Annotated in this window: 53 protein-coding genes (1 of these 53 cut by a window edge); 40 read left to right on the forward strand and 13 right to left on the reverse strand. The window is 64.8% G+C overall.

Annotated elements, in window-relative coordinates; translation table 11 throughout:
- The 3 genes from porU to HNP98_RS16890 all read left to right on the forward strand — a co-directional run.
- On the forward strand, positions 1 to 3,603 hold the 3' portion of the coding sequence (gene porU, locus HNP98_RS16880) for a type IX secretion system sortase PorU (RefSeq protein WP_173811343.1). The gene continues 384 nt to the left of window position 1, outside the view; only the last 3,603 of its 3,987 coding nucleotides appear in the window; the start codon falls outside the window, past its left edge; its stop codon occupies positions 3,601 to 3,603.
- Between the two features lie 46 nt (positions 3,604 to 3,649).
- Positions 3,650 to 4,882, forward strand: a complete 1,233-nt coding sequence (gene porV / locus HNP98_RS16885) for a type IX secretion system outer membrane channel protein PorV (protein ID WP_217425810.1) — start codon at positions 3,650 to 3,652, stop codon at positions 4,880 to 4,882.
- A gap of 312 nt (positions 4,883 to 5,194) precedes the next feature.
- Positions 5,195 to 6,466 carry a M16 family metallopeptidase gene (locus tag HNP98_RS16890; protein ID WP_173811344.1) on the forward strand — a complete coding sequence of 424 codons (1,272 nt, stop codon included), beginning with the start codon at positions 5,195 to 5,197 and terminating at the stop codon, positions 6,464 to 6,466.
- A 214-nt stretch (positions 6,467 to 6,680) separates the two neighbouring features.
- Here the strand turns inward: HNP98_RS16890 and HNP98_RS16895 are convergent, their stop codons facing one another.
- On the reverse strand, positions 6,681 to 8,057 hold the full coding sequence (locus tag HNP98_RS16895; RefSeq protein ID WP_173811345.1) for an NAD(P)/FAD-dependent oxidoreductase: 1,377 nt from the start codon (positions 8,055 to 8,057) through the stop codon (positions 6,681 to 6,683).
- Between the two features lie 212 nt (positions 8,058 to 8,269).
- A complete protein-coding gene (locus tag HNP98_RS16900; protein ID WP_173811346.1) occupies positions 8,270 to 8,962 on the reverse strand; it encodes a carboxypeptidase-like regulatory domain-containing protein in 693 nt (230 codons plus the stop codon).
- A gap of 101 nt (positions 8,963 to 9,063) precedes the next feature.
- Here HNP98_RS16900 and HNP98_RS16905 point away from each other — a divergent pair, with 101 nt between their 5' ends.
- From HNP98_RS16905 to HNP98_RS16980, 16 genes are all read left to right on the forward strand, one after another.
- Positions 9,064 to 9,465 carry an ArsR/SmtB family transcription factor gene (locus HNP98_RS16905; protein ID WP_173811347.1) on the forward strand — a complete coding sequence of 134 codons (402 nt, stop codon included), beginning with the start codon at positions 9,064 to 9,066 and terminating at the stop codon, positions 9,463 to 9,465.
- A gap of 62 nt (positions 9,466 to 9,527) precedes the next feature.
- Positions 9,528 to 9,851, forward strand: coding sequence for a (2Fe-2S) ferredoxin domain-containing protein (locus HNP98_RS16910; RefSeq protein WP_173811348.1), 324 nt, complete (start codon positions 9,528 to 9,530; stop codon positions 9,849 to 9,851).
- Positions 9,852 to 9,862: 11 nt separating this feature from the next.
- Positions 9,863 to 10,552 (forward strand): YjjG family noncanonical pyrimidine nucleotidase, encoded by a 690-nt coding sequence (locus HNP98_RS16915; RefSeq protein ID WP_173811349.1) that lies wholly within the window; start codon positions 9,863 to 9,865, stop codon positions 10,550 to 10,552.
- A 69-nt stretch (positions 10,553 to 10,621) separates the two neighbouring features.
- Entirely contained in the window at positions 10,622 to 12,286 is a 1,665-nt protein-coding gene (gene pruA / locus HNP98_RS16920) for an L-glutamate gamma-semialdehyde dehydrogenase (RefSeq protein WP_173811397.1), read from the forward strand.
- 146 nt (positions 12,287 to 12,432) lie between these two features.
- Positions 12,433 to 12,864, forward strand: a complete 432-nt coding sequence (locus HNP98_RS16925; RefSeq protein ID WP_173811350.1) for a hypothetical protein — start codon at positions 12,433 to 12,435, stop codon at positions 12,862 to 12,864.
- A gap of 138 nt (positions 12,865 to 13,002) precedes the next feature.
- Positions 13,003 to 13,395 carry an NADH-quinone oxidoreductase subunit A gene (locus HNP98_RS16930; protein WP_173811351.1) on the forward strand — a complete coding sequence of 131 codons (393 nt, stop codon included), beginning with the start codon at positions 13,003 to 13,005 and terminating at the stop codon, positions 13,393 to 13,395.
- 80 nt (positions 13,396 to 13,475) lie between these two features.
- Positions 13,476 to 14,030 (forward strand): NADH-quinone oxidoreductase subunit B, encoded by a 555-nt coding sequence (locus tag HNP98_RS16935; protein WP_068228506.1) that lies wholly within the window; start codon positions 13,476 to 13,478, stop codon positions 14,028 to 14,030.
- 106 nt (positions 14,031 to 14,136) lie between these two features.
- Entirely contained in the window at positions 14,137 to 14,697 is a 561-nt protein-coding gene (locus HNP98_RS16940; protein WP_246275184.1) for an NADH-quinone oxidoreductase subunit C, read from the forward strand.
- A gap of 102 nt (positions 14,698 to 14,799) precedes the next feature.
- A complete protein-coding gene (locus HNP98_RS16945) occupies positions 14,800 to 15,981 on the forward strand; it encodes an NADH-quinone oxidoreductase subunit D (protein ID WP_246275191.1) in 1,182 nt (393 codons plus the stop codon).
- Between the two features lie 22 nt (positions 15,982 to 16,003).
- A complete protein-coding gene (locus HNP98_RS16950) occupies positions 16,004 to 16,576 on the forward strand; it encodes an NADH-quinone oxidoreductase subunit NuoE family protein (protein WP_173811353.1) in 573 nt (190 codons plus the stop codon).
- Positions 16,577 to 16,580: 4 nt separating this feature from the next.
- Positions 16,581 to 16,913: a hypothetical protein gene (locus HNP98_RS16955; protein ID WP_173811354.1), complete on the forward strand. Its 333-nt coding sequence runs from the start codon at positions 16,581 to 16,583 to the stop codon at positions 16,911 to 16,913.
- Positions 16,914 to 16,926: 13 nt separating this feature from the next.
- Positions 16,927 to 18,267 carry an NADH-quinone oxidoreductase subunit NuoF gene (gene nuoF / locus HNP98_RS16960; protein WP_173811355.1) on the forward strand — a complete coding sequence of 447 codons (1,341 nt, stop codon included), beginning with the start codon at positions 16,927 to 16,929 and terminating at the stop codon, positions 18,265 to 18,267.
- A 129-nt stretch (positions 18,268 to 18,396) separates the two neighbouring features.
- On the forward strand, positions 18,397 to 19,413 hold the full coding sequence (locus tag HNP98_RS16965; RefSeq protein WP_173811356.1) for a 2Fe-2S iron-sulfur cluster-binding protein: 1,017 nt from the start codon (positions 18,397 to 18,399) through the stop codon (positions 19,411 to 19,413).
- A 75-nt stretch (positions 19,414 to 19,488) separates the two neighbouring features.
- Positions 19,489 to 20,583: an NADH-quinone oxidoreductase subunit NuoH gene (gene nuoH, locus HNP98_RS16970; RefSeq protein WP_173811357.1), complete on the forward strand. Its 1,095-nt coding sequence runs from the start codon at positions 19,489 to 19,491 to the stop codon at positions 20,581 to 20,583.
- Between the two features lie 31 nt (positions 20,584 to 20,614).
- Positions 20,615 to 21,187, forward strand: a complete 573-nt coding sequence (locus HNP98_RS16975) for a NuoI/complex I 23 kDa subunit family protein (protein ID WP_173811358.1) — start codon at positions 20,615 to 20,617, stop codon at positions 21,185 to 21,187.
- A 57-nt stretch (positions 21,188 to 21,244) separates the two neighbouring features.
- Complete coding sequence (locus tag HNP98_RS16980) at positions 21,245 to 21,751, forward strand: NADH-quinone oxidoreductase subunit J family protein (protein WP_173811359.1); 507 nt, start codon at positions 21,245 to 21,247, stop codon at positions 21,749 to 21,751.
- Positions 21,752 to 22,251: 500 nt separating this feature from the next.
- Here the strand turns inward: HNP98_RS16980 and HNP98_RS16985 are convergent, their stop codons facing one another.
- From HNP98_RS16985 to aspS, 3 genes are all read right to left on the reverse strand, one after another.
- Positions 22,252 to 22,464: a hypothetical protein gene (locus tag HNP98_RS16985; RefSeq protein ID WP_173811360.1), complete on the reverse strand. Its 213-nt coding sequence runs from the start codon at positions 22,462 to 22,464 to the stop codon at positions 22,252 to 22,254.
- 97 nt (positions 22,465 to 22,561) lie between these two features.
- Positions 22,562 to 22,954 (reverse strand): hypothetical protein, encoded by a 393-nt coding sequence (locus tag HNP98_RS16990; RefSeq protein WP_173811361.1) that lies wholly within the window; start codon positions 22,952 to 22,954, stop codon positions 22,562 to 22,564.
- Between the two features lie 26 nt (positions 22,955 to 22,980).
- Positions 22,981 to 24,744: an aspartate--tRNA ligase gene (gene aspS, locus HNP98_RS16995; protein WP_173811362.1), complete on the reverse strand. Its 1,764-nt coding sequence runs from the start codon at positions 24,742 to 24,744 to the stop codon at positions 22,981 to 22,983.
- A 204-nt stretch (positions 24,745 to 24,948) separates the two neighbouring features.
- Between aspS and HNP98_RS17000 the strand changes: the two genes are divergently transcribed.
- The 4 genes from HNP98_RS17000 to HNP98_RS17015 all read left to right on the forward strand — a co-directional run bounded on the left by HNP98_RS17000 (position 24,949) and on the right by HNP98_RS17015 (position 27,138).
- The gene (locus HNP98_RS17000) at positions 24,949 to 25,383 is read left to right on the forward strand and encodes a hypothetical protein (RefSeq protein ID WP_173811363.1); all 435 of its coding nucleotides are present in this window, start codon (positions 24,949 to 24,951) and stop codon (positions 25,381 to 25,383) included.
- Positions 25,384 to 25,407: 24 nt separating this feature from the next.
- Positions 25,408 to 25,950, forward strand: coding sequence for a hypothetical protein (locus HNP98_RS17005; protein WP_173811364.1), 543 nt, complete (start codon positions 25,408 to 25,410; stop codon positions 25,948 to 25,950).
- Positions 25,951 to 26,007: 57 nt separating this feature from the next.
- Positions 26,008 to 26,442 (forward strand): nucleoside deaminase, encoded by a 435-nt coding sequence (locus HNP98_RS17010; RefSeq protein WP_173811365.1) that lies wholly within the window; start codon positions 26,008 to 26,010, stop codon positions 26,440 to 26,442.
- Between the two features lie 87 nt (positions 26,443 to 26,529).
- The gene (locus tag HNP98_RS17015) at positions 26,530 to 27,138 is read left to right on the forward strand and encodes a superoxide dismutase (protein ID WP_173811366.1); all 609 of its coding nucleotides are present in this window, start codon (positions 26,530 to 26,532) and stop codon (positions 27,136 to 27,138) included.
- Positions 27,139 to 27,260: 122 nt separating this feature from the next.
- Here the strand turns inward: HNP98_RS17015 and HNP98_RS17020 are convergent, their stop codons facing one another.
- Positions 27,261 to 28,067, reverse strand: a complete 807-nt coding sequence (locus HNP98_RS17020; protein ID WP_173811367.1) for a zinc metalloprotease — start codon at positions 28,065 to 28,067, stop codon at positions 27,261 to 27,263.
- Positions 28,068 to 28,205: 138 nt separating this feature from the next.
- Between HNP98_RS17020 and HNP98_RS17025 the strand changes: the two genes are divergently transcribed.
- Positions 28,206 to 29,492, forward strand: coding sequence for a nucleoside permease (locus tag HNP98_RS17025; protein WP_173811368.1), 1,287 nt, complete (start codon positions 28,206 to 28,208; stop codon positions 29,490 to 29,492).
- 280 nt (positions 29,493 to 29,772) lie between these two features.
- Here the strand turns inward: HNP98_RS17025 and HNP98_RS17030 are convergent, their stop codons facing one another.
- On the reverse strand, positions 29,773 to 30,180 hold the full coding sequence (locus HNP98_RS17030) for a nucleoside-diphosphate kinase (protein ID WP_173811400.1): 408 nt from the start codon (positions 30,178 to 30,180) through the stop codon (positions 29,773 to 29,775).
- 548 nt (positions 30,181 to 30,728) lie between these two features.
- On the opposite strand from HNP98_RS17030, the gene HNP98_RS17035 reads away from it, so the two are divergent.
- The 4 genes from HNP98_RS17035 (at position 30,729) to HNP98_RS17050 (ending at position 34,492) form a co-directional block, all read left to right on the forward strand.
- Entirely contained in the window at positions 30,729 to 31,775 is a 1,047-nt protein-coding gene (locus HNP98_RS17035; RefSeq protein ID WP_173811369.1) for a DHH family phosphoesterase, read from the forward strand.
- A 54-nt stretch (positions 31,776 to 31,829) separates the two neighbouring features.
- Entirely contained in the window at positions 31,830 to 32,819 is a 990-nt protein-coding gene (locus tag HNP98_RS17040; RefSeq protein WP_173811370.1) for an FKBP-type peptidyl-prolyl cis-trans isomerase, read from the forward strand.
- A gap of 29 nt (positions 32,820 to 32,848) precedes the next feature.
- Positions 32,849 to 33,421, forward strand: coding sequence for an FKBP-type peptidyl-prolyl cis-trans isomerase (locus tag HNP98_RS17045; protein WP_173811371.1), 573 nt, complete (start codon positions 32,849 to 32,851; stop codon positions 33,419 to 33,421).
- 105 nt (positions 33,422 to 33,526) lie between these two features.
- A complete protein-coding gene (locus HNP98_RS17050; RefSeq protein WP_173811372.1) occupies positions 33,527 to 34,492 on the forward strand; it encodes an FKBP-type peptidyl-prolyl cis-trans isomerase in 966 nt (321 codons plus the stop codon).
- 190 nt (positions 34,493 to 34,682) lie between these two features.
- Here HNP98_RS17050 and recO read toward each other — a convergent pair whose 3' ends face one another.
- From recO to HNP98_RS17070, 4 genes are all read right to left on the reverse strand, one after another.
- Positions 34,683 to 35,405, reverse strand: coding sequence for a DNA repair protein RecO (gene recO, locus HNP98_RS17055; RefSeq protein ID WP_173811373.1), 723 nt, complete (start codon positions 35,403 to 35,405; stop codon positions 34,683 to 34,685).
- A 125-nt stretch (positions 35,406 to 35,530) separates the two neighbouring features.
- The gene (gene porZ / locus HNP98_RS17060) at positions 35,531 to 37,909 is read right to left on the reverse strand and encodes a type IX secretion system anionic LPS delivery protein PorZ (protein ID WP_173811374.1); all 2,379 of its coding nucleotides are present in this window, start codon (positions 37,907 to 37,909) and stop codon (positions 35,531 to 35,533) included.
- Positions 37,910 to 37,981: 72 nt separating this feature from the next.
- Entirely contained in the window at positions 37,982 to 38,605 is a 624-nt protein-coding gene (locus HNP98_RS17065) for a thymidine kinase (RefSeq protein WP_173811375.1), read from the reverse strand.
- A gap of 156 nt (positions 38,606 to 38,761) precedes the next feature.
- Positions 38,762 to 39,085, reverse strand: a complete 324-nt coding sequence (locus HNP98_RS17070) for a 2Fe-2S iron-sulfur cluster-binding protein (RefSeq protein ID WP_173811376.1) — start codon at positions 39,083 to 39,085, stop codon at positions 38,762 to 38,764.
- A 36-nt stretch (positions 39,086 to 39,121) separates the two neighbouring features.
- On the opposite strand from HNP98_RS17070, the gene HNP98_RS17075 reads away from it, so the two are divergent.
- From HNP98_RS17075 to HNP98_RS17125, 11 genes are all read left to right on the forward strand, one after another.
- Positions 39,122 to 40,273, forward strand: coding sequence for a hypothetical protein (locus HNP98_RS17075; protein WP_173811377.1), 1,152 nt, complete (start codon positions 39,122 to 39,124; stop codon positions 40,271 to 40,273).
- Positions 40,266 to 41,357 carry a hypothetical protein gene (locus tag HNP98_RS17080; protein WP_173811378.1) on the forward strand — a complete coding sequence of 364 codons (1,092 nt, stop codon included), beginning with the start codon at positions 40,266 to 40,268 and terminating at the stop codon, positions 41,355 to 41,357. The genes HNP98_RS17075 and HNP98_RS17080 overlap by 8 nt, the downstream gene beginning before the upstream one ends.
- A gap of 174 nt (positions 41,358 to 41,531) precedes the next feature.
- The gene (locus tag HNP98_RS17085) at positions 41,532 to 41,855 is read left to right on the forward strand and encodes an ArsR/SmtB family transcription factor (RefSeq protein WP_246275185.1); all 324 of its coding nucleotides are present in this window, start codon (positions 41,532 to 41,534) and stop codon (positions 41,853 to 41,855) included.
- Between the two features lie 68 nt (positions 41,856 to 41,923).
- Positions 41,924 to 42,742, forward strand: coding sequence for a sulfite exporter TauE/SafE family protein (locus HNP98_RS17090; protein ID WP_173811379.1), 819 nt, complete (start codon positions 41,924 to 41,926; stop codon positions 42,740 to 42,742).
- A 34-nt stretch (positions 42,743 to 42,776) separates the two neighbouring features.
- A complete protein-coding gene (locus HNP98_RS17095) occupies positions 42,777 to 44,138 on the forward strand; it encodes an MBL fold metallo-hydrolase (RefSeq protein ID WP_173811380.1) in 1,362 nt (453 codons plus the stop codon).
- Between the two features lie 30 nt (positions 44,139 to 44,168).
- Positions 44,169 to 44,738 (forward strand): YeeE/YedE family protein, encoded by a 570-nt coding sequence (locus HNP98_RS17100; RefSeq protein ID WP_246275186.1) that lies wholly within the window; start codon positions 44,169 to 44,171, stop codon positions 44,736 to 44,738.
- Positions 44,739 to 44,744: 6 nt separating this feature from the next.
- Positions 44,745 to 45,152 carry a DUF6691 family protein gene (locus tag HNP98_RS17105; RefSeq protein WP_173811382.1) on the forward strand — a complete coding sequence of 136 codons (408 nt, stop codon included), beginning with the start codon at positions 44,745 to 44,747 and terminating at the stop codon, positions 45,150 to 45,152.
- 154 nt (positions 45,153 to 45,306) lie between these two features.
- Positions 45,307 to 45,657 carry an ArsR/SmtB family transcription factor gene (locus HNP98_RS17110; protein WP_173811383.1) on the forward strand — a complete coding sequence of 117 codons (351 nt, stop codon included), beginning with the start codon at positions 45,307 to 45,309 and terminating at the stop codon, positions 45,655 to 45,657.
- Between the two features lie 28 nt (positions 45,658 to 45,685).
- Positions 45,686 to 46,144, forward strand: a complete 459-nt coding sequence (locus tag HNP98_RS17115) for a DUF6428 family protein (RefSeq protein WP_173811384.1) — start codon at positions 45,686 to 45,688, stop codon at positions 46,142 to 46,144.
- Between the two features lie 40 nt (positions 46,145 to 46,184).
- Positions 46,185 to 46,688, forward strand: a complete 504-nt coding sequence (locus tag HNP98_RS17120) for a GNAT family N-acetyltransferase (RefSeq protein ID WP_173811385.1) — start codon at positions 46,185 to 46,187, stop codon at positions 46,686 to 46,688.
- Between the two features lie 251 nt (positions 46,689 to 46,939).
- Positions 46,940 to 47,365, forward strand: a complete 426-nt coding sequence (locus tag HNP98_RS17125; RefSeq protein ID WP_173811386.1) for an arsenate reductase ArsC — start codon at positions 46,940 to 46,942, stop codon at positions 47,363 to 47,365.
- Positions 47,366 to 47,424: 59 nt separating this feature from the next.
- Here HNP98_RS17125 and HNP98_RS17130 read toward each other — a convergent pair whose 3' ends face one another.
- On the reverse strand, positions 47,425 to 48,801 hold the full coding sequence (locus HNP98_RS17130; protein ID WP_173811387.1) for a sensor histidine kinase: 1,377 nt from the start codon (positions 48,799 to 48,801) through the stop codon (positions 47,425 to 47,427).
- 46 nt (positions 48,802 to 48,847) lie between these two features.
- Positions 48,848 to 49,513, reverse strand: coding sequence for a response regulator transcription factor (locus HNP98_RS17135; protein WP_173811388.1), 666 nt, complete (start codon positions 49,511 to 49,513; stop codon positions 48,848 to 48,850).
- Between the two features lie 301 nt (positions 49,514 to 49,814).
- Between HNP98_RS17135 and HNP98_RS17140 the strand changes: the two genes are divergently transcribed.
- Positions 49,815 to 54,284: a CusA/CzcA family heavy metal efflux RND transporter gene (locus HNP98_RS17140; protein WP_173811389.1), complete on the forward strand. Its 4,470-nt coding sequence runs from the start codon at positions 49,815 to 49,817 to the stop codon at positions 54,282 to 54,284.
- Positions 54,285 to 54,456 lie beyond the last annotated feature (172 nt).

A 54,456-nucleotide genomic window follows, 5' to 3' on the forward strand; every position in this document is an offset into this window, starting at 1 on the left:
AACCCCCAGACCGGCCAGGCCGAGCGCCTGGTCTCGTTCGATTTCAGCTACTCGCCCGAGTACGGCCGCGCCACGGGGGCCCGGGGCGGCAGCGGCGGCACCACCCGGGCCCACGCCCCCCACTCGGTGCTGGCCAGCGGCGACTGGTACAAGCTGGGCGTGCCGGCCAACGGCATCTACAAGATTGACCAGGCCAAGCTCAAGGAAATCGGCTTTAACCCCGCCACCACCGACCCCAAAACCCTGCGCCTCTACGGCAACGCCGCGGGCCTGCTGCCCCAGGCCAACGCCGCCTACCGCCCCGACGACCTGGTGGAAAACGCGGTGCTCTTCAAGGGCAACGGCGACAACGCCTTCGACGCCGACGAGTACCTGCTCTTTTACGCGCCGGGGCCCAACACCTGGTACGCCGAAAACGGCCGCTTCCGGCACGTCAACAACATTTACGCCGACACGGCCTACTACTTTCTGACCACGCAGGCCGCCGCCGCCGCGCCCCGCCGCGTGGCCACGGCGGGGGCCCCCGGCGCGGCGGCCACGCGCACCGTCACGACGTTCGACGAGCGGGCTTTTTACGAGCACGACCTGGTGAACCTGCTGCACTCGGGCCGGCAGTGGCTGGGGGAAAGCTTCTCGGGTTCGGTGGCCCCGCCGGCTTTTGCCCTGGGCAACCTGCCCGACTTGGTGCCCGGCTCCACCGCCCAGCTGACGCTGGCGCTGGCCGCCAACGACCTGAACGGCAGCCAGTTTCAGGCGTCGCTGAACGGCACGGCGGTGGGCACCGTGCCGCTGGCCGCCACCACGGGCCAGCAGTTTTATGCGGTGGCCACCCTGAACACCGTGACGCTGCCGGTGGCGCTGCCCGCCGCCCCACCGACCGCCCCCAGCGTGGACCTGGCCTACACCACCAACAGCGGCCAGGGCGTAGGCTACCTCGACTACCTCGAACTCAACGCCCAGCGCCGCCTCACGCTGAGCGGGCCGGCGCTGGAGTTCCGCTCGCTGGCCAGCGTGGGGCCCCGGGCGGTGAGCCGCTTCGTGCTGGCCGGCACCACCGCCGCCACCGCCGTGTGGGACGTGACCAACCCGCGCCGCGCCGTGGCCCAGGCCCTCGACGGCAGCGGGGCCTTCGCGGCGGCCACCGACACGCTGCGCGAGTACGTGGCCTTTCAGCCCGACGGCGCGTTTGCCACGCCCCGGGCCTTCGGCAAGGTGCCCAACCAGGACCTGCACGCCCTCGACGGCAGCTACGACCTGGTGATTGTGACCTACCCGGCCTTCCGCGAGCAGGCCAACCGGCTGGCCGACCACCGCCGCACCCACGACGGCCTGAAGGTGGCCGTGGCCACGACGAAGGAGGTGTACAACGAGTTCGGCTCGGGCGGGCAGGACGCCACGGCCATCCGCGACTTCATGAAACAGGTGTACGACCGGGCCCCGGCCGGCAAGGCCCAGTACCTGCTGCTGTTCGGCGATGCTTCGTTCGACTACAAGTCCAGCCCCTACAACGACAAGTCGCTGGAGGCGAAGTGGTGGCCCGGCCGGGCCCCGTTCAAAACCGGCTCCGACTTCGACGCCATCAACCAGAACTACGTGCCCACCTACGAGTCGCGCGAGTCGCTGACGCAGTTTTACGGCAACACGGTCACGTACTCGTCGGAGGACTACTACGGGCTGCTCGACGACGACGAGGGCGACTGGAACGAGTACCCCACCGGCACCGAGGTGCAGGACGTGGCCGTGGGCCGCCTGCCCGTGCGCACCCCCAAGGGCCAGCCCGCCAACACCGACATGGCCCGCCGGATGGTGGACAAGCTCATTGCCTACGACGCGGCGGCCAGCTTCGGCAAGTGGCGCAACCGCCTCTCGCTGTGGGCCGACGACGGCAACAACGACCTGTTTGTAGGCCAGGGCTCGGAACCGCTGGCCGCCAGCATCCAGGCCACGGCCCCCAACTACAACGTGCACAAGGTGTACCTCGACCTATACCCCCAGGTGTCGGTGGCGGCCGGCCTGCGCTCGCCGGAGGCCAACAAGGCCGTGGACGAGTCGTTCGAGGGGGGGTCGCTGCTGATCAACTACCTCGGCCACGGGGGCCCCTCGGGCCTGTCGGACGAACAGATTTTCACCAACGCCTCCGCCCTGGCCCTGCAAAACCACGACCGGCTGGCGTTTCTGGTGACGGGCACCTGCGACCTGAGCACCTACGACAACCCCGACTTTACGTCGGCCGGCGAGCAGGTGCTCACCGACAACCTCAACGGCGGCGGAGCCGTGGGCCTGTTCACAACCACCCGCGTGGTGGAAGCATTCCAAAACGCCGGGCTTAACCAGGAGTTTTACAACAACGTGTTCCGGCCCTTATCGAATGGAAAGATGCCGGCCATTGGTACCGTGACCATGCTGGCCAAAAATGCCTACCCGGGCCCCGGCGCGGCCGGCATCCTCAACAACCGCAACTACACCCTGCTCGGCGACCCCAGCATGACGCTGGCCTACCCCCGGCAAACAGCGGAAATCGACAGTTTGAACAAGAAATACCTGCCCGGCGGGGCCGCACCCGCCACGTTGCAGGCCCTGGCCGCCGTGCGCCTGCACGGCCGCGTGCTAAACGCCGGGGCCCTGAGCACGGCCTTCAACGGCACGGCCCAGGTGACGATTTACGACAAGCCCGCCACGGTGCAGACGCTGGGCAGCAAGTATTCGCCCGCCACCCCGGCCGACGGCCCCCGGCCGGTGCAGGTGCAGGAGAGCGTGATTTACAGCGGCCAGGCCACCGTGACGGGCGGGCAGTTCAGCCTGCGCTTCGTGGTGCCCAAGGACATCAACTACAACGTGGGCATTGGCAAAATCAGCCTCTACGCGTTTTCGAGCACCACCGACGCCGGCGGGCGGCTGGCCGTGCCCGTGGGCGGCGCGGCCACCGGCGCGGCCCGCGACACCATTCCGCCCGTGGTGGCCCTGTTCATGGACAGCGAAACCTTTGCCTTCGGGGGCCTCACGGGCCAGAACACCACCCTGCTGGCCGACCTCAGCGACAACTCGGGCATCAACACCACCGGCGCGGGCATCGGCCACGAAATCACGGCCGTGCTCGACAACGACCCCACCAAGCTCACGGTACTCAACGACGCCTACGTGGGCAAGGTCGACAACTTCCGCGCCGGCCAGGCCAAGTACCTCTACAAAGACCTGACGGCCGGGCCTCACACCCTGAAAGTGAAGGCCTGGGACACGTACAACAACTCGGCGGAGCGGGAAATTGAGTTCGTGGTGGCCCACACCGAGCAGCTGGCCCTGAGCCACGTGCTCAACTACCCCAATCCGTTTGCCAGCGCTACTACGTTTCACTTCGACCAAAACCGCGAAGGCGACGACCTCGACGTGCAGGTCCAGATTTTTACGGTGTCGGGCAAACTCGTGCGCACCCTCACGGCCTCCATCGTCAACAGCGAGCCCCACCAGAAAAGCATTACCTGGGACGGCCGCGACGAATACCACGACCAGCTGGCGCGGGGCGTGTACGTGTACCGGGTGAGCGTGCGGGCGCAGAGCGACCGCGCCACCGCGTCCAAGTTTGAAAAACTCGTTATCCTCAATTAATCCATTTTCTTTGTGGCCGGGCCCCGTGGCCCCCTCCTTTCATTTTATGCAACTCGCTACACTAATTACTCTCCCGCGCCTGGCGCTCTTCGCGGCCCTGCTGGGCGGCGCGGCCACGGCCCAAGGCCAGAACTTCTCCAAAACCATCACCACGGCGGTGCCCATCCTCACCCTCAGCCCCGACTCGCGCTCAGCGGCGCTGGGCGAGGCCGGCGTGGCCCTCTCGCCCGATGCCAACGCGGCGTTTTACAACCCGGGCAAGCTGGGCTTCGTGCCCTACAAATACGCGGTGTCGCCGTCGTACACGCCGTGGCTGCGCAGCATCACCGACGACATGGGCCTGTCCTACCTGTCGGGCTACGCCAAGGTGAACCCCCGGGCGGCCATCTCGGCCTCGCTGCTGTACTTCGACCTGGGCCAGATTCAGTACCGCGACGCCAACAACATCGAAGGGGCCACCTTCAACCCCAAGGAATACGCCTTAACGGTGTCGTACGGCCAGAAGCTGAGCGAGAACTTCGGCCTGGGCGTGTCGGCCCGCTACATCCGCTCCAACCTCACCGGCGGCAGCATCCCCGACGCCCGGCCCGGCAACGCCGCCGCCGTGGACATCGGGGCCTACTACACCAAGGACGCCAGCATCGGGACCGGCCTCTACAACCTGTCGTTCGGGGCCACCATCAGCAACATCGGCAATAAGATGACTTATACCGACCCACAAAACGCCAGCTTCCTGCCCACCACCCTGAAGCTGGGCACGGCCATCACCCGGGAAATCGACCAGTACAACAAGATTACGTTTGCCTTCGACGTCAGCAAGCTGCTGGTGCCCTCGCCCTACTACGAAGGCGATGGGACTTCTTCTACCGACCCCGCAGTGGTGGCCCGCGTAAAAGCCGAAAACTTAGCCCGGGCCCAGAAATCCATCATCAGCGCGGCGTTGGGCTCGTTTTCTGACGCGCCGGGTGGCTTCAAGGAAGAATTGCAGGAAATCAACTTGTCGGGGGGCCTGGAGTATTCCTACAACGACCTGCTGATGGCCCGCGTGGGCTACTTCTACGAGAACCCCGACAAGGGAGCCCGCCAGTACCTGAGCCTGGGCCTGGGCGTGCGCTACCAGGTGTTCGGCATCGACGGGGCCTACCTCGTGCCCAACTCGCAGGCCAACCCGCTGGCCCAAACCATCCGCGTGTCGCTGCACTTCAACTTCAACAAGCTGGCCGATGCCTTCAACGGCGACGCCGGCGGCACCAGCGGCGACGCCCCCAAGCAGAACTAAGGACGTTTTTTTCTGGTTAAAAGCAGCAGAAAAGCTGTTCGGAAATAAATCAGAACGTCATGCCCATCTGGCGTCCGCGCAGCCGAAGCATCTCTACCGCAGCAGTAATTAGTGGTTAGTCAGCGGTAGAGATGCTTCGGCTGCGCGGACGCCAGATGGGCATGACCGCCTAAAGAGCGTTTTGGTTAACTCAAACAGCTTCTAAGTGAAGGGTTGAGAGCAGGCCGTCCTGGCAGCTGCTTTCGACCCTTCTCTTTTCTACTTTTTACCTGCTTTTCATCAGCCGTTTTATCCCCGGTTTTTTACCCTGCTATGCTCGACCGTACCGTTGCCCCTCCCGTTCAGCCGCTGGCCCGCGTGGCCCTGCCGGCCACGGAGGTGATGACCCTGCCCAACCACGCCCGCCTGCACACGCTGGCCAACGACGCCCAACCCGTGGTGCGCCTGCAAGTGGCCCTGCCCGCCGGCAAAATTGCCGAGCCCCGGCCCAGCCTGGCCCTGCTCACCGCCCGGGCGCTGCTCGAAGGCACGGCCACCCGCACCGCCCGCCAGATTGCCGACGAAGTGGCTTTCTACGGGGCCTCGCTCGACTGCGATTCGGGGCCCGACCGGGCGCTGCTCACGCTGCACTGCCTCACGCGGCACCTGCCCACGCTGCTGCCACTGGTGCACGAGGTGCTCACCCAGCCCGCCTTCCCGGCCCCGGAGCTGGCCCAGCTGCAAACCCGCACCGTGCAAAACGTGCAGGTAGAGCGCCGCAAGGCCGGTTACCGCGCCTCCGAGCGCTTCAACCAAAACCTGTTCGGGGCCGCCCACCCCTACGGCCAACTCTTCGACGAAGCCGCTTTCCAGGCCCTTACCCGGGCCGAGGTGCTGGCCTTCCACCGGGCCACGTACCCGCTGGGCGGGGCCGAGATATTCTTGTGCGGCGACGTGGCCGGCCACCAGCAGCTGGTGGCCGATACCCTGGGCGGGGGCCCGGCCGCGGGCCCCGCGCTGGTAGCCCCGGCCCCGCCGCTGGCCGCGTTCCAGCCCACCACCGACCACGTGGCCGTGTCCGGCAGCTTGCAGGCGTCGCTGCGCATCGGGCGGCCCTGGCCCGCGCCCCAGCACCCCGATACCCACCGCCTGAACTTGCTGATCAAGGTGCTGGGCGGCTACTTCGGCTCGCGGCTGATGCGCAACATCCGCGAAGACAAGGGATTAACCTACGGCATCTCGGCCAGCGTCAGCAACCGCGAGCGGGCCGCGGCCCTCACCATCGGCACCGACGTGAAAGGCGACAGCGCCCCGCTGGCCGTGGCCGAAATCCAGCACGAGCTGCGCCGCCTGCAAGACGAACTCATCCCGGCCGACGAGCTGGAGACGGTGAAAAACTACACCCTGGGCAAGTTCGCCAACGACCTGTCCACCGTGTTCGAGCAAGCCGACAAGTACCGCAACATCGTGCTCATGGCGCTGCCCGCCGATTACTACGCCCAGTTCGTGCAGCAAATCGAAGCCGCCGACGCCCCCGCCCTGCAACGCCTGGCCCAGGAATACCTGTCGCCAGCCGCCATGCAAGTGGTGGTGGCCGGGGCCTGAGGTGGAGTCAGGGAAGCTGCCTAACTCGGCAGTCTAAGAGGTTTTCACCGCAGAAGACGCAGAAGGCTGCGCGGAGGAATCGCAGAAGAACGACCCCCGCGATTCCTCCGCGCAGCCTTCTGCGTCTTCTGCGGTGAAAACACCTGCTTTGAAAGCCGCTGCAAGCAGCTTTTCAACCCTTCTTTTTTGACGCGCTACCCTGTCATCTCCGCGCTCACGCCTTCACGTCCTGAATGGCCGGGGGCCCAGGGTTGTAATCGGCCGTGGCCGTGAGCTGCTCGGCGGTGCGCTTGCCCTGGTCGTCGCGCAGGTCGCGGCGCTTGAACGGGCGGATGATGAGGCGCAGGGCCTGGTCGGAGCTGAAGTAGCTGAAGGCCCAGTCCACCAAAGCCACCACCTTGTTGCGGAAGCCCACCAGCGTCATCAGGTGGACGAACAGCCAGGTGGCCCAGCCAAAAATGCCGTTGAAGTGGATGCCCTTGGGCAGGTCCACCACGGCTTTGTTGCGGGCCACGATGGCCATCACGCCTTTGTTGAAGTACTCGAAGTCCTTGGGGGCCTCGCCTTTGGTGAGGCGCACTATGTTGGCGGCCAGCAGCGAAGCTTGCTGCTGGGCCACGGGGGCCAGCATGGGCAGGCCCTTGGGCATCTCGCCGGTCACGAGGTTGGCCACGTCGCCGATGGCGAACACGTTAGCCAGGCCCTGTACCTGGTTCCACTGGTTCACGGTGATGCGCTTGTTGCGCGTCAGCACGGCTTCGGGCAGGCCGGGCATGGCCGCCCCGTTCACGCCGGCCGCCCAAATCATGTTTTCGGTCGGAATAAACTCCGTGTCGGAATAGTACGCTTTGCAATCCTCGAATTTCTTCACCGACGTGTTGACGCGCACTATCACGCCCAGCTCCTTGAGGTAGCGGCTGGCATCGGCCTGCGACGCCTCCGACATGGGCCCCAGCAGCGCCGGGCCGGCCTCTACCAGAAAAATCTGCATCTGCTGGAGGTCCAGCTCGGGGTAGTCCTTGGGCAGCACGTGCTTGCGCATCTCGGCCAGCGAGCCGCTGATTTCGACGCCCGTGGGGCCCCCGCCCACCACCACGATGTTCATCAGGGCCTGGCGCTGGGCCGGGTCGGCGGTGAGCAGGGCCTTCTCAAAATTCTGAAAAATGAAGCTGCGCAGGTTCAAGGCATTCGGGATGCTCTTGATTTGCATGGCGTTGCGCTCGATGCTCTCGATGCCAAAAAAATTGGTGAGCGAGCCGGTGGCCAATACAAGGTAGTCATAGTGAATCTCGCCCACACTGGTGTGCAGCGTGCTAGCAGCCGTGTCCACGCCGGTGGCGTCGGCCATGCGGAAAAAGAAGTTGCGCTGGCCCGCGAAAATTTTGCGCACCGGGTAGGCGATGCTGTCGGCTTCGAGGGCCCCCGTGGCCACCTGGTACAGCAGGGGCTGGAAGTTATGGTAGTTGTTGCGGTCCACGACCACCACTTGCACCGGGGCCTTGGCCAAATCTTTGGCTAGCTGCAGACCGCCGAAGCCGCAGCCCACGATAACAACCCGCGGCTTATCGGAAAAAGGAACATTTGTATCCATGAGGCATTGAATAGAAGAAAGCTGGTAGCTAAACTTCTATATAAACCCCAAAAACCGTCCGTTGGTTACCAGCCAGTTACTATGGGCCCCGGCCAAGCTGAACGCGGCGGCACTTCGGTGCGTGCAAAACGGAAACGCTCCCGTTGCAGCTGGGCAACTGCGCACCGGGGCCTTGGCGGGAAACGGCGCATCGTGCCGTTTTGCATTGCTATTTAGTAATCGACGCCTTCCTTCTTCTTGAACTCGCCGTCCTTGACCTGCTTCACAAATTTCAGCCAGCTGAACGGGTTGGTGAGCGGGTTGTTGGCTTGCAACGACTGGCCCAGGCCCATGCGGGCCTGGTAGTCTTGCTGCTGCAAGCTCATGGTTTGGCGGTAGGCGGCCGTCGAACTCATGGGCAGCGTGTTGAAAATGCGGCGCATGGTCTGCTCGTTGAGGGCATCGGCCCCCGGCGTGCGACTCTCACTCGGGATGGCCATGGCTAGGAAGGCCCGCTTAAACTCGCGCTCCGTGGCGTAGGGGAACACCCGTACTTCGGGCAGCAGCGTCGCGTCTTCCCGCATTTCGACCACGACCGAATAGCTCTCGCGCTGGTAGTCGTTAGGAATTTTAAAGGTTTGGTTGGCGTAGCCCAACGAGCGAATCACGACGCTGTCACCCGCCAGTACGGCCACCGAAAAGTAACCGTAGATGTTGCTGATGGTGCCGCGGCCAGCTTTGGGCACGTACACCGTAGCCCCGGGAATGCCGAGCAAACTGTCGCCGCTGGCCACGATGCCGGTGAACTGAATTACCCGGCGCTTGCCCTGGGCCTGGGCCCCGGGCGCGGCCAGCAGCAGCAAAACGCCCACCAACACGGCGGCAAGCGCGAACGAAAACCCCCGGGGGCGGTTGGTGGTGAGCATGGTGGGTGGGCTAGTAGGCAAAGATACAACCCCCAAGGCGGGCTGAGCCGTACCTTCGGACAACGGAAAACATACGAAGGCTACCCGCCTCCAGACACCAGATGCGCTTGAAACATTTCACGGTTGCGTTCGGCCAACAAATTTTTAAAGCTTTCGGCGACGAAAGCCGGGTGCGCATCCTCCATTTGCTGTGGCGAAACCACGAAATGGTGGTGGCCGACCTCGAGCAGGTGCTCGACTTTACCCAAACCAAAACCTCGCGCCAGCTGGCGTACCTGAAGAACGCGGGCCTGGTGAGCGTGCGCCGCCTCGACAACTGGATGTTTTATTCGTTGAAGGACGAAATCCTCGACCTGGCCCAGCAGCTGCTGGGCTTCATGGAGCGCGACCCGCAGCTGCTGCGCGACCAGCAGGTGTACCAAACCCTGTGGTCGAACCGCGAGCTGGCCGCCTACAAGCTCCAGAACCGCCACTGGACGGGCGGCGGGGCCCCTCCGCAGTAGCCCCCCGCTGGGGCCGCCAGACGCTGGAACTGCCCCGCCCACCACTCATTAAGCAATAATTGATGCCCTACGCGAATCACCTATTTGTTTGCACCCACCAGAAAAGCGGCGTCGGCCGCGACGTAGCCAAGGCCCTGAAGCACGCCATTAAAGACCAAGGGCTGAAAGCCGTGGTGGCCAACGGCCGGAAGCTGCGCAACGCCGTGCAGGAGTGCGACTGCCTCGACCGCTGCAAGCACTGCAAAAAAGGCTCCGGGGCCGCCTTGGTGGTGTACCCAGAGGGCCTGTTTTACGGCGACGTGCACCCCAAAGACTGCGCCGCGCTGGTGCGCGAGCACCTGGGCGAAGGCCGCCCCCTGGCGGCGCTGCTGCTCGACGACAAATAAGCTCCTTCCGCATGGCCTACCGGCACCTGTTTTTTGACCTCGACCACACGCTGTGGGACTTTGAAACCAACGCCAACGAAACGCTGGCCACCCTGCACGCGCGGCACGGCCTGGCCCAATACGGCGTTGGCCTGGCCGATTTCAACCGGGTGTACAACGACGTGAACCACGCCCTGTGGCGCCTGTACCAGGCCAATAAGGTGACGCAGCAGCAGCTGCGCGACGTGCGCTTCCCGCGCACCCTGGCCAAGCTGGGGGTGGCCGCGGCCGACGTGCCCCCCACCCTATCGGCTGAGTTTACCGACATCCTGCCCGAGAAATCGGCCGTGTTTCCGCAGACCCACGAAACCCTGGCTTACCTGCGCGGCAAGTACACGCTGCACCTGATTACCAACGGCTTCGAGGACATGCAGCACCGCAAGCTGGCCTCGTCGAACCTGACGCAGTACTTCGACCAGATTATTACTTCTGAGCACAGCGGCCACCTCAAGCCCGACCCCCGCATGTTTGCCCACGCCCTGCAAGCCGCCGGAGCCACCGCCCCGGAAAGCCTCATGGTGGGCGACAACCTGGAGTGCGACGTGCTGGGGGCCCACAACGCGGGCATCGACCAGGTGTACTTCAACCCCGCCAAGCGCCGACACTTCGTCCAGACCACCTACGAAATCAGCAGCCTGGACGAGCTACGGGAATTCCTGTAAACCGGTGGCCGGGCGGAGCCGCTACCTTTGCGGCCACCCACCCACCGCCACCAAAACCGCATCTGCACCATGGCCAACGCCTTTTTTAACGTCCCGACGCCTCTCAACGAGCCCGTGAAGGGCTACGCCCCTGATTCGCCCGAGCGGCTGGAGCTGGTGAAGATGCTGAAGGAGCTGAAGCGGCAGGAGCGCGACATTCCGATGCACATCGGCGGGCAGGAAGTGCGCACCGGCCGCCGCCTGCCCCTGCACCCGCCCCACGACCACCAGCATGTTTTGGCCCACTTCCACGAGGGCGACGCCGGCCACGTGACGCAGGCCATCGACGCGGCGCTGGCCGCCCGCCCGGCCTGGGCCGCCCTGCCCTGGGAGCACCGCGCCGCCATCTTCCTCAAAGCCGCCGACCTGCTGGCGGGGCCCTACCGCGCCCGCCTGAACGCGGCCACCATGCTGGGCCAGAGCAAGAACGCCTTCCAGGCCGAAATCGACGCGGCCTGCGAGCTGATTGACTTTTTCCGCTTCAACGTGGCCTTCATGCAGGAGCTGTACGGGCAGCAGCCCATCAGCTCGCCGGGCATATGGAACCGCCTGGAGCACCGTCCGCTGGAGGGTTTCGTGTTCGCCCTCACCCCGTTCAACTTTACCTCCATCGCCGGCAACCTACCCACTTCGGCGGCCCTGATGGGCAACGTGGTGGTGTGGAAGCCCGCCTACCCGCAAATCTATTCGGCCCAGGTGCTGATGGAATTGTTCAAGGAAGCCGGCCTGCCCGATGGCGTCATCAACCTGATTTACGTGGACGGCCCCGTGGCCGGCGACGTCATTTTCAAGCACCGCGACTTCGCCGGCATCCACTTCACCGGCTCGACCAAGGTGTTCCAGACCATCTGGCAGGAAATCGGGCAGAATATCTCCCGCTACAAGTCGTACCCGCGCATCGTGGGCGAAACCGGTGGCAAGGACTTCATCCTCGCCCACCCCTCGGCCCACGCCAAAGCGGTGGCCACGGCCATTACCCGCGGGGCCTTCGAATACCAGGGCCAGAAGTGCTCGGCCGCTTCGCGGGTGTACCTGCCTTCGAACCTGGCCGACGAGATTCTGGGCTACGTGAAGGAAGACCTCGCCACCGTTAAAATGGGGGACGTGGAGGACTTCGGCAATTTCGTAAACGCCGTCATTACCGAAGTTTCGTTCGATAAGCTGGCCCGCTACATCGACGGGGCCCACGCCGACCCGGATGCGGAAGTAGTGGCCGGCGGCACCTACGACAAGACCAAGGGCTACTTCGTGGCCCCCACCGTCATCGTGGCCCGCGACCCGAAGTACGTGACGATGTGCGACGAGCTGTTCGGGCCCGTCGTGACGGTGCACGTGTACGACGCCGAGCAGTTCGAGGCCACGCTGGACCTGGTGGACGGCACCTCGCCCTACGCCCTCACCGGGGCCGTGTTCGCGCAGGACCGCTACGCCATCGACCTGGCCAGCCAGCGTTTGGTGAACGCCGCCGGCAACTTCTACATCAACGACAAGCCCACCGGGGCCGTGGTGGGCCAGCAGCCCTTCGGCGGGGCCCGCGCCTCGGGCACCAACGACAAGGCCGGCTCCATCCTGAACCTGCTGCGCTGGGTGTCGCCCCGCGCCATCAAGGAAACCTTCGTGCCCGTGACCGACTACCGCTACCCCTTCCTGGGGGCCCTGCCCCACGAAGACCTGAACCGCGACAAAGGCTTATAAAAGCCGACGCCGCGTTAGCAGGGCGCTTTCGTGTTTGCACGCCCCTTTTTCGACGCCGCGTCGGCTTTGAAAGGCAGGCCTGCTGATTGGATTTTCCTGCGGGCCAACCCGTTGTGTAGCCCCTATCAAGGGCTTAGCTTAGCCGCGTGAAGCACTTTATACCCGCGGCAATTATTCTTGTCTCCTCATTTCTGACCGCACCGGCCCGGGCCCAATCTACTTTGGGCCTGACGCCGGCCGCGCTGCAAGCCCTCTACCGCGGTACGCCGAACCTGGGGGCCTGGCAGCAAGGCACCACTGGCAGCGGACAGCCTTACGTTCAATTCGTTGACCGGCAGAACAACCTTGTTGTCGTCTCGTACTTCACCGCCGCCGCCGCGCCTGCGGAAGCCCGGGTGACCACCACGGCGGTATCGGGGCCCGTGGTGCCGTTCCTGGGCATTTTCGTCAACAAGTGCGACTCGCTGTACCCGTCGGAGTCTGCCAATGCCTGGACGGACCCGGTGAACCACCTGCGCATCACGGTTGAGGCCAGGGCGGACGTGGCCACCATGCGCTTTACCGCACTGCCCGAGTAAAGAGAGTTTAGCAGCCCCCAGGCCCGGAAGTTCGTCCGCGCCTCAGGGGGCCCGGGCACCGACTTTGCGCCCCAAACCCGCAAGCGCTACCTTTGCCCAACAGCGCCCCTGCGGCGTTTACCTTTCCTACTGACTACTATGCTCCTAGTGCTTCCCGCCGCTGGCTACCAGCCCTCCGACTACCTGCCCATCGTCATTCAATTTGGCCTGGCCGTGGCCTTCGTGACGTTTGCCATGGTGGCCTCGCACCTCATCGGGCCCCGGCGCAAGTCGAAGGTGAAGGACGAGGCCTTCGAGTGCGGCATCGAGAGCGTGGGCAACGCCCGCACGCCCATCTCGGTGAAGTACTTCCTCACGGCCATCCTGTTCGTGCTCTTCGACGTGGAAGTGATTTTCATGTACCCCTGGGCCGTGAACTTCCGGGCCCTGGGCACGGCCGGCTTCGTGGAGATGATTGTGTTCATGGCCCTGCTGCTGGCCGGCTTCGGCTACGTCATCAAAAAAGGCATTCTACGCTGGAACGAAGCGTAGCACGCCCAAACTTTTGCCGGGCGGGCGGTGTTGGGAAAGCGGGCCCCCTGAGCCTTTCCACTTGATATTTTGCTAATTATATGGACACGCGCGTTCCAGAAATAAAAACCGTTGAGGCCCCCGAGGGCGTGGAAGGGGCCGGCTTCTTCGCCACTTCCCTGGAAAAGGTGGTGGGCATTGCCCGCGCCAACTCGCTCTGGCCCCTGCCCTTTGCTACTTCGTGCTGCGGCATCGAGTTCATGGCCACCATGGGCTCGCACTACGACATCTCCCGCTTCGGCTCGGAGCGGCCCAGCTTCTCGCCCCGCCAAGCCGATTTGCTGATGGTGATGGGCACCATCGCCAAGAAGATGGCCCCCATCGTGAAGCAGGTGTACGAGCAGATGGCCGAGCCCCGCTGGGTGCTGGCCATGGGGGCCTGCGCCTCGTCGGGCGGCATTTTCGACTCGTATTCGGTGCTGCAAGGCATCGACCGCATCATTCCGGTGGACGTGTACGTGCCCGGCTGCCCGCCCCGCCCCGAGCAGGTGCTCGACGGCCTGATGCGCGTGCAGGACCTGGCCAAAAACGAATCGTTGCGCCGCCGCAACTCGCCCGAGTACCAGGCCCTGCTGACGTCGTACAACATCAAATAAGCTGTTAGCTTTTGTTTTGGCTGCTGGCTGTTAGCTCTTCAGAGCGAGGCAGGGATGCGGTTGGATGAAAGCTAACAGCTAATAGCTTAAAGCTAACAGCTCAAAAATGATGCCCCAAGACGCTCCCGTTACTTCTGAAGCCGCTGTTGCCGACAACCCGGCCAAAGTGCAAAACGCCCGGGTGCTGGCGCGTTTGCACCAACTATTTGGCGAAGACGCCTTCACCGACGTGGAGGAGCCCTACGGTTTGCTCACGGCCACGACCACCCGGGAACGCATCCACGGCATCATCGCGGGGCTGAAGCAGGACCAGGAAATTGCCCTCAATTTCCTCACCACGATGTGCGGCATCAACTACCCCGAGAACGTGGGTAAGGAGCTGGGCATGATTTACCACCTGCACAGCCTGACCCAGAACATCCGGCTGCGGCTCAAGATATTTTTCCCCGTGGCCGACCCGGTGGTGCCCACCCTGACCGATGTGTACCTGACGGCCAACTGGATGGAGCGCGAGGCCTACGATTTCTTCGGCGTCATCTTCACCGGCCACCCCAACTTAATTCGCATCCTCAACGTGGAGGACATGGACTACCACCCCATGCGCAAGGAGTACCCGCTCGAAGACGGCACCCGCGAAGACAAAACCGACCTGTTTTTTGGCCGCTAAGCGGCCCCTGATTCCTACGTCATGGCAGTAAACGACACGCTGGAAGGCACCCACCACATCATCGAAGAAGCGCACGAACAGCAGGACAAAATCCTGCTGCCCATGCACAACGACTTCAACCAGGAGCTGACGACCCTCAACCTGGGGCCTACGCACCCGGCCACGCACGGCATTTTCCAGAACATCCTGCAAATGGACGGCGAGCGGATCGTGTCGGGCGTGCCCACCATCGGCTACATCCACCGGGCGTTTGAGAAGATTGCCGAGCGCCGCCCGTTCTATCAGATTACGACCCTGACCGACCGGATGAACTACTGCTCCAGCCCCATCAACAACCTGGGCTGGCACATGACGGTGGAGAAAATGCTGGGCGTGACCGTGCCCAAGCGGGCCCAGTACATGCGCGTGATTATGATGGAGCTGGCCCGCATCTCCGACCACCTCATCTGCAACTCCATCCTGGGCGTGGACACGGGGGCCTTCACCGGCTTCCTGTACGTGTTTCAGGAGCGGGAGAAGATTTACGAGATTTACGAAGAGGTGTGCGGAGCCCGCCTCACCACCAATATGGGCCGGGTGGGCGGCATGGAGCGCGACTTCACGCCGGTGGCCATCGAGAAGCTGCGGGCCTGGCTGAAGTCCTTCCCCGCCGTGATGAAGGAGTTCGAGTCCATGTTCAACCGCAACCGCATCTTCATGGACCGGGTGGTGAACGTGGGCGGCATCTCGGCCGAAAAGGCGCTGGACTACGGCTTCACGGGCCCCAACCTGCGGGCCGCGGGCGTGGACTACGACGTGCGGGTGATGAACCCGTACTCGTCCTACGAGGACTTCGAGTTCGACATCCCGGTGGGCACCAACGGCGACACCTACGACCGGTTCATGGTGCGCAACGAGGAGATCTGGCAGAGCCTGCGCATCATCAACCAGGCGTTGGACAAGCTGCCCGAGGGCCCCTACCACGCCGACGCGCCGCACTACTACCTGCCGCCCAAGGACGCCGTGTACAAAAACATGGAGGCCCTGATTTACCACTTCAAAATTGTGATGGGCGAAATCGACGCCCCCGTCGGTGAAGTGTACCACTCGGTGGAGGGCGGCAACGGCGAGCTGGGCTTCTACCTGGTATCGGACGGTGGGCGCACGCCCTACCGGCTGCACTTCCGCCGCCCGTGCTTTATTTACTACCAAGCCTACCCCGAGATGGCCGTGGGCACCACCCTCTCCGACGCCATCGTGATTCTCTCGTCGATGAACGTCATTGCCGGCGAGCTGGACGCTTAGTTTCTGATTGATATAGACCGATATGCAGCCTACCACCGCTCCTGCCAAGCCGCAATTTTCGCCCGCCGCCCAGGCAGAAATCAAGCGCATTATTTCCCGCTACCCCGCCGAGCGCAGCAAGTCGGCCTTGCTGCCGCTGCTGCACATCGCGCAGGCCGAGTTTGGTGGTTGGGTAAGCCCCGAGGTGCAGGATTTGGTGGCCGAGACGCTGAATATCCGGCCCATCGAGGTGTACGAAGTGGCCACGTTCTACACCATGTACAACCTCAAGCCCGTGGGCCAGCACGTGCTGGAAATCTGCCGCACGGGTCCCTGCATGCTGCGCGGCTCCGACGAGCTGACGGCCCACCTGGAGCGCCTCACCGGGGCCAAAGTGGGCGAAACATCGCCCGATGGCCACTTCACCTTAAAGGAAGTGGAGTGCCTGGCCGCCTGCGGCTTTGCCCCCGTGGTGCAGGTGCGCGAGCAGTACTACGAAAGCCTCGACACCCCCGAAGCCGTGGATGCCATGCTGAGCGAGTTGCGCGGCCAGATTCACCGGCCCATTTTGCCGTGGGAGGAAACGGGCTTGCCTACCTCGCTGCAAAACAATTAGCATCATGGCTGACCAGAACCAGGAGTTGCCGCTTGTCGTGTCCGAGATTTTGATTGAGATGCACGAGCTGCGGGGCGGCATTAAGCAACTACAAACCGTGACGGTTCACCTCAGCCACAGCGTGGAAAAGCTCGAGGTTGAGATGCGCGAAGTGAAGGGTGTAATCGGCCAACTAGCATCTTCCATGAATACGCTGGCCGGCTCAGTTAAAGCCTTGACGGAAGAAAGTCGGAACAGCACCGAAATGCTCATCGCGGCTTTTCGGGAAGAAGGACTTTACGTGCGGCAACTGTTGCAACAGCACGATGCCCGCATCACTCGCTTAGAAAACAATTAATTTAGCCAATACGATGGGACGCAAGCTCTTAACCGAACACGTTAACGTTGAAGGCATCGAGACCTTCGAGGTGTACCGCAAGCACGGCGGCTACCGCGCCGTGGAAAAGGCCCTCAAAACCATGACCCCCGAGGAGGTGGTGGACGAGGTGAAGAAGTCGGGCCTGCGCGGGCGCGGCGGCGCGGGTTTCCCCACGGGCATGAAGTGGAGCTTCCTGGCCAAGCCGGAGGGCGTGCCGCGCTACCTCGTGTGCAACGCCGACGAGTCGGAGCCCGGCACCTTCAAGGACCGCTACCTGATGTCGAAGCTGCCGCACCTGCTCATTGAGGGCATGATTGCCGGCAGCTACGCGCTGGGGGCCCGCACGAGCTACATCTACATCCGCGGCGAGCTGCTGTACGTGCTGCGCATTCTGGAGAAGGCCATTGCCGAGGCTTACGCGGCGGGCTTCCTGGGCGAGAACATCTTGGGCTCGGGCTATTCGCTTGATTTGTATGTGCACCCGGGCGCGGGGGCCTACATCTGCGGCGAGGAAACCGCGCTGCTGGAATCGTTGGAAGGCAAGCGCGGCAACCCGCGCAACAAGCCGCCATTCCCGGCCGTGCAGGGCCTGTACGCCCGCCCTACAGTGGTGAACAACGTGGAAAGCATCGCCTCGGTGGTGCCCATCCTCAACGACGGCGGCGACGAGTATGCGAAGCTGGGCGTGGGCAAAAGCACGGGCACCAAGCTGTTTTCGGCCTGCGGCCACCTCAACAAGCCCGGCATCTACGAGCTGGAATTGGGGCTGCCGGTAGAGGAGTTTATTTATTCTGACGAGTACTGCGGCGGCATCTGGAAAGGCCGCGAGTTGAAGGCCGTGGTGGCCGGCGGCTCGTCGGTGCCCATTCTGCCCAAAGAATTAATTCTGAAAACCGCGGCCGGCGAAAACCGCCTGATGACCTACGAGTCGCTTAGCGACGGCGGCTTCGTGACGGGCACCATGCTGGGCTCGGGCGGCTTTATTGCGATGGACGAAACGACGTGCATCGTGAAGAACACCTGGAACTTCTCGCGCTTCTACCACCACGAAAGCTGCGGCCAGTGCTCGCCCTGCCGCGAAGGCACCGGCTGGCTGGAGAAAGTGCTGCACCGCCTGGAGCACGGCCACGGCTCGATGCACGACATTGACCTGGTGGTGAGCGTGGCTAAGCAGATTGAGGGTAACACCATCTGCCCATTGGGCGAGGCCGCGGCGTGGCCGGTGGCCGCCGCCGTGCGCCACTTCCGCGACGAATTCGAGTGGCACGTGAAGCACCCCAAAGAAGCCACCCAGCCGGGGGCCGTGTACCGCGGCGCAGGCGTGTTGGTTTAACTTAGCTAAATGAACGTCATGTCGAGCGCAGCCGAGACATCTCGCGTGCGGCGGTAATTCAATACTACCGCACGCGAGATGTCTCGGCTGCGCTCGACATGATAACAAGACTCGATATTTGATAAACCAATGGCTAAAATAACGTTCGACGGAATTGAAGTGGAAGTGCCCGATGGCACTACCATCCTCAACGCGGCCCGCAAAATTGGGGGCGGCGTGGTGCCGCCCGCCATGTGCTACTACACGCCCCTGAAAGGCAGCGGCGGCAAGTGCCGCGCCTGCCTGGTGCGCGTCGCGGCCGGCTCGGCCAAAGACCCGCGCCCCATGCCCAAGCTGGTGGCCTCGTGCATCACGCCGGTGCAGGACGGCATGGTGGTGGAAAACACGACCAGCCCGCAGGTGCTCGACGTGCGCAAAGGCATCGTGGAGATGCTGCTCATCAACCACCCGCTCGACTGTCCGGTGTGCGACCAGGCCGGCGAGTGCGACTTGCAAAATTTCGCCTTCGAGCACGGCGTGAGCACCACGCGCTACGAAGAGGAGCGCCGCACGTTCGAGAAAATCGACATCGGGCCCTACGTGCAGCTTCACATGACGCGCTGCATCCTGTGCTACCGCTGCGTGTATACCGCCGACCAGCTAACCGACGGCCGTGTGCACGGCGTACTGGGCCGCGGCGATGCTTCCGAAATCGGCACCTATATCGAGAACATCATCGACAACGACTTCAGCGGCAACGTCATCGACGTGTGCCCCGTAGGGGCCCTGACCGATAAAACCTGGCGCTTTAAGCAGCGCGTATGGTTCACCAAGCCCATGAACGCGCACCGCGAGTGCAGCCACGAGAAGTGTAACGGCCACGTTACCCTCTGGTACAAAGGCAAAGACGTGCTGCGCGTAACGGCCCGTAAGGACGAGTACGGCGAGGTAAAAGAGTGGATTTGCAACGAGTGCCGCTTCGATAAAAAAGAAACGGCCGACTGGATAATCGAGGGTCCCGCCCACGTGGACCGCTCGTCGGTTGTTTCGCAGGGCCACTACGAGCTGCCGGTTATCAACCCGCAGGTAATTGCCGATTTGCCTGAAAGCACCGTGCGCGACCTGCAACAAAACCCACCGCTAAAACTGGGCGGATTTAATGGTTAAATGGCTCATTAATTAAATTGTTGCGCACAATTGCAATCAACAATTTAACCATTAAACCAACAAACAATTAAAAACATGACTTTTGAAACCCTGGGCTGGCAAGGCCTCGTCATCCTGGTCATCTTCGGCCTCTCGCTGCTGATTGCCACCTACTGCACCTACGCCGAGCGCGTGATTGCCGCCTTTCTGCAAGACCGGGTGGGCCCCGACCGCGCCGGCCCCTATGGCTTGGCCCAGCCCCTGGCCGACGCCGTGAAGATGTTCACCAAGGAGGAATTTTTTCCCGGTGGGGCCAGCAAGGCGTTGTTCACTTTCGGGCCCTGCCTAGCCATGACCACGGCCCTGATGTCGTCGGCCGTCATTCCGTTTGGCAACGCGGTGCAGTTCGGCAGCACGGTGGTGCACTTGCAAGGCATTGAAATCAACGTGGGCATGCTCTACGTGTTCGGCATCGTGTCGCTGGGCGTGTACGGCGTCATGATTGGCGGCTGGGCGTCCAACAACAAGTTTTCGCTGCTGGGGGCCATCCGGGCCGCTTCGCAAAACATCAGCTACGAGCTGGCGATGGGCCTGGCCCTGATTGCGGTACTGATGATGTCGGGCACGCTCTCGCTGCGCGAAATCACCTTGCAGCAAACGCACCCGAACGGCTGGCACCTCGGCGACATCTTCACTTGGAACGTGTTCAAGCAGCCCATTGGCTTCATTATTTTCCTGGTTTGCGCCTTTGCCGAAACCAACCGTACGCCCTTCGACCTGCCCGAGTGCGAAACTGAGCTGGTGGGCGGCTACCACACCGAGTATAGCTCGATGAAACTGGGCCTGTACCTGTTTGCCGAATACATCAACATCATCGTGGTCACGGCCGTGATGTCGGTGCTGTACTTCGGCGGGTTCAACTACCCGTTCCAGTACGAGTTCCTCGATTTCCTGACCACCAAGACCAGCCTCTCACCTGATTGGGCGCACAACGTGTTCGTACTGATGGGCGTGGTGGCCATGTTCTCGAAAATTTTCACGGGCATTTTCTTCTTCATGTGGGTGCGTTGGACGTTGCCCCGCTTCCGCTACGACCAGCTGATGCGCCTGGGCTGGACGATTCTCATCCCGCTGGCTATTTTCAACATCCTGCTCACGGGGGGCCTGATTACGTTTGGCGTAATCAAGTAATCCCCGCTGCTTCCGTTTTCCGACCCGACATATGCAATCCCTCAGCAACCGCGCCAAAATCCTGGAGAAGAAGCCGATGACGCTGGCCGAGCGGGCTTACCTGCCGGCTATTTTTCAGGGCCTGAGCATCACACTGCGCCACTTCTTTATGAAGAAGGCCACCATCCGCTACCCGGAGGAGACGCGGCCGTTTTCGCCCGTGTTCCGGGGCCTGCACGTGCTGAAGCGCGACGAGCAGGGCCGCGAGCGCTGCACGGCCTGCGGCCTGTGCGCCGTGGCTTGCCCCGCCGAAGCCATTACGATGGTGGCCGGTGAGCGCAAAAAAGGCGAGCAGAACCTCTACCGCGAGGAGAAATACGCCGTTAGCTACGAGATTAACATGCTGCGCTGCATCTTCTGCGGCCTGTGCGAAGAGGCCTGCCCCAAAGCCGCCGTGTACCTGCAAGCCGACAAGATGGCCCCGCCGCGCTTCGAGCGCGACGAGTTTATTTATGGCAAAGACCGCCTCGTGGAGCCCGTGTCGCCCGATACCCGCTCGAAGCGCGGCATCCAGCTTACGCCCGAGCAGGCCGATAAATTGCGCGGCCAGCTGCAAACGGCTTAGCCGCATTTTCTATTTTTGCCCGGTCGTATTTCTTACGCCCGGCAGCCCCGCTTCCCCATGTCCCTCTTTCTCTTTCTCTCGTTCGTGGCCCTGTTGAGTGCGCTGGGCGTGGTGCTGACCAAAAACCCGGTGCACAGCGTGTTGTTCCTCATCCTCACGTTCTTCACGCTCTCGGGCCACTACCTGCTGCTGAACGCCCAGTTCCTGGCCGCCGTGAACATCATCGTATACGCCGGGGCCATCATGGTGCTGTTCCTGTTCGTTATCATGTTCCTGAACCTGAACGAAGCCACCGAGCCCCAGAAGCCCTTGCTGGCCAAAGTAGCGGCCACCATTGCCGGCGGGATGCTGCTGCTGGTGCTCGTGGCGGCCCTGCGCGGTGTGCAGCCGGCGGGCTACAACGCCGCTACCTTCAACTCCCAAGTGGGCATGGTGGACAAGTTGGGCCTAGTGCTGTTCCAACAGTACCAGCTGCCGTTTGAACTGGCCTCCATTTTGCTGCTGGCCGCGATGGTAGGCTCGGTGATGTTGGGCAAGCGCGAAACGGGCGAGCGTAATTTCTAACCACTCTTTAGCACAACAAAAAGAGCCGCGTCCTGACGACGCGGCTCTTTTTGTTAATACAGCATGCAGTAGAATAAGTAAACGAACGATAAGCCGACAAGAATTAAATAAAACCCGATTAATTCGGGCAATTTTTAATTATAGTTATTGGTGCGGAAATGATTGACAGCGGCAACTCGGGCGGTGCCAATTGCCATCGACCGGTGCGCGACCCGTACTTTATAAATCGGCGAAGCCGTGAGCTGTAAACGCATCAGCGAAAAGCTCAACATTACCCAGAAGAGTACAATGGCGGCGAAAGCGGAGAATTTAGTCACGGACGAGAGGTGTTTGAGTGGATAACTGCTCAAACCTACTGAGTCGGGGCCCCAGCGGATTTTGACCTTCGTTAGATGTCCCCAATAACCCGGCGAACCTCGTTCTTTACGGCACCAACGCACGGCAAAAGCCGGCGATTGAAAAATCGTTTTTGGCTGCTGAATTCACGCTAGCCAAACATCTTACCCATTCCGGTAGGCGTGCCGGCGCGTGGCAAACGCCGTCCGGCCGAGCCGGGGCGGATTATTCAGGTCGTAACCGAACGCGGCGCTGTTGAGGTAGGCAGCGGCCCGCAGGCGCTCGGCGGGCGTAGCGGGCTGGTTTTGGGCGTAATATTCTGCCGCCTGCTCGTGAGTACCGGCGTGGTGAGCGGTGCGGGCGCGGCGGAAGGGCACGGTGTGAAGCTACGCAATAGCTAGGCCATTAAAGAAAAGCCAAAGCGGCGACTGATGTATCAGTCGCCGCTTTGGCTTTTCTACCGTTTCTGTCGCCTCACAAACTTAAGTAACGATTATAAGGAGGCTCACCCTGCCAATAAGCTCCTACAACGTCTCCGAACAGGAGCAAAGTACCTTCTCGATTAATTATTTTTTTGATGGCTTCAGTCAAAGACATTTCTTGACCATCTAATTCTTTATTGACCGAAATAATGTAGCATTTATCGCCATTTTTTAGCGAATGAGCTTTTTCAAGAATGGCATCTGTCTCATATATGCCAGCACCTCGCAAGTCTTGAAATCGCCGAGTATCTAAGTCTTGGCCATGGTAAAGCATTCCTAAGAACGTTCCGCGTCGCTTTGGATTTTCAATGAACCCCAAGTACCGGTCTTGCTTTGCTCTAAGCACGAACCGCTTAATGAATTGCTGCTCCAAATCAAGTCTCATCAGCTAATGGATAAGATTACGTTCTGCTACTTCGCTACCACGTCTGTCTTAATACTCAGCTCCTTCAGCTGGGCCCCGGAGATGGGCGAGGGCGAGTCAATCATTACGTCGCGGCCGGAGTTGTTTTTGGGGAAGGCGATGAAGTCGCGGATGGAGTCGGCCCCGCCGAAGAGGGAGCAGAGGCGGTCGAAGCCGAAGGCGATGCCGCCGTGGGGCGGGGCCCCGTACTCGAAGGCGTCGAGCAAAAAGCCGAACTGGGCCTGGGCCTCTTCGGGCGAGAAGCCGAGCAGGCCGAACATGCGGGCCTGCACGGCCCGGTCGTGGATGCGGATGGAGCCGCCGCCCACTTCCACGCCGTTGATTACCAGGTCGTAGGCATTGGCGCGGGCCTGGCCGATGGTGGCGGGGTTGTCGAGCAGGGCCAGGTCGTCGGGCTTAGGCGAGGTGAAGGGGTGGTGCATGGCGAAGTAGCGGCCCTCCTCTTCAAGGAATTCGAGCAGCGGGAAATCGACCACCCACAGCGGCGAGAACGTGTCTTTGGCGCGCAGGCCCAGGCGCTGGCCCATTTCGAGGCGCAGCTCGCTCAGGGCCTTGCGGGTTTTGGCGTCGGGGCCCGCCAGCAGCAGCAGCAGGTCGCCGGGGTTGGCGTTCAGGGCGGCGCTCCACTTGCGCAGCTCGTCCTGCGAGTAAAACTTATCGACCGACGATTTTACCTGGCCGTCGGCTTCCACGCGGGCGTAGATGAGGCCGGTGGCCCCGATTTGCGGGCGCTTCACAAAGTCGGTCAGCTCGTCGAGCTGCTTGCGGGTGTAGGCGGCGCAGGTGATGGCGTTGATGCCCAGCACCACTTCGGCGCTGTCGAACACGGGGAAGCCCTGGCCTTTCACCGTGTCGGTCAGGTCCACGAACTTCATTTCGAAGCGCGTGTCGGGCTTGTCGTTGCCGTAGTCGCGCATGGCGTCGGCGTAGGTCATGCGGGGCACGGTGGGGAAGTCGAGGTTTTTGATTTCCTTGAACAGGTAGCGCACCAGGCCTTCGAAGGTGTTCAGGATGTCTTCCTGGGTCACGAAGGCCATTTCGCAGTCAATCTGCGTGAATTCGGGCTGGCGGTCGGCCCGCAGGTCTTCGTCGCGGAAGCACTTCACAATCTGGAAGTAGCGGTCGAAGCCCGACACCATCAGCAGCTGCTTGAACGTTTGGGGCGACTGCGGCAGGGCGTAGAACTCGCCGGGGTTCATGCGCGAGGGCACCACGAAATCCCGGGCCCCTTCGGGCGTGGACTTGATGAGCACCGGGGTTTCGACTTCGATGAAGTCCTGGCCGTCGAGGTAGCGGCGCACGGCCTGGGCCATGCGGTGGCGCAGCATCAGGTTGTTGCGCACGGGGTTGCGGCGCAGGTCGAGGTAGCGGTACTTCATCCGCAGGTCGTCGCCGCCGTCGGTATCATCCTCAATCAGAAAGGGCGGCACCTTGGCGGGGTTGAGCACGTCCAGCTTCTCGACCCGGATTTCGATGGCTCCGGTGGGCAGCTTGTCGTTTTTGGAGTGGCGCTCGGCCACCTGGCCGGTCACCGATACTACGTACTCGCGGCCGAGGTGGCGGGCCTGGTCGCGCACGGCGTCGGTTTCCACGCCTTCTTCCAGGGCCAGCTGGGTGAGGCCGTAGCGGTCGCGCAGGTCCACCCAGGCAATGCCGCCCTTGTCGCGGGTGCGCTGCACCCAGCCGCAGAGCGTAACGGTTTGGCCAATGTGTTCGGTGCGGAGTTCGCCGCAGGTGTGGGTTCGGAGCATGGACCGCAGATTTAACGGATTTTTAACGGATTTAACGGATTTTTTGGGGTTCCGCCCCCGCTTCTTTCTGGTGCGAAGGTAGCAGGCCTGCGGCGGGGCTGTGCGCCGGCAGGCACAACTTTGGTACGGAGACTTTGGTACGGAGTATGCAAAGGCCAGCGGCAACTGCGTTCCTTTGTTGCAGCAACCATCTCTATACCGACCATGAAATTCCTTTCTGTTTTCGCCCTCGCCGGGGCCCTGCTGGCGGCTGGCGCGGCCCAGGCCCAAACCAAAGTCAAGGCCAAAGCCAAGGACGATGCCGTCATCATCAAGACCAAAGGCACGCCCGGCACCGTGACCCTCGACGGCCCCGTGAAGCGCGTGGAAACACTCTCGGGCATCGATATTTTCCCCAAGCCCAACTCGCCGAGCATCATGCTCAGCTTCACCCAGCAGTTCACCAAGCCGGGCGTACTCACGATGACGGACTACAAAAACCGCGTCATCTACACCACCCCGCTCGACCCAGCCAACAACACCGGGGCCCCCGTGGAGCTGGGCAAAATCCCGGCCGGCACGTACCTGGTCGAGGCCAAAACCGGCAATTACGTGTACTGGAAGAAGGTGCGCGTGAAGTACCCCGCGGTGCGCCAGTAGTTTTCGGCCGCTTATTTCTCGTTCATGAAAATATTTTCGCTGCTGCTTGTGCTGGGCCTGGCCGGTTTCGCGCCGGGCCCCAAGCTCGTTACCACCAAGCTACCCGGCCTGACGGTGGGCGTGCCCGAGGGCTTCGCGCCCCTGCCCGACGACGGCATCGCCGCCAAGTACCCCGCCGCCCGCAAGCCCCTGGCCGTGTACAGCAGCCCCAACGGCCGCGTCGACTACAGCGTGGCCGTGCGGCCTACCGATTTCCAGGCCCCCGACTACAACGTGCTGCTCCAGATATACAAGGCCAGCATCCAGCGCCTGTACTCGAAAGTGGAGTTCATTAAGCAGGAAGTGCGCCAGGTGCACGGGCACAGCTTCGCGTCGTTCGAATTTGTGTCCACCGTGGCCGACACGCGGCGCGGCGAGCAGCTGGCGTCCATCCGCAAGTACCAGGCCGTGCAGTACACCGTGGTGAACGACCAGATGTACGTGTTCACCTTCGACGCGCCGGCCAATGAGCAGGCCCAGTGGCAGCCCGTGGCCCAGGCCGTAATGGGGGCCATCGTGCTGAAGTAGGGCCCCCGGGGCCCTATTCGCGAAACCTATTTTTTACCTCGCGAAACCTTGCGCGCCATGACCGACGACGACTTCATGGCTCAGGCGTTGCGAGAAGCCCAGGCCGCGCTGGCGGCCGGCGAAATTCCCATCGGCGCGGTGGTCGTCTTTGAAAATCAGGTCATCGGCCGGGGCCACAACCAGACCGAGCGCCTGCGCGACGTGACGGCCCACGCCGAGATGCTGGCCCTGACGGCCGCCGCCAACCACCTGGGCAACAAATACCTGGCCGACTGCACCCTCTACGTGACCGTGGAGCCCTGCGTGATGTGCGCCGGGGCCAGCGCCTGGGCCCAGCTGCGGGCCGTGGTGTACGGGGCCGAAGAGCTAAAAACCGGCTTCCGGCGGCACGGGCCCTTGTTGCACCCGCGCACCGAGCTGCGCGGTGGCGTGCGGGCCACCGAGTGCGCCGCTTTAATGCAGTCGTTTTTCCGTGCCAAACGTAAGGGATGATACCTTTGGTGGCCGCGCCGCCGGCAACCCCGCGGGGCCCCGGCGGTTATATCGGCAACCATTTTTTCACCCTTACCCTTTTCACCCATGGCTTTCGAACTGCCCAAGCTGCCCTACGCCTACGACGCGCTGGAACCCACCTTCGACGCGCAGACGATGGAGATTCACCACACGAAGCACCACCAGGCCTACGTCACGAACCTGAACGCGGCCGTGGCCGGCACGGCCATGGAGAACCAGTCCCTCGAGGAAATCCTGCACGGCATCGCCGCCGCGCCCCCCGCGGTGCGCAACAACGGCGGCGGCCACTGGAACCACTCGCTGTGGTGGACCGTCCTCTCGCCCAGCGGCGGCGGGCAGCCCACCGGGGCCGTGGGCGAGGCCATCACGAAGGCGTTTGGCAGCTACGACAACTTTAAAACCGAGTTCGCCAAGGCCGCCACCACGCGCTTCGGCTCGGGCTGGGCTTGGCTGTGCAAGCAGGCCGACGGCTCGGTGCAAATCTGTTCGACGCCCAACCAGGACAACCCCCTGATGCCCGACACCGGCTGCAAGGGCATGCCCATCCTGGGCCTCGACGTGTGGGAGCACGCCTACTACCTCAAGTACCAGAACCGCCGGCCCGACTACGTGGCCGCCTTCTTCAACCTCATCAACTGGGACGAGGTGAACAAGCGCTTCGCCGACGCGAAATAGCTACCACCACTTTCCTGGTTTGCTAAAAAGCCCGCGTCCTGCCCGGAAGCGGGCTTTTTCATGGGCTTCAGCCGGTCTGTTATTGACTTTTAGGAAGCGTGTTTTTGCCACCCAGCGCGGGTTCACAACCGCACTCCGGTTGCCAGCAGCCGGCTCGCCGCAGCCGCAATGCCCAGCGCCAGCAGGGGCCTCCACAGCGGCCCCCGCATTAAGGCCGGCGCGGCCGGGGCCCCCAGCAGGTCGGCCCGGCCGACGGCGGCCCCAAACGCGGCGCCCAACACCATGCTGCTCAAAGGCGGGTAAATTAAGCTAAGCAAGGTGGGCACAGGCCACGCCAAGGCCGTAATAAGGATAGAGCCCAGCAGCCAGGGCCAAACTAATAAGGGCCGTAAGTAACGCCGCTTTTGCGCCTTCACCACGTCGGGCGGGGCCCCGGGCGCAGCGGCGGGCACAAAGCGCATAAACAGCGGGGCCGTGGCCCGCACGGCCAGCGTCACGACCACGGCCGCCGCTACCGCCGCCGCGATAGCCGCCGCGAGGGGCACGCCCAGCAGCTTTTCGGCCTGGCCTATGTCGCCGTAGTCCACCACCGGGCCGGTCATCACGTAGCCCAGGAAATTTATGATTCCGAACTCGCCCAAAAATAGCCCGAACAGGGCCCCGGCCCCCGTGCCGCGCCCCCGGACCGTGATTCCCAGCATTATTACGCCCTGCACGAGGCTGAATACTGGCCCGGCCAGGGCGATGAGTATTTCCCGCCGGGGCCCGGCGGGCGGCGTATCCACGTGCGAATCGAACAGGATTGGGTGCACCCCGACCGCCAGCGCCATCAGCGCGTGGGCCAGTTCGTGCAGCAGCACCGTGACCAGAAAGGCCGCCGTGTACAAGCAAACGGCTACGAAGACCAAGCGGCGGGTATCGTTTTTCATGGTGGGCGGGGGGAGGCGAGCGGAAATATAGTCGATTTTCTATCTTAAATCGCGCCGACGACGCGTGCCAGGGCCTGTTTTATTTCTAATGTAACTTTAGGCGCAAGAGCCTTTACTTTTCTTTTAAGCTTACTTCGCATGACTACCAAGCTGCGCCTTATCGTGATGAGTTTCCTCCAGTTTTTTATTTGGGGCTCGTGGCTGATAACCATCGGGGCGTACTGGTTTCAAACCCAGCACTGGTCGGGCGCGCAGTTCGGGGCCATCTTTTCCACGATGGGCATTGCCGCCATCTTCATGCCCTCGCTGATGGGCATTGTGGCCGATAAGTGGGTGAACGCCGAGAAGCTCTACGGCGTGCTGCACCTGCTGGGCGGCGTGGTGCTGTTCACGGTGCCCCTGGTCAACAACCCAGCGACCATGTTTTGGGTGATGCTGCTGAACATGGTTTGCTACATGCCCACCCTGGCCCTGTCGATTGCCGTGGCCTACTCGGCGCTCAAAAAGGAGGGGCGGGACGTGCTCAAGGACTACCCGCCCATCCGGGTCTGGGGCACCATCGGGTTCATCGTGGCGCTCTGGACCGTGAGCCTGCTGCACTTCGAAACGTCGGCGAACCAGTTTTACGTGGCGGCGGGGGCCTCGTTCCTGCTGGGCCTGTACTCGTTCACGCTGCCCAAGTGCCCGCCGCAGCTGGGCAGCAGCCCGAGCAAAGGCCTGGTTTACGCCTTGGGGCTGAAGTCGTTCACGTTGTTTAAGGACCCCAAAATGGCGGTGTTCTTTGTCTTCGCCCTGCTGTTGGGCGGGGCCTTGCAGCTCACCAACGCCTACGGCGACACTTTTTTGCACGACTTTGCCACCGCGCCCGCCTACAAGAGCACGCTGGCGGTGCGCTACCCGGCCATCATCATGTCCATCTCCCAGATTTCGGAGACGCTGTTCATCCTGGCCATCCCCTTCTTTTTCAAGCGGTTCGGCATCAAGCAGGTGATGCTGTTCAGCATGGTGGCCTGGGTGCTGCGCTTCGGCCTGTTTGCCTACGGCGACCCCGGCACCGGCCTGTGGATGATTATTTTGTCGTGCATCGTGTACGGCATGGCCTTCGACTTCTTCAACATTTCCGGCTCTCTGTTCGTCGAAAACCAGGCCGACCCGGCCATGCGGGCCAGCGCCCAGGGCCTGTTCATGATGATGACCAACGGGTTTGGGGCCGTGCTGGGCAGCTCGCTCAGCGGCATTATGATTGAAAAATACTTCACCTACGCCGACGGAGCCAAGGACTGGCACGGCATCTGGCTGACGTTTGCGCTCTACGCGCTGGGCATCGCCGTGCTGTTCGTCTTCCTGTTCAAGCACAAGCACGAGCCGCAGCCCGCCACCGAAAGCGTGGCCGCTGGCGCGTTCCTTTCCGTTGAGCAGGCGTAGGCTGCAAGTCCACTAGCGGGACAGCGGAGCCAAACCGCATTGGGTCAAGTCGAAACTGTTTAGGAAGCCGTGGAAGCGGTCATACTGCGCGTACGCCAGATGAGCACGACAGACCAATTGATTGCAGCGACTTCCTGAGCAGTTTCGCCGCGTGTGTAAGCTCGTCAATACAAATTTGGTACAAAAAAGGTCTATTTTCGGTAAATAAAAAACCCGCTCTGCTAGTCGCAGCGCGGGTTTTTCGTGAATAACCGGACCAGCGAGGGCCCCGGGCGCTCATCTATTTACCGAAGAAGAAATCGGCTTCGATTTGGGCGTTTTCGTCGGAATCGGAGCCGTGCACGGCGTTGGCTTCGATGCTCTTGGCGTACTTCTTCCGGATGGTGCCCTCGGCGGCCTGGGCCGGGTTGGTGGCCCCGATGAGGGTGCGGAAGTCGGCCACGGCGTTGTCTTTCTCGAGCACGGCGGCCACGATGGGGCCGCTCGACATGTACTTGACGAGGTCTTGGTAGAAGGGGCGCTCCTTGTGCACGGCGTAAAACTCGCCGGCGCGCTCGGCGGTGAGGGCAATTTTCTGAAGCTCCACGACGCGGAAGCCGCCGGCCTCCATCATGCCCAGGATGCCACCGATGTGGTTTTCCTGGACGGCGTCGGGCTTAATCATTGTGAACGTGCGGTTGGTGGCCATTGGGAAAGGGGAATTCAAATGAAGAGTGAGAAATGAAGCCGCAAAACTACCGCATCCCGGGCCGGCACCCACCCCCGTGGCCGCGCGGCGGGCCGGCCAAGCCACGGGCCAAGCCGGCCGGCCCGGGGCCCGGACCGAAAATTGCGGCCCCGAAACATTTTTTTTTAGGGCCCGGGCCCACGGTTTGGGCCGGGCCCGGCCGCGGGTGCGCGGCGGCGGCGGCCGGGCCCGTGGCACCGCGGCGCTACCCGTAATAATGCTAAACGGCCGGGGCCCGCAACGATACCAGCGGGGCCCGGGGGCCCCTCTGCGGGCCGCCGCTCCCCGAATCGCAAAAGAACGGCGGGCCGCCTTTGCCCGGGGCGCACCGGCGGGGCGGGCAGCGAAACGGCCGTTGCGCCCGCCCGGTTTACCCGGCTATTCGCCGGATTTTCGCGAACCTTCGGGGGGCGTCCGGTTGTTGGGAACGGATTTCTGCCGACTTTTGCCGCCCACTCGGCCCTAAAGGCCCGGCCCTTAGTTGTTTTCCCAGGCCCCTCACGTTGCCGATGACCACCCCCCTTATTGAGCTACAGGCGCTGCTGGCGCAGCCGCGCCAGGTTTTCATCACCACCCACCACAAACCCGACGCCGACGCCCTCGGCTCGTCGCTGGCCTGGGCGGGCTACCTCAAGCAGCACGGCCACCACGTGACCGTGGTGACGCCCTCCGACTACCCCGGCTTCCTGAGCTGGATGGCGGGCAACGACGAGGTGGTGGTGTACGACAAGCGCCAGAACGACCGCCAGGTGCGCGACCTGGTGCAGCGGGCCGAAGTCATCTTCTGCCTCGACTTCAGCTGCCTCGGCCGCATCAACGAAATCGGGGAATACGTGCGCAACGCCCCCGGCACGAAGGTGCTCATCGACCACCACCAGCAGCCCGAGGACTTCGCCGACATCAACTTCTCGAACCCCGGCGCGGCGGCCACGGCCGAGCTGGTTTTTGAAATCATCCGCGACCTGGGCGGCCAAGCCGAGATTACCAAGGCCATGGGCGAGGCCCTGTACGCGGGCATCATGACCGACACCGGTTCGTTCCGCCACCCCAGCACCTCGCGCAACGTCCACCTCATCATCGCCGAGCTGCTGAGCGCCCACATCGACCTTTCGGCCGTGCACCGCCGCATCTACGACTCGCACACCGAAATCCGCCTGCGCTTCCTGGGCTTCGTGCTGAAGGAAAAGCTGGTCGTCAACCGTGAGTTCAACACTGCTTACATCGCCATCACCAAGGAGGAGCTGCGCGAGTACGACAGCAAAACCGGCGACACCGAGGGCCTCGTGAATTACGCCCTCAGCATCGAGGGCATCGTGTTTGCCGCCATTTTCATCGACCGCGGGTCGGCGGTGAAGATTTCCTTCCGCTCGGTGGGCGACTTCTCGGTGAGCGACTTCTCGCGGCTGCACTTCGAGGGCGGCGGCCACCACAACGCCGCCGGCGGCATCAGCTACGTGCCGCTCGACGCCACCGTGGAGCGCTTCCTGGGCCTGCTGCCCCAGTACAAGGAGCAGCTCGTGGGCGAGCCGGTGGCGGCCGCGCCGCCCGTGGCCTAGCGCGGCCTTACCTTTGCGTCCGAAACCGTTTTTTTCTTACCCTTTAGCACGTTCATGCGTTCTACCTTCCGCTCTGGGCGGCACCTGGCCCTGGGGGCCGGCTTGCTGGGCCTCCTGTTTTCCACCGCCGCCTGCAACAAACTCGGCGGGTCCGGGGATTTTGCCAAAACCAAGTCGGGCATCGAATACAAAATCTTTAAAAAGGTCGGCAGCAAGTACGAGCGGCGCGACATCACCGGCGACGTGGACCCGACCTACAAGGACCGGGTGGGCAAGTTCCTGACCGCCTACATCGACACCCGCACCGGCAAGGACTCGGTGCTCGAAAGTACCCGCACCAAGTTTGCGGGCGCGGTGGTGCCGCTGCCCTTGCAGGAAGTGAAGCGCAAGGGCAACCCCGACGAGGCCTTCGCCCTGATGCAGCCCGGCGACAGCGCCGTGTTCCGCTTCAACGCCGATTCCCTGTTCAAGCCCCAGGGCCGCCCCGTGCCGCCGTTTTTGAAGAAGAGCGGCAACGTGGTGGTGCTGCACGTGGCCACCCGCGCCCTCATCGACCAGCCGGCCGCCATGGCCATGCAGCAGGAGTTGCAGCAGAAAATGATGGCCGAGCAGCAGCGCCAGATGATGGCCTTCGCCGGCGACCAGCTGAAGAAGGACGACGCCACCCTGCAAGCCTACGTGAAGGCCAAGAACTTAACGGGCCTGAAAAAGACGCCTTCCGGCATCTACTACCAGATTACGGCCCCCGGCGCGGGCCCCGTGGCCAAGCAGGGCCAGACGGTGACCATGAAGTACACCGGCATGCTGCTCGACGGCAAGGTGTTCGACTCGTCGGACAAGCACCCGGGCCCGCCGTTCTCGTTTCCGCTGGGCCAGGGCAAGGTGATTCCGGGCTGGGACGAGGCCGTGGCGCTGCTCAACAAAGGCAGCAAGGCCACGTTCCTCATCCCGTCCACGCTGGCCTACGGGCAGCAGGGGGCCGGGGCCGACATCCCGGCCAATTCGCCGCTGCGCTTCGACGTGGAGCTGGTGGACGTTAAATAAGTTCTGCCGTTGGTATGGCCTCACTATTTTTGAAAACCTTCCTCGCCCGTTTCCGCCTCCAGCTGGGCCTTTTAAGCCTGCTGCTGCTGTGCGCCACCCCGGCGCTGTGGAGCTGCTCCACGGCCATCGACACCAGCGCCAACGACGCGGCGTTGAAGGCGGCCCAGGAGCACCAGGCGAAGTACCAGGCCATCGACGACACCATCCTTCAGGGCTACCTGAAGCGGCACAGCTACACCGCCGCCAACTACCAGCGCACCGCTTCGGGCCTGTACTTGGTGACGCTGACGGCGGGGACAGGCACGCAGGTGGCTCCCGGCAAGCAAATCAGCGTGAAGTACACCGGTAAGTTCGTGAGCGCGGCCACGGAGAACAAGGTGTTCGACACGTCGGACAATGCCCCATCCAAAAGCTTCGACTACACCGTGGGGGCCGTTAGCCTGATTCAAGGCTGGTCGGAAGGCGTTGCGCTCATGCGCCAGGGCGACCGCAAGCTGCTGCTCATCCCGTCGTACCTGGCCTACGGGCCCTCCGGCCAGGGGCCCATTCCGCCCGATACCCCGATTTTGTTTGACATGCAAATCGTGACCGTCTCCCCTTAGCGGGGCACCGGCCCGGTTGCCGCGCACCCCGCTCCGCGCTTGCCGCGGGGCGGGGTGCCTTTTTACACGCCTCCGGGCCTCACTCCCTTTTTTCAAAAGATTGCCATGCGTTTTTGGATAATTTTGACGGCTGCCCTGCTGGCCGGCCGCCTGGCTTCAGCCCAAACTCCCGCAGCCCCGGCCCCGGCGGCCCCGGGCCGCACGGCCAGCGGCATCGAGTACCGGCTGTTTCGCAAGGGGCCCGACGGGCGCTTTGCCCCCCGGGCCCTGGCCGTGCCCACCGATGCGCCGTACGCCAGCCGGGCGGGCCAGTTCCTGACCGTGTTCATGGACTTCCGCACCGGGCGCGACTCGCTGCTGATGAACAGCCGCCGCGTGCAGCCCCGGCCGCAGCCGTTTCCGCTGCTGCCCGCCCCGCCCCCCGGCACCCTCGAAGAAGCCGTGGCCCTGCTGCTGCCCGGCGACAGCGCCGTGTTCCGCCTGCCGGCCGACACGCTGTTTGCCAAGTCGTTTCAGGGCCAGCCCGTGCCGCCGTTCATCAAAAAAGCTGGCAACGTGCTCGTGGTGTCGGTCCAGACGTTCGAGCTGGTGAGCCGCGACGAGCTGATGGCCCGCGAGCAGCAGCTCCGCGCCGAGCAGGCCCAGGTGGCCGCCGCCGCGTCGGCCAAGCAGCTGGTGAAGGACAACGCCCAAATCCAGGCCTACCTGAAGAAGAACAAGCTGGTGGCCCACAAAACGGCCGGTGGCACCTACTACGTCATCACCCGCGCCGGCAAGGGGGCCCTGCCCAAAAAAGGCCAAACCGTGAGCGTGCTCTACAAAGGCAGCCTGCTGGCCACCGGCAAGGTGTTCGACGCCTCGGCCCAGCACGACAACAAGCCGATTGACTTCCCGCTCGGCACCGGCCAGGTCATCCCCGGCTGGGACCAGGGCATCGCCGCGCTGCCCAAAGGCAGCAAGGCCGTGCTGCTCATCCCCTCGCCCCTGGGCTACGGGGCCCGCGGGGCCGGGGCCGACATCCCCGCCAACGCCGTGCTGCGCTTCGACGTGGAGCTGGTGGGCGTGAAGTGAGAAATTAATTATTAATGAGGAATGAGGAATTAACAATTAGGGTGGTCATGCCGAGCGCAGCCGAGGCATCTCGCGTGCCGAACTAACCCAATCGATTGGATTGCTGCTGCACGCGAGATGCCTCGGCTGCGCTCGGCATGACGGCTTTTTCCTCCCTTATTCATTCCTCATTCTTAATTCCTCATTGTTTTCACTCGGCCAGCACCTGCGAGAGAATGTCCAGCGACTTGATTTCGCCCATTTGCTCCACGTGCAGCTGGTAGTAGCGTAGCAGCACGGCCAGCAGCTCGCGGCGCACCCGGCCGTTGGGGATGGTGCTGGGGCCCGGGCCGCGCAGCAGCTCGTCGAAATAGCCGGCAAACTCGCGCAGGTGCAGCACGGCGGGGCCCGTGGCGGCGGTGCGGCCGGTGGGCGCGTGGCCGGCCATCGCCACCTGGTCGGTCAGCTCGGCCCCCGTCTCCACGCCAAACCCCAGGTAGCTGGCCAGCTCCAGCAGGAAGCGCAGCGCGAAGTTTTCGTAGCCGGTGGCCTGCCGGTCGAAGGCCAGGAGGTGGTCGTGCAGGAACGCAAACAGGGGCCCGTCGGCTTCTTCTTCGCGCAGGGCCCGGCCCAGCACCTCCGATAAAAACAATACCACGCTGCTCTTGGCCACGTCGTAGGGCAGGGTTTGAAACGGCTCGGCGCAGCGGTACTCGGCCAGCCGCGTGAGGCCGCCGCGGGCCGAGGTGTAGGCCACCAGTTCGAGCAGCGTAAACGGCTGAAACAAGGCGATGCGCCCGGGCGGCTTGGCCTTGCGCACGCTGTTCACCACGTAGCTCTGCACCCCCAGCTGCTCGGTATAGACCCGGGCAATGATGCTCGATTCGCGGTATTTAAGGTAGCTGAGGACGAGGCCGCGGGTCTTGACTAACAAAAGCAGGTGGGGTGAAGGAAGATGCGGTAGTAGATGAATTCAGGTTTGCCGTAGAGCACGTTAAAGTGAACGGAAGCAGAACATCCTTACTCTCGTTAACATTTCCGCATCTTCCGCTTTCGTCCCTATTTTGAGAGCACCGCCACCTTGCTCACGCAGCCGTTCTGGCCGTTGGCGTCGGAGGTGAGCACCAGGTACACGCCCGAATGCACGCGGCGGCCGGCGGTGTCGGTCAGGTTCCAGGTCACGGTGCCGCCGGCGGCCGTGGTGGCGTACACGAGGTGGCCGGCCACGTCGGTTATTTTCACCAACGCGTTGTTGGCCAGGCCCCCGATGCCCACCAGGCCCGCGAAGTCGGGCCGCACGGGGTTGGGGAACACCTGGGCGCAGCTGGGGGCCCCCTCCGTCACGCTGGCCCCGCCGCGGTACGTGACCACGCCCGCGTCGGTGGCCACCCACACCTCGCCGGTTTTGTCGTTCACCGACACGTCGGTGATGTTGTTGGACGGCAGCGGGCTGTTGAGCGTGGTGAAGTGCAGCAGGGCCTCCTCGCCGCCGGCGCTGAACAGCCACAGCCCGTTGTTGGTGCCGAACCACTTGCGGTTGGCCCCGTCCACGGCCACGGCCTTCACCACCTCGCTGTACAGCACCGGGAAACGGCTGGCGTCGCCGCGCTGCACGATGGGCAGCCGGAACACGCTGGTGCCCGCCTGGGCCCCGCTGGGGTCGTCGAGCACGGCCACGCCCTTGGCCGTGGCCACCCAAATGGCCCCCAGCCGGTCCTTCACCAGGTCGTAGATGTCGGCCAGCGGCGTTTCGGCGGACGTGCCGGGGTCGATGGCCGTCGAAAACTTGCGCGTGGCACCGGCGGCGGGGTCCACCGCCCACAGGCCGTTGCCGCCCTGGCGGGCCTCCGAGGCCCACACCTGGCCCAGGTCGTCGATGGCCAGCCGGTCGAGGTTTTGGGAGCCGCTGCCCGCCGAGCCGCTGAAGTACGGGGCCGCGCTCCAGGTGGCGGCGGCGGGGTCGAACCGGAACAGGCCGGGCAGGCCCGGCTGGCGGTGCTGGTTGGCCAGCCACACGCCCCCCGTGGCGTCCACGGCCAGGTCCGTCACCCGCACGCTGATGTAGGCGGGGCTGTTGGGGTCGATGGTGCGGCGCAGGGGGCTACCGGGCGTGCCCTCGGTGAAGGTGCGGAACTGGCCCGGGCCCTTCCATTCCAGCAGGCCGTTGCCGTAGCTGCCCACGTAGAGGGTGCCGTCGGGGGTGCGCACCCCGCGCGACACGTCTATCGGGTCGGGGTAGCTCGCCGCGGGCAGGGCCGCGCTGGTGATGTTCGTCCACTGCCCGGCCGCGTATTCGTAAAACCCTTGGTGGAACCCCAACGGCTGGTACCGGTCGCTGTAGCCCCCGCTGAACACGTCCACCACGTTGGTGTGCGCGTCGGCCAGCACGCTGTAGGCCAGGCCCGTTTCCGGGCCGTTGGCGGCGAAGGTTTCGGGGCTTTGGCCGGGGCGCAGCCGCCGCACCCCGGCCAGGTAGTTGGCCACGTAGTAGCTTTTGTCGCGCGGCGAGTACACCGCGTCCGTCACCAAATCGCCGGGCCCCGCCGGCCCGGCCAGCAGCTGAAACGCCCCCGTGGCGTCGCGCCGGTACACGCCGTAGCCGTCGCCGGCCAGCAGCAGGCCCTGGGGCGAGCCGCGCAGCTGCTTGCTGCGGAACGTGTAGGGCGCGTTCACCGGCTGCCAGGCGTTGGCGGCCCGCCGGAACACGAACGTGCCCCCGCCGTCCACCGTGGCGTACACGTAGGCCCCCTGCGCGGCCAGGCGGCGGTAGGGCTCGTAGGCCCCCGCCGCCACCGGCACGGGCTGGTACACGGTCCAGCTGCGGTAGTCGAGCAGGTTGTCGGCCATGCGGGCCACCTGCAGGCCCGCCGAAGTGGCGGCAAACAGCGTGTCGTGCGCCACGGCCGTGGCGTACACCCGCACGCCCGCGCCCCCGGGCCCGATGGCGCTGTAGGTGTCGCTCACCTCGCGCTTGTCCAGGTTCAGCACCACGAGGCCGAACGCCGTGGCCAGGTAGGCCCGCCGCCCGCTCACCGCGGCCTGGAAGATGGTGCGGTCGCTCTGAATGTTTTTGCGCAGGATGTCGGGCAGGTTGCGCACCCGGCCGTCGTCGCCGAGCAGGTCCACGTTGTTGTTGCGGTACACCACCACCGTTTGGCTGCCCACCGAGTCGTAGGCCAGGGCCGCCACGCCCACGTCGCTCAGGCCGTCGCGGCGCGAGAGCGTCTGGGTGGTGTTCAGCGTTTTATCGATGAAGTAAAAGGCGTTTTCCGTGCCCACGTACACCCGGTTGCCCGCGTCGGCCAGGTACAGGGGCCGGTTGGTGGGCAGCTGCAGCTGCCAGTCGCCGTAGCCCGCCGTGCTCTGGGCCCGCGCCGCCCCCGGCCGCAGGGCCAGCACCATCAACAACGCGGCCAGCAAACGGGAAAATTGGGGCATACAGGAGGGCTTCGGGAATGAAGTTGGGGGGGGGAGGGCCCGCCGCCGTTGCCAACGCCGGGCCGGGGGGTTTTAGTGCGGGCGGGCCGCGGCGGCCACCGCGGCCGGCCGCGCCTGCATGCCGGCCAGAAAACACGGGCGGCAGCGGGCTTCGTACGAATCGGTTTCGCCCAGCAACACTTGCTTTTCGCTGGCCGCGATGCGGAACGAGTACGCCGCCAGTTCGCCGCAGCACACGCACACGGCGTGCACCTTGGTCACGAACTCGGCCGTGGCCAGCAGCGCCGGCAGGGGCCCGAACGGCCGGCCCAGGAAATCCATGTCGAGCCCCGCCACGATGACGCGGGTGCCCTGGTCGGCCAGCTGCCGGCACACGTCCACCAGCGACTCGTCGAAAAACTGCGCCTCGTCGATGCCCACCACGTCGGAGCCCGCGGCCAGCAGCAAAATCTCGCCCGGCAGCGCCACCGGCGTCGAGCGGATGCTGTTGGCGTTGTGGCTCACCACGTCCTCGGCGTGGTAGCGGTTGTCGAGCGCCGGCTTGAAAATCTCGACCCGCTGCCGGGCAATCCGGGCCCGGGTGAGCCGGCGGATCAACTCCTCGGTTTTGCCCGAGAACATGGAACCGCACACCACCTCTACCCAGCCCCGGTGCGGGGCAGTAAAACGGGGACCAACGCGAGATTCAATAAACACGCAATCAATTGGTTAGGGAGGTAGCTACTAGCTTTTAGCTGTTGGCTATTAGCTTTCTTTTTGATTAACAGAGAATCAAGAATGGCCCGGCTCCGGGTTTCACGCGCCGGGGCCCGGCGCAAATTACGGGCCTGCCGCCCACACGCCGGGGCCCGGCTATTCGTCGTAGCGCTGGTGCGGCAGCTGCGTGGCCCGGGGCACGCGGCCGCGCACCGCCCCCGCCGGCAGCCGCGCCTGGCAGGCGAGGCGCTCGTCGTCGGCCAGGCGGCCGGCGGCGCGGTAGCGGACCTCGGCGGCCGTGGGGGGCCCCAGGCAGGAGCCGCCGGCCCGCACCTGCACCCGGCAGCTGGTGCAGCGGCCCCGCCCCCCGCAGGCGTGCATCCAAGCGAAGCCCGCGCCGTGCAGGGCGGCCAGCAGCGTGGCCCCGGCCGGCACGTCCAGCACCGCGCCGGGCAGGTTCTCTATCGTCAGCAGGGGCATTTGTGCCTAACTTTCGGCGCTTGAAAACGCCCGTCAATGAAGGACAAATATAGCCCCGCCAAGTGCGCCCAGTACGGCCGGCGCTTCGCCGCCCGGCTTTGCGAGCAGCACTTCGGGCCCCAGCCCGACGCCGTGCTCGACGGCCCCGCCCTGCTGCGCTTCACGCCCATCCGGCAGCTCAACCTGCTGGTGCTGCGCCAGTTGCTGACGCAGTGGCAGGCCGAAGCCGCCCGCCTGCGCAGTCCGTATTTCGATTTTGAGGCCGCGCCGGTGCAGGGGGCCCTCGCGCAGCTCATGGCCGCCCTCTCGCGGCACATCAGCCTGGGCCGCGCCGCCCTGGAGCCGCTGCTGGCCCGGGCCGCGGCCGACGCGTTGGGCATCGTCACCCACCCCGCCGCGGCCGCCGGGCACCTGCTCTTCGACGGCCCGGAGCCCCACCCCGCCGCCGCCCTGCGCGATAAGCTGCGGTATTTGGACCTCGACAAAGATTTTTTTCAGGGCTTCGTCGACAGCCTGCCGGCCACGGCCGAAGGGTTTACGACCGATTTCCTGCACCACCGCTTCGAGCTGCACCACGCCGCCCACTACCGGGCCCACGAGCCCGTGCAGCGCCTCGTCGAGGCCCTGAGCGCCTTGCTGCCCCTCACCACCGCCGACCTGCTCGAGGACGGACCGGTGGCCGGCGCGTTCCAGCCGGCCCCGGGGCCCGCGGTTTCGCCACCCGTGGTTCCGCCACCTGTAATTTCGCCCCCCGCCCCCGCGCCCGTGGTTTCGCCGCCCGCGGTGCGGCAGGCGGCGCCCCTGCCAGCCCCGGCGGCTCCCGCCGAGGCCCCGGCGGCGCCCGTGCCGCTGTACGAGAAGCTGAAAGCCTCGCAGGGCGACGCCCAGCCGCTGGTGGAAACGCTCCGCGCCCAGGCGGCGCCGCCCCGCCCCGCCGAGCACGCGGCCCCCAAGGTGGAAACGCTCCGCGCCGCCATTTCCATCAACCAGCGCTTCAGCTTCATCAACGAGCTGTTCAACGGCGAAAACGCCGAGTACCACGCCGCCATCCAGCACCTCGACGCGCTGCCCACCGCCGAGCAGGCCCGCGCTTACCTCGCCCACGACCTCGGGCCGCGCTACGACTGGGCCCGCAAGGAAGAGCACGTCGGCAAGCTGCTCAAGCTCATCGAGCGCAAATTTGCCTAGGCCCGCGCCGGCCCCGGCCGGCCGCCGGGCGGCGCTGCGGCGCTGGCTGCTGCCGTGGGCCCTGGCCGTGGCCGCCCTGGCCAACCTGGCCTACCCCGTGTACCGGCACTACGACTTCTCCTACTCGCCCGACACCCGCAGCTACCTGAGTATGGCCAGCGGGCGCTTCGACGGCGTCAGCACCACGCGCCGCTACCGGGTGCTGGTGCCGGCGGTGGCCGCCGCGGTCGCCGCGCCCATCGGCCGGGTCTACGGCCGGGTGTGGCCCGAGCGCCCCGGCGGCTGGTGGCCGCTGCGCTTCTCTTTTTATTTGGTCAACTGCCTGGTGCTGGGGTTTGCCGGGGCGTGCTGGTTCCACGCGGCGCGCTGGGCCGGGGCCGCCCCCGCGGCCGCGGCGCTGGCCGTGCTCGCCCTGCTCACCAGCCGCTGGGCCGCCTACGGGGCCGGCCTGCCCCTTACCGACAGCCTGTACGCCGTGGTGTTTGGGCTGGGCTACTACGCCTACCGGCGCGGGCCGGGCGCGGGGTGGGCCGTGGCCATTGCCTTGCTCGTGGGCCCGCTGGCCAAAGAATCGTTCGTATTCCTGTTGCCCTGGCTGATGTGGTACGGCCGGCGGGCCCTCCCTTTGCCCCGGCAAGTGCTGCCGCTGGCCCTCGGCCTGGGGGCCCTGGGCGCCGTGCACTGGGCCATCGACCGCCGCATCGGGGCCCCGGCCACCGAGTCGGTCACCAACGCCCTGTCCCACCTCGAAAACGTTCGCTACTCGCTCCACCGGGCCTTCAGCTTCAAAGGGGCGGGGGAGCTGCTGAGCATCTTTGGCCTGTACAGCCTCATCCTGCCCGTTGCGTACTGGCGGGCCCGCCGCGGGCCCCTGCCCGTGGACTGGACCTTTGCCCTGGGCCGGGCCGAAGGGATTTTGGCCGGCATCGTGGCGGTGCACATGCTGCTTTCCGGCGACCTCGGCCGCATGGGCTACTTCGCGGCCCCGGTTTTTTGCACCGCCCTGGCGCTGGTCTTTACCCATTGGCGGCCGCTGCTCGCGCCCGCCAGCCCTGGGGGCCGGCCCGCCAGCACCGCCGCGTAACCAGCCAGTTTCGCGCCCGCCGGGCAGCCGGCAGCGTGCGGAAAAAGGCGCCTGCGCACCGGCTGCCCGGCCCTTTCCGGGCACGGGCCACTTACTGGCCGGCAAAGAGCACGGGGGTAAAAACGGGTGTTCAATGCAACACATGAAAAATCCTTCATATATTTGTGTTACCTCATGGCCACCCCCGCTCCCACCCTGCCGATAAACCTGGGCCTCGACATCGAGAAGATGGAGAAGGTGGCGTTTATTCTCAAAACCACGGCCCACCCCACGCGCATCGCCATTGTGCAGCTGCTGGCGGCCCAGGAAAGCCTGTCGGTTACGGACATCAGCGAGCGGCTGAAGGTGGAGCAGAGCCTGCTCTCGCACCACCTTTCCGGCATGAAGCTCAAGGGCATTCTGAGCAGCCACCGCGACGGCAAAAACATCTTTTATTCGCTGAAGATGCGCGAAGTCATCGACGTGATTCAGTGCCTGGCCGCGTGCACCTTTCTGTAAGCCGCACGGCTTTTTTTTACCCAAACACATGAACAAATTTTCATAATTTCATACGTTCTCCCGCGCCCATGCTCCACTATTTTGGCTACTTCGCCGCCATTTTCATTGGCCTCGCGCTCGGCATCATGGGCGGGGGCGGCTCCATCCTCACGGTGCCGGTGCTGGTGTACCTGATGGGCGTGAGCCCGGTGCTGAGCACGGCCTACTCGCTGTTTGTGGTGGGCGCTACCTCGGTGGTGGGCGCGGCGGGCTACTTTCGGAAAGGGCTGGTGTCGCTCAAAACGGCCGTCGTGTTCCTGCTGCCTTCGCTGGCGGCGGTGTTTCTGGTGCGCAAAGTGCTGCTGCCGGCCATTCCGCACGAGCTGTTCACGGTGGGCCGCCTCGCCTTCACCAAAGACCTGCTGGTGCTGGTGGCCTTCGCCGTGCTGATGGTGGCGGCGGCCGCGTCGATGATTCGCAGCAAGCAGGCCGGGGAAGTGCCCGGTGAAGCACCGCAGCAGAAGCCCGCCTTCAACTACCCGCTCGTGCTCGGCATCGGCCTGGTGGTGGGCACGCTCACGGGCTTCGTGGGGGCGGGCGGGGGCTTCCTCATCATTCCGGCCCTGGTGCTGGGGGCCCGGCTGCCCATGAAGCTGGCCGTGGGCACCTCGCTGGCCATCATCGCCCTGAACTCGCTCATCGGGTTCACCGGCGACCTGAGCGCGGGCACGCCCATCGCCTGGCCGTTTCTGCTGGGCTTTCTGGCCTTTGCGCTGGGCGGCATCGTGCTGGGCACCTACCTGGCCCGCTTCATTCCGGGGGCCCGGCTCAAGCCGGCCTTCGGCTGGTTCACGCTGGCCATGGGCACGTTTATTCTGACCAAAGAGCTGCTGTTTCACCACGCCTGACGCCCGTATTTCCTTCTCCCCTTCTTCTAAACCCATGAAAATCGAGCAGTTTGAAGACAAGGGCCTGGCCCACTTCTCGTACGCCGTTCTCAGCGAGGGCACCCGCGAAATCGTGCTCATCGACCCCGCCCGCAACCCGCAGCCCTACTACGATTACGCCCGGGCGCACGAGGCAAAAATCATCGCCGTCATCGAAACCCACCCCCACGCCGACTTCGTGTCGTCGCACCTCGAAATTGCCCGGGCTACCGGGGCGGTCATCCACGCGAGCCGGCTGCTGGGGGCCGATTACGCCCACGAAGCCTTCGACGAGGGCGACTCCTTCGCGGTAGGCAAGCACACGTACCGCGCCCTGAACACGCCGGGCCACTCGCCCGATTCCATCAGCATCGTGTTGGAACGCGAAGGCCAGGACGTGGCCGTTTTCACCGGCGACACGCTCTTTATTGGGGACGTGGGCCGGCCCGACCTGCGCGAAACCGCCGGCAACCTGACGGCCCGGCGCGAGGCGCTGGCGGCCCAGCTCTACCACAGCACCCGCGAGAAGCTGATGACCCTGGCCGACGCCGTATCAGTATACCCGGCCCACGGCGCGGGCAGCCTCTGCGGCAAGGCCCTGAGCGGGGCCAACAGCAGCACCATTGGGACCGAAAAAATCGGCAACCCCATGCTGCGCCCGCTGAGCGAAGCCGAGTTTGTGGCGGAGCTGCTGGCCGACCAGCCGTTCATTCCCAAGTACTTCGGCTACGACGTGGCCCTGAACAAGGCCGGGGCCCCGGCCTACGCCCCCAGCGTGGCGCGGGTGCCGCGCCTGGCCCCCGGCGCGGCCCTGCCCCCCGGCGCGCTGGTGGTGGACGCCCGGCCCGAAGCCGCCTTCAAGCGCGGCCACGCGGCCGGGGCGCTCAACATCCAGCAGGGCGGCAAGTTCGAAACCTGGCTGGGCTCCCTCGTGGGGCCTCGGGAGCCGTTTTACCTGGTAGCGGCCGATGCCGCGTCGCTGGAAAACCTGATTCAGAAAACGGCCAAAATCGGCTACGAAGCCCTCATCAAGGGGGCCCTGGTGGGCACCCCGGCCACTGGGGCCACCGGGGCCACCCTGCCGGTGCTGGACGTGGCGGCCTTCCGCCGGCACCCGGCGCAGTACACCGTTGTTGACATCCGCAGCCCCGCCGAGCACGCGCACGAGCCACTATTTGCCGGCTCGCTGAACCTGCCGCTGCCCGAGCTGCGCGAGCGGGCCGGCGAGATTCCCACCGATAGGCCGGTGGTGGTGCACTGCGCCGGGGGCTACCGCTCGGCGGCGGGCAGCAGCATCGTGGCCGCCGCGCTGCCCGGCGCGGCCGTGTTCGATTTGGGCGAAGCCGTGCATGCTTTCCCCGTGCTGGTGCCGGCGTAGGGCGCTATTTTTTTCTGGTAAAACCTTCTTTTGTGTATGCTTGATTTTCTTCGCCAGCCCTGGCCCTGGTACGTGGCCGGCCCGCTCATCGGGCTGATGGTGCCGGCGCTGCTGCTCGTCGGCAACAAGGCCCTGGGCATCAGCAGCTCGCTGCGCCACATCTGCGCGGCCTGCGTGCCGGCCGGCCTCCCCTTTCTGCGCTACAACTGGCGGGCCGAGCGCTGGAACCTGTGGTTCGTGGCCGGCATCACCCTGGGCGGCTTCGTGGGCTACCGCCTGCTGGGCCACCCCGACCACGTGGCCATTTCGGCCGCCACGGTGCGCGACCTGCGCGCGCAGCTGCACCTCACCGACTTTTCGGGCCTGCTGCCCCGCGAGCTGTTCGCCCTCGGCAGCCTGGCCCACTGGCAGGGCTGGGTGTTTCTGGTGTTGGGGGGCTTTCTGGTGGGCTTCGGCACGCGCTACGCGGGGGGCTGCACCTCGGGCCACGCCATTTCGGGGCTCTCCAACTTGCAGTGGGTGTCGCTGGTGGCCGTCGTGGGCTTTTTCGCCGGCGGCCTGCTCATGACCTGGTTCATCTTCCCCCTATTATTTCGCTAGGCGGCCATGAAAAACCTCAAGTACCTGGTGCTGGGCACCTTGTTCGGCATCATCCTCACCAAGAGCGAGGTCATCAGCTGGTTTCGGATTCAGGAGATGTTCCGCTTCCAGGCCTTTCACATGTACGGGGTCATCGGCTCGGCCGTTGCGGTGGGCCTGGTGTCCATTCAGCTCATCAAGCGCCGCCACCTCAAGACTATCAGTGGCGAAGAAATTCACCTGGCCGACAAGCAGTTCAGCCCCGGCGTGTGGATTGGCGGCGTCCTCTTCGGGCTGGGCTGGGCCCTGACGGGGGCCTGCCCCGGCCCCATTTTCGCGCAGCTGGGCAGCGGCGTGCCGGCGGCCGCCGTGGTGCTATTGGCCGCCCTGGCCGGTACCTGGGCCTACAGCGCCCTGCGCGAGCGGCTGCCCTAGCGGGGCCGGTTGCGCCGCCCGCAGCAAGCTGCTTAACGGGGGAGGGTTAATCATTTTTTCAGTGGCCAAAAAAGTAATTTTCCGCTATGTCGCAAACATACGACATGTTATGTCGTATGTTTGCTGTTTGCGACATAATCTTTTTTTCCCGTCCGTGACCTACGCCAAAACCGCCGCTTTTACCGCCGACCAGCAGCAGCTGGCCCGCGTGGCCAAGGCCCTGGCGCACCCCGCCCGGGTGGCCATCATTCAGTTGCTGGCCAGCAAGACGACCTGCATCTCGGGCGACATTGCCGCCGAGCTGCCCCTGTCGCGCACCACCGTCACCCAGCACCTGCAAGAGCTGAAGGCGCTGGACCTGATTCGGGGCGAAATCGAGGGGGTCACCGTCTGCTACTGCCTGAATGCCGAGCTGCTGCGCCAGGTGCAGCAGCAGTTTGCTGCCTTCTTCGCCGCGGCCACCGCTGCGCCTGCCTGCGGGCCGGCGGAGGCCTGCGCCTGCTAATTAATCCCCTTGTTAAAGCCCTCACCGCATGAACATCTCCGATCTAAAGCAAGCCCTGACGGGGCTCGCGGCCGTTAATTTTCGCCTGCCCGACGGCACGTACCTGCCCGCCCATTTCCACGTCACGGAGGTAGGGCTGGTGCGCCGGCACTTCGTCGACTGCGGGGGCGTGGAGCGGCGCGAAGCCGTGGCCAACTTCCAACTCTGGGAGGCCGGCGACTACGACCACCGGCTGGCCCCGCAAAAATTCCTGCGCATCCTCCAGCTGGCGGGGCCCATCCTGGAAAGCGACGACCTGGAAATTGAAGTAGAGTACCAGCAGGCGACCATCGGCAAGTTCGGGCTAGCCTTCGACGGGACGGATTTCCGGCTCACGCCCAAGCAGACGGCTTGCCTGGCGCAGGATGCCTGCGGCATCCCGAGTGCCGCCTTTGCGCTGCCGCAGCTGCAAGTGGCCGGCTGCGCGCCGGGCGGCGGGTGCTGCTAGGCGCAGGGCGCTTTATTGCCACTCAACCACCCCCAGCCCCATGCAGCTCCTACCCCTGGCCCCCGCCCACTGGCCCGCCGTGCGCGGCATCTACGAGCAGGGCCTGGCCACCGGCCACGCCACCTTCGCCACCGAAGCGCCGGGCTGGGACGACTGGGACCGCAATCACCTGGCCCACAGCCGCCTGGTGGCCGTGGCCGACGCGGGGCCGGTGCTGGGCTGGGCGGCCCTCTCGCCGGTGTCGAGCCGCTGCGTGTACGGCGGCGTGGCCGAAGTGAGCCTCTACGTGGCGGCCGGGGCGCGGGGGCAGGGCGTGGGCCGGTACCTGCTGGCGGGCCTCGTGGCCGCGTCCGAAGCCCAGGGCCTCTGGACGCTGCAATCGGGCATTTTCCCCGAAAACCTGGCCAGCGTGCGCCTGCACGAGGCGGCGGGCTTCCGGGTGGTGGGCCGGCGCGAGCGCATCGGCCAGCTGCGCGGGCAGTGGCGCAACACCCTGCTGCTGGAGCGCCGCAGTGCGGTTGTGGGCACCGGGGCGGCTTTTTAGGCCTTGGGCCTCAGGCCGAAAACGTTTGGGCCGCCGCGGATGCGACTTGCACTGGCCTGCTACCCAAGCTGTTCACCTGACCATACGCCCCCCGCTTACCCAGCCGGCCGCCGCGCCCGCCGGGCCGGGCAGGAACAGCACTTCGTCTTTAACTGGGAATAGCAGGAAAGTCAGAAAAATGAACAGGAGCATCCTGGGGGCCTCTGCCTGTTCGCCCATTCATAAAACCCTATTCAACAATTAATTGGCATATGCCCAGTCCTCCTAACATCCTGGTGCTGTGCACCGGCAACTCCTGCCGCAGCCAGCTGCTGCACGGCTACCTGGCGCAGCTGCTGGGCCCGCGGGCCGCGGTGTACAGCGCGGGCATCGAGACGCACGGCGTGAACCCGCTGGCCATCGAGGTGATGCGGGAAGACGGGGTGGACATTGCCGCCCACACCAGCAACCTGGTGGACGAGTACGCGGCCGTGCCCTTCGCCTACGTCCTCACCGTGTGCGACCACGCCCGCGAGGCCTGCCCGGTTTTTCCCGCGGCGGCCGTTGCCCTGCACCACAACTTCGCCGACCCGGCGCGGGCCACCGGCTCGCCCGCTGAGGTCCGGGCCCAGTTCCGGGCCGCGCGCGACCAGGTGAAGGCCTACGCGCAGCAGTTTGTGCGCCAATATTTCAACTGAAAAGAGGCCGTTGCCAGCGCTCGGCTTTGCCGCTTGGGGGCTGGTCGGCCCTTGCAGCTTTACTCCGGAAAGTCCAGCGTGAAGGTGGTGCCCACGCCCAGCTCGCTCTGCACCCCCACCCCGATGCCCAGCAGGGCGCTGGCCTTGGCCACGATGGAGAGGCCCAGGCCGGTACCGCCGATGTGCTTGTGGGCCAGCGCGTCGGCGCGGTAGAGGGGCGTGAAAATGTGCGCCAGCTCGTGGGGGGCGATGCCGATGCCCTGGTCGGTAACGGTGCAGGCCAGGCGCGGGCCCCGGGGGGCCAGGCCCACCGCGATGGTGGAGCCGGCGGGCGAGTACTTCACGGCGTTGGCCAGCACGTTGTCCAGGATTAAATCGACCAGGAAGGGGTCGGCCACCACGGTGGCGTCCGGGCCGTCGGCCACGTCCACGCGGATGCGGCGGGCCACCAGCTCGGCGCGGTGGCGGTAGAGCACGTCGTGGATGCAGGCCCGCAGCGGCAGCGCCTGGCGGGCGAGGTTCTTGGCGTGGTTCTCGAAGCGGGCCAGCACCAGCAGCTGCTCCACGAGGTGGGTGAGGCGGTCGATTTCCTGGATGCCGAGGCCGATTTTTTCCACGTACTCGGCCGGGGTGCGGGGCTTGCGCACCAGCACTTCGAGCGTGCCCCGGAGCACGGCCAGCGGCGTGCGCAGCTCGTGCGAGGCGTCGGCCGTGAACTGCTTTTCGCGCTCCACGGCCTGCTCCACGCGGGCCAGCAGGCCGTTGATGGCCGTGGCCAGCGTGTGCAGCTCGTCGGGCCGGGCGGGCAGGGCCAGGCGCTCGGTCAGGTTGCTGCGCGTGATGCGGTTGGCGGTGGCCGTGAACTGCGTGAGCGGCGCGATGCTGCGCCCCGCCAGGAGCCGCGCCCCGGCAAACAGCGCCAGCAGCACCACCGGAAACGAGGCCAGCAGCACCAGCCGCAGGCTGGCCAGCACGTGCTGCGCCGCCTCCGACGAGATGCCCGCCAGCAGGTAGCCCACCGGCTGCCCCCCGCGCACCACGGGCACCTGCACCTGCCGGATGGCCTGCCCGCGCAGCGTCGAGTTCAGCGGCCCGCGGCCGGTGGCGGGGCCCTCCACCGCCAGCCGGTCGCGGGTGAGGTTGGGCGAGCGGTCGAGCAAATTGCCTTGCAGGTCAGTCACTTGGATGAACACCGGGTTCACCTGCACCTCGCGGTGCTCGCGCTCCTGCCACTCGGCCTTGTTGGCGAAGCGCAGGGGCGGGCCGGCCGTCAGCTCGCCCAGGTGCTTGGCGGCCTCGAAGCGCAGGTTGGCGTCGAGGTCGGTGAACACCTGGTGCCGCACCACCCCGAACACCACCAGGTAGGCCGCCAGCACCAGGGCGGCCGTGGTGAGCACGTAGTACAGGGCAATGCGGTCCTTAAAGGGCAGGTTCATGGGGGATTTGGTATTTTTTCCGGCGTTACGCCTCGCGAGGCAAGGCTCAGTCGCGGGCCACGTAGCCGATGCCGCGAACGGTTTGCAGGTACTCTTCTTCCTTGCTGAAACCCAGCTTTTTGCGCAGCGCGTTCATGTACACGTCAATCACGCCCGTGTTGTACTCGAAGTGAATGTCCCACACGTTCTCGATAATCTTCTGGCGGCGGCACACCTTGCCCTTGTGGCGCAGCAGGTATTCGAGCAGGGCAAATTCCTTCTGCGTAAGCGCTATTTCCTCGCCGTTTTTGTGCACCTGGTGGGTGGCTACGTCGAGCACCAGCGGGCCCAGCGTGAAGCGCCCGGCCGGCCCGGCCGCCGGCCGCAGCTGCACCCGGATGCGCTCCAGCAATTCCTCGAAGTGAAACGGCTTTTTGATGTAGTCGCTGGCCCCGGCCTGCAGGCCGGCCACGGTGTCGGCCACCGTGTCGCGGGCCGTGAGGAAGATGAGCGGGGCCGGGTGGTGGCCGGCCCGCAGCTGCCGGCACACCTCCAGCCCCGACAGGCCGGGCAGCACCCAGTCCACGAGCAGCAGGTCGAAGGGCTGGGCCTGGGCCAGCGCCAGCCCCTCCGGGCCGGTGGTGGCCACGGTCACGGCAAAGGCCTCCTCCTCCAGGCCCTCCTTCAGGAACCGGGCGATGCCGGGCTCGTCCTCAATAATCAAAATACGCATACCTGAGCAGCAAGACCAGCGCGGCCGAAAGCCGGCAGGCCGCGCTGCTAACGGCCAGCCGCGGCCAAACGATGCGGCGCCCCCCGGGCGAATGGGCATTTTAAGCGAATTTTAAGGCGGCCCTAAGCCACCGCTAAGGTAGCCGCGCGTTCAAGCCCCCGTACCCGGCCTGCTAGAGCAGTTTCGGGGTTATTGCACATTTTTTAAACAGTTAAAAGTCGAGAGTTAAAAGTTAAAAATCTATTTCACAGGCTTTTAAATTTTAACCAAACACACGGAACCGGAAACCCCTCTAAGTACTATGCTTGAGAAAATTATCGCGGCCTCGGTGCGCAACAAGCTGCTGGTGGGGCTGCTGCTGCTGGCGCTCATTGCCTGGGGCGGCTTTTCGGCGGTAAACATCCCGCTCGACGCCATCCCCGACGTCACCAACAACCAGGTGCAGGTCATCACCCAGAGCGACGCGCTGGCGGCCCAGGAGGTCGAGCAGCTCATCACGATTCCGCTGGAGTTGCAGCTGCGCACGGTGCCCGGCGTCACGGAAATCCGCTCCATCTCGCGCTTCGGGCTCTCGGTGATTACCGTCGTTTTTCCCGACGGCATGACCACCTACCAGACCCGGCAGCTGGTGGCCGAAAAGCTTAAAGCCGCCGGGGCCGACCTGGCCGCCGGGGCCGGCACGCCCAGCATGGCCCCCATCACCACGGGCCTGGGCGAAATTTACCAGTACACCATCCGGGTGCTGCCGGGCTACGAAAAGCAGTTTTCGCTGGCCCAGCTGCGCGACGTGCAGGACTGGATCGTGAAGCGCCGCCTGGCCGGCGTGGAGGGCATCGTGGACGTGAGCAGCTTCGGCGGCTACCTGCGCCAGTACGAGGTGGCCGTGGACCCCGCCCGCCTGGCCGCCAACGGCGTGACGATGGCCGAGCTGTACGCCGCCCTCCAGGACAACAACGCCAACACCGGCGGCGCCTACATCGAGCGCGGGCCCAACGCCTACTTCATCCGGGGCGAGGGCCGGGCCGGCTCGCTCGACGACCTGGGGGCCACCGTGATCAAGCAGGCCGCCAGCGGCGTGCCGCTGCTGGTGCGCGACGTGGCCACCCCGCGCATGGGCCACGCCGTGCGCTACGGGGCCATGACCCGCAACGGCGAGGGCGAAACCGTGGGCGCGGTGGTGCTGATGCTGAAGGGGGCCAGCTCGGAGCAAACCATCAAAAACGTGAAGGAGCGGGTGGCCGAAATCCAGAAGACCCTGCCCAAGGGCCTGGTCATCACCCCGTTTCTGGACCGCACCAAGCTCATCGACAAGGCCATTGCCACCGTGGAGCACAACCTCGTTGAGGGCGGCGTGATTGTGCTGGTAGTGCTGCTGCTGCTGCTCGGCAACTGGCGGGCCGCCGTGGTCGTGGCCCTCATGATTCCGCTGTGCATGCTCTTCGCGCTGGGCCTGATGAGCCTCTTCGGCGTGTCGGCTAACCTGATGAGCCTCGGGGCGTTGGACTTCGGCCTCATCGTGGACGGGGCCGTGATTATCGTGGAGGCCGTCATCTTCCACATCGTGCACCAGCGCGAGCAGGCCGCCCACGAAACCATGGACGACATGACCGAAAGCGCCGCCACGCGCCTCATGTCGTCGGCGCTGTTTGGGCAGCTCATCATCCTCATCGTGTACTTCCCCATCCTCTCGCTCACCGGCATCGAGGGCAAGATGTTCCGGCCGATGGCCCTCACCGTGAGTTTTGCCATCGTCGGAGCCATGCTGCTGTGCCTCACCTTCGTGCCGGCCGCCACGGCCTGGGCCCTGAAAAAAGATATCAAGGAGGAAGGCACCGTCGCCAACCGCATCATGAAGTTTCTGCACCGCGGCTACGACCCCGTTATTCGGTGGGCTCTGGGGGCCCGGGCGGTGGTGGTGGGCGCGGCGGTGGCGCTGCTGGTGCTGGCCGGCTTCATCTTTTCCAAAATGGGCGGCGAGTTTATTCCGCAGCTCGACGAAGGCGACATTGCCCTGAACGTGACGCTCTCGCCCGGCTCGTCGCTGAGCCAGACCATCGCCACGAACCTGCGCGTGCAGAAGATTCTGAAGGCGAAATTCCCCGAAATCGAGCAGATTGTGGGCAAGAGCGGCACCTCCGAAATCCCGACCGACCCGATGTCGCTGGAAGACAGCGACGAGATGGTGATCCTCAAGGACCACAGCCAGTGGACCTCGGCCGATACCCGCGAGGAGCTGGCCAATAAGATGCAGGCCGCGCTGGCCGGCATTCCGGGCGTGAGCATGGAGTTTCAGCAGCCCATCCAGATGCGCTTCAACGAGTTGATTTCGGGCGTGAAGTCGGACGTGAGCATCAAGATTTACGGCGACGACCTGGAGGTGCTCTACCAAAAAGCCAACGACGCCGCCGCGCTCATCCGCCCGCTGGCGGGGGTGGGCGACCTGAAAGTGGAGCAAATCGCGGCCCTGCCGCAGATGCGCGTGACCTACAACCGCCAGAAGTTGGCCCAGTACGGCCTCAAGGTGAGCGATTTGAACACCATTCTGCGCACGTCTTTCGCCGGCGAGGTGGCCGGGCAAGTGTACGAGGGCGAGCGCCGCTACGACCTCGTGATGCGCCTCGACAGCGCCCACCGCGCGGGCCTGGCCAACCTCCAGGACCTGTACGTGGACACGCCCGGGGGCCAGAAAATCCCGCTCGACGAAGTAGCCACGGTGGCGTATAAGAACGCGCCCATCCAGATTTCCAGGGACGACGCCCGCCGCCGCATCAACATCGGCATCAACGTGCGGGGCCGCGACGTGCAGAGCCTGGTGCAGGAAATTCAGGGCAAGCTCAGCACCGGCCTCCGGCTGCCGCCCGGCTACACTATTACTTACGGCGGCCAGTTTGAGAACCTCAACCACGCCATCAAGCGCCTGAAAGTGGCCGTGCCGATATCGCTGCTGCTCATTTTCCTGCTGCTCTACCTCTCGTTCCGCTCCGTGAAGCAGGCGCTGCTCATTTTCACGGGGGTGCCGTTGGCCACCATCGGCGGCATCATCGCGCTGTGGGCCCGCGGGATGCCGTTCAGCATTTCGGCGGGCGTGGGCTTCATTGCCTTGTTTGGGGTGGCGGTGCTGAACGGCATCGTGCTGCTGGCCAGCCTCAACGAGCTGGCGGCCGAGGGCGTGACCAGCGTGCGCGACCGGATTCTGCGGGCCACCGAGGAGCGGTTCCGGCCCGTGATTCTCACGGCCAGCGTGGCCTCGCTGGGCTTCCTGCCGATGGCCCTGAGCACCTCGGCCGGCGCGGAAGTGCAGAAGCCCCTGGCCACGGTGGTCATCGGCGGGCTGCTTTCGGCCACCCTGCTCACGCTGGTGGTGCTGCCCGTGCTCTACGGCCTCTTCACGAAGGACGGTGAGCCCAACCCCCGCGACGCCGCCAAGGCCGCCGAGGGAGCCAAGCGCAAGGCTGAAACCGGCGAGCAGCCCGGCCCGCACCCGGACGGGCAGCCTGCCCCCGGGGCCCCCCAGCCGGCCCCCAAGCCCGTGCCGGCCGCGGCCACGGCCGTGCTGCTGCTGGTACTGCTCGGGGGCCTGGCCCACCCCGCCAGCGCCCAAAACACCCTCTCTTCCACCGCCGGGCAGCCGCTGAGCCTGGGCCAGGCCCTACAAGCGGCCGGGGCCCAAAACCAGTCGCTGCAAACCGCTGGCCTGCAAGTGCAGCAGCAGCGGGCCCTGGTGCGCACCGGCCTGGAGGCCCCGCGCACCATCGTCGATTTCCAGTACGGCCAGGTGTCGGGGGCCCTGAACGACCACACGTTCAACGTGATTCAGCAGGTGGCCTTTCCGGGGGTGTACCTGGCCCAGCGCCGGCTGCTGCAAAGCCAGAGCGTGACGGCCGAGCAGCAGGCCCGCATCAGCCAGCGCGGCCTGGCGCAGACCGTCCGCAGCAACTACTACGGCCTGCTGGTGAGCTACCGCCGGGTGGCCCTGCTGCACCGGCAGGACAGCCTGTACCGCCGCGCCGCCCACGCGGCCCGCATCCGCTACCAGGTGGGCGAAACCAACCGCCTGGAGCAGGTGGCCGCCGAAGCCCGCGCCCGCGAGCTGGAAAACCGCCTGCTCACCGCCCTCTCCGACCTGGAAGTGCAGCGCCAGCAGCTGGGCCAGCTGCTGGGCAGCGCCGACCCGGCCGCCATCGACACCACGGCGGCCGTGGTGGCCCCCCTCGCGCCCGCCGACACGGCCGCCCTCTCGCCCGAGAGCAACCCCACCCTGGGCCTGCTGCGCCAGCAGGTGGCCGTGAGCCAGCAGCAAACCAAAGTGGACCAGCTGCGCCGCCTGCCCGACCTGCGGGCCGGCTACTTCCAGCAAACCCTCCGGCCCGAGTACAGCGCCCTGCACGTGGGCCAGCTGGGCCTGGCCATCCCGCTGCTGGGCGGGGCGGGGCGGGCCCGGGTGGCCGCCGCCCGCCTCGGCGAGCAGGTGGCGGCGGGGCAGCTCAGCTACGCCACCGCCCAGCTCGGCACCCAGCTGCGGGGCCTGCGCCTCCAGCTGCGGCGGGCCCGCGCCTCGCTCGACTACTACCAACTAACGGCCCTGCCCCAGGCCCGCCTCATCCTGGCCACGGCCGAAAAAAGCTTCCGGGCCGGCGACATCGACTACGTGACCTACGTGGTGAACACCGACCCGGCCTGGCAAATCCAAGCCAACTACCTCGACCAGGCCCAGCGCTACAACGAGCTGGTGGTGAACGTGCAGGCCCTGACCGGCCCGGACCTGCCCTAGAGGGGTGGCAGGTAAGATGAGCCGGGAGGCGCCTCACCCCCTAGCCCCCTCTCCGTTGGAGAGGGGGAACTAGTTTCTAGGAAGTGTTAACAGTAGGAGTTATGTTTGAGCATGGACTATTTACTGACGGACGCGCAGTGGGCGCGGATTGCGCCGCTGTTGCCGGGCCGCG

Source organism: Hymenobacter caeli (assembly GCF_013294115.1).
GTDB lineage: Bacteria > Bacteroidota > Bacteroidia > Cytophagales > Hymenobacteraceae > Hymenobacter > Hymenobacter caeli.

What these genes read in the sequence shown, in the direction of transcription:
- HNP98_RS17090 (WP_173811379.1), top strand. Translation starts at nt 41,924, where the DNA reads ATGCTCCACTATTTTGGCTACTTCGCCGCCATTTTCATTGGCCTCGCG.
- HNP98_RS17120 (WP_173811385.1), top strand. Translation starts at nt 46,185, where the DNA reads ATGCAGCTCCTACCCCTGGCCCCCGCCCACTGGCCCGCCGTGCGCGGC.
- HNP98_RS16975 (WP_173811358.1), top strand. Translation starts at nt 20,615, where the DNA reads ATGCAATCCCTCAGCAACCGCGCCAAAATCCTGGAGAAGAAGCCGATG.
- HNP98_RS16990 (WP_173811361.1), bottom strand. Translation starts at nt 22,954, where the DNA reads ATGAGACTTGATTTGGAGCAGCAATTCATTAAGCGGTTCGTGCTTAGA.
- HNP98_RS16965 (WP_173811356.1), top strand. Translation starts at nt 18,397, where the DNA reads ATGGCTAAAATAACGTTCGACGGAATTGAAGTGGAAGTGCCCGATGGC.
- HNP98_RS17095 (WP_173811380.1), top strand. Translation starts at nt 42,777, where the DNA reads ATGAAAATCGAGCAGTTTGAAGACAAGGGCCTGGCCCACTTCTCGTAC.
- HNP98_RS17040 (WP_173811370.1), top strand. Translation starts at nt 31,830, where the DNA reads ATGCGTTCTACCTTCCGCTCTGGGCGGCACCTGGCCCTGGGGGCCGGC.
- HNP98_RS17085 (WP_246275185.1), top strand. Translation starts at nt 41,532, where the DNA reads ATGGCCACCCCCGCTCCCACCCTGCCGATAAACCTGGGCCTCGACATC.
- HNP98_RS17020 (WP_173811367.1), bottom strand. Translation starts at nt 28,067, where the DNA reads ATGAAAAACGATACCCGCCGCTTGGTCTTCGTAGCCGTTTGCTTGTAC.
- HNP98_RS16890 (WP_173811344.1), top strand. Translation starts at nt 5,195, where the DNA reads ATGCTCGACCGTACCGTTGCCCCTCCCGTTCAGCCGCTGGCCCGCGTG.
- HNP98_RS16930 (WP_173811351.1), top strand. Translation starts at nt 13,003, where the DNA reads ATGCTCCTAGTGCTTCCCGCCGCTGGCTACCAGCCCTCCGACTACCTG.
- HNP98_RS16945 (WP_246275191.1), top strand. Translation starts at nt 14,800, where the DNA reads ATGCACAACGACTTCAACCAGGAGCTGACGACCCTCAACCTGGGGCCT.
- HNP98_RS17125 (WP_173811386.1), top strand. Translation starts at nt 46,940, where the DNA reads ATGCCCAGTCCTCCTAACATCCTGGTGCTGTGCACCGGCAACTCCTGC.
- HNP98_RS16900 (WP_173811346.1), bottom strand. Translation starts at nt 8,962, where the DNA reads ATGCTCACCACCAACCGCCCCCGGGGGTTTTCGTTCGCGCTTGCCGCC.
- porZ (WP_173811374.1), bottom strand. Translation starts at nt 37,909, where the DNA reads ATGCCCCAATTTTCCCGTTTGCTGGCCGCGTTGTTGATGGTGCTGGCC.
- HNP98_RS17075 (WP_173811377.1), top strand. Translation starts at nt 39,122, where the DNA reads ATGAAGGACAAATATAGCCCCGCCAAGTGCGCCCAGTACGGCCGGCGC.
- HNP98_RS17130 (WP_173811387.1), bottom strand. Translation starts at nt 48,801, where the DNA reads ATGAACCTGCCCTTTAAGGACCGCATTGCCCTGTACTACGTGCTCACC.
- HNP98_RS17015 (WP_173811366.1), top strand. Translation starts at nt 26,530, where the DNA reads ATGGCTTTCGAACTGCCCAAGCTGCCCTACGCCTACGACGCGCTGGAA.
- HNP98_RS16895 (WP_173811345.1), bottom strand. Translation starts at nt 8,057, where the DNA reads ATGGATACAAATGTTCCTTTTTCCGATAAGCCGCGGGTTGTTATCGTG.
- HNP98_RS17000 (WP_173811363.1), top strand. Translation starts at nt 24,949, where the DNA reads ATGAAATTCCTTTCTGTTTTCGCCCTCGCCGGGGCCCTGCTGGCGGCT.
- HNP98_RS16935 (WP_068228506.1), top strand. Translation starts at nt 13,476, where the DNA reads ATGGACACGCGCGTTCCAGAAATAAAAACCGTTGAGGCCCCCGAGGGC.
- HNP98_RS17035 (WP_173811369.1), top strand. Translation starts at nt 30,729, where the DNA reads ATGACCACCCCCCTTATTGAGCTACAGGCGCTGCTGGCGCAGCCGCGC.
- nuoH (WP_173811357.1), top strand. Translation starts at nt 19,489, where the DNA reads ATGACTTTTGAAACCCTGGGCTGGCAAGGCCTCGTCATCCTGGTCATC.
- HNP98_RS17030 (WP_173811400.1), bottom strand. Translation starts at nt 30,180, where the DNA reads ATGGCCACCAACCGCACGTTCACAATGATTAAGCCCGACGCCGTCCAG.
- HNP98_RS17105 (WP_173811382.1), top strand. Translation starts at nt 44,745, where the DNA reads ATGAAAAACCTCAAGTACCTGGTGCTGGGCACCTTGTTCGGCATCATC.
- HNP98_RS16910 (WP_173811348.1), top strand. Translation starts at nt 9,528, where the DNA reads ATGCCCTACGCGAATCACCTATTTGTTTGCACCCACCAGAAAAGCGGC.
- pruA (WP_173811397.1), top strand. Translation starts at nt 10,622, where the DNA reads ATGGCCAACGCCTTTTTTAACGTCCCGACGCCTCTCAACGAGCCCGTG.
- HNP98_RS17070 (WP_173811376.1), bottom strand. Translation starts at nt 39,085, where the DNA reads ATGCCCCTGCTGACGATAGAGAACCTGCCCGGCGCGGTGCTGGACGTG.
- HNP98_RS17005 (WP_173811364.1), top strand. Translation starts at nt 25,408, where the DNA reads ATGAAAATATTTTCGCTGCTGCTTGTGCTGGGCCTGGCCGGTTTCGCG.
- HNP98_RS16915 (WP_173811349.1), top strand. Translation starts at nt 9,863, where the DNA reads ATGGCCTACCGGCACCTGTTTTTTGACCTCGACCACACGCTGTGGGAC.
- porV (WP_217425810.1), top strand. Translation starts at nt 3,650, where the DNA reads ATGCAACTCGCTACACTAATTACTCTCCCGCGCCTGGCGCTCTTCGCG.
- HNP98_RS16955 (WP_173811354.1), top strand. Translation starts at nt 16,581, where the DNA reads ATGGCTGACCAGAACCAGGAGTTGCCGCTTGTCGTGTCCGAGATTTTG.
- nuoF (WP_173811355.1), top strand. Translation starts at nt 16,927, where the DNA reads ATGGGACGCAAGCTCTTAACCGAACACGTTAACGTTGAAGGCATCGAG.
- HNP98_RS16940 (WP_246275184.1), top strand. Translation starts at nt 14,137, where the DNA reads ATGATGCCCCAAGACGCTCCCGTTACTTCTGAAGCCGCTGTTGCCGAC.
- aspS (WP_173811362.1), bottom strand. Translation starts at nt 24,744, where the DNA reads ATGCTCCGAACCCACACCTGCGGCGAACTCCGCACCGAACACATTGGC.
- HNP98_RS17010 (WP_173811365.1), top strand. Translation starts at nt 26,008, where the DNA reads ATGACCGACGACGACTTCATGGCTCAGGCGTTGCGAGAAGCCCAGGCC.
- HNP98_RS16905 (WP_173811347.1), top strand. Translation starts at nt 9,064, where the DNA reads ATGCGCTTGAAACATTTCACGGTTGCGTTCGGCCAACAAATTTTTAAA.
- HNP98_RS17050 (WP_173811372.1), top strand. Translation starts at nt 33,527, where the DNA reads ATGCGTTTTTGGATAATTTTGACGGCTGCCCTGCTGGCCGGCCGCCTG.
- HNP98_RS16950 (WP_173811353.1), top strand. Translation starts at nt 16,004, where the DNA reads ATGCAGCCTACCACCGCTCCTGCCAAGCCGCAATTTTCGCCCGCCGCC.
- HNP98_RS16980 (WP_173811359.1), top strand. Translation starts at nt 21,245, where the DNA reads ATGTCCCTCTTTCTCTTTCTCTCGTTCGTGGCCCTGTTGAGTGCGCTG.
- HNP98_RS17025 (WP_173811368.1), top strand. Translation starts at nt 28,206, where the DNA reads ATGACTACCAAGCTGCGCCTTATCGTGATGAGTTTCCTCCAGTTTTTT.
- HNP98_RS17140 (WP_173811389.1), top strand. Translation starts at nt 49,815, where the DNA reads ATGCTTGAGAAAATTATCGCGGCCTCGGTGCGCAACAAGCTGCTGGTG.
- HNP98_RS17115 (WP_173811384.1), top strand. Translation starts at nt 45,686, where the DNA reads ATGAACATCTCCGATCTAAAGCAAGCCCTGACGGGGCTCGCGGCCGTT.
- HNP98_RS17135 (WP_173811388.1), bottom strand. Translation starts at nt 49,513, where the DNA reads ATGCGTATTTTGATTATTGAGGACGAGCCCGGCATCGCCCGGTTCCTG.